Origin of the sequence: Dactylosporangium cerinum, from assembly GCF_042653625.1 — a bacterium.
Lineage (GTDB): Bacteria > Actinomycetota > Actinomycetes > Mycobacteriales > Micromonosporaceae > Dactylosporangium > Dactylosporangium cerinum.
Genome location: NZ_JBHSIU010000010.1, coordinates 79,536 through 135,018, shown reverse-complemented (window position 1 = coordinate 135,018; position 55,483 = coordinate 79,536). Strand labels below are relative to the sequence as shown.

Here is a 55,483-nt window from a genome sequence, read left to right as displayed (position 1 = left end):
GGGCGTCGTTCGATGGTTCCACACCCTTGCTGACTGCAAGAACCTAGAACAAATCACCCGAAACGGGCGTCGGCTCAGTCCGCACCGAGATCGAATGATCTTGGTCGCTTGATCGAAGGAGCCGGGTGGCCACATGGACGACTAGCCACATGGACAACCACAGCACTCCTTCGATCTGTGAGCGGAGGCAGGAGATCGCCGTCTGGGCGCCGGCAATTCCCAGTCCAGCAATCGATAAATTCACTTTTCGCCATGATCGGTGTGGACGTGACCCGGAGACCCGGAAGGGTGACCTGGCAGGAGCCGTCAGGCATGATCGTGGCAAGGTGGCAGGGGCCGCCCGTGCACAAAAGCCCGGGGTGGCGGATCAGACAGAGGGGGACGAACCGTGAACAGCTTCTTCGATCGGGTGAAGGATCTCGCGGACCAGCACGACGACAAGGTCGACGCGGCGCTGGAGAAGGTCGGCGACTTCGTCGACGACAAGACCGGCGGGAAGCACTCCGAGCACATCGACAAGGCCGTCGACGCCGCCCAGCAGCACACCGGCGAGGGCGACACCACCAAGAACTAGCGCAAGACCGGAGAGCCGGGAGCCGAGCTACCCCGCGGCCTTCTTCGCCGCCGAGTACGCCAGGTGCAGGAAATCGGCGCCGGCGATCGCGCTTGCCACGCCCATGCCGAAGCGGGTCAGGCGCGGGGCGAACACGAGGCCGGCGCCGAGGCCTGACGCGACCCACACCGCGGTGCAGAACGGGCAGGTCAGCAGCTCGCCGAGGGCGTGCTGGACGCCGTGGCCGCGGGGGCTCTCGTTGAGCTCCGCAGAGCCGGCCGCGCTCTCGAACTGGGTGACCGGCGCGCGCAGCGGGCTGGTGATCGTGTCCTTGGTGATCAGCCGGGACACCTTGTGCGTCGAGACCGCCAGTAACGCCAGGTCAAAGGCTGAGGGCCGCTCCGGGAGGTGCTTTCCGGTGAGTTTGGCAACACCTGCGACTGCGGCCGCGGCGGTGGAGAAGACGGCCATGACGGTGGCGTACCCGCGCAGCGGACGCTCATCGGGTGCCTTCCGCGCGTACTCCGAAGCCGGCCGGGCATCGATGTCTGCCATAGGGCCCGCCCTACCCGAACCGTCCGAGCGGCAAACCAGGTGATCGTCTCGGGTACGATGACTCTGCAACGTCGACCCCCGCGCCGCGACCACCACCGTCAGCGCCGGGCAGGACGACCCCTCAGACGTTCGGAGACTTCATGGCGGTCCGCCGCCTCATCCCTTCATCCTCCTCGGCGACCTTCGCCGATCTCGGCGTCCCCGCACCGCTCGTCGCGGTGCTCGCCGCCAACGGCGTGACCGAGCCGTTCCCGATCCAGACGGCCACGCTGCCCGATGCGATCGGCGGCCGGGACGTCCTCGGTCGGGGCCGGACCGGCTCCGGCAAGACGTATGCGTTCGTGCTGCCCGTGCTGATCCGGCTCGCCGCGAGCCGCGCCCGCAACCCGCGCCGTCCCGGCCGGCCGCGGGCACTGGTGCTGGTGCCGACCCGTGAGCTCGCGACGCAGGTCGAGGCCGCGATGGCGCCGCTCGCGCAGGCGCTGTCGCTGCGCACGCAGGTCGTGTTCGGTGGGGTCGGCGCCAACCCGCAGATCTCCGCGTTGCGCGCGGGCGTCGACGTGCTCGTCGCCTGCCCCGGCCGGCTCGACGACCACGTCCGGTCCGGTCACGCCCGCCTCGACGACATCGAGGTCACCGTCCTGGACGAGGCCGACCACATGGCCGACCTGGGCTTCCTCCCGGTGGTCCGCCGGCTGCTGGACGCGACGCCGTCCGACGCGCAGCGGCTGCTGTTCTCGGCGACCCTCGACGCCGGTGTGGACGTGCTCGTTCGCCGGTATCTGACCGACCCGGTGACGCACAGTGTCGACCCGGTGTCGGCGCCGCCGGTCGACATGACCCACCACGTGCTGCACCTGCGTGACGAGGACCGGTTCCCGGTGCTGGTCGAGCTGACCGCGGCGCCGGGTCGCACGGTCGTGTTCACCCGCACGAAGCGCGGCGCCAAGACCCTCGCCAAGAAGCTGGTCGCCGCCGGCGTGCCGGCCGTGGAGCTGCACGGCAACCTCGCGCAGAACGCGCGCGACCGCAACCTGACCGCGTTCTCCGACGGCAGCGCCCGCACGCTGGTCGCGACCGACATCGCCGCGCGTGGCATCCACGTCGACGACGTCGCGCTGGTCATCCACGCGGACCCGCCCGCGGAGCACAAGGCCTATCTGCACCGCTCGGGCCGCACGGCCAGGGCCGGCGCCAGCGGCACCGTGGTCACGCTGATGACCGACAAGCAGACCGGTGACGTGCGCCAGCTGGCCCGGGAGGCCGGCATCAAGCCGACGATCACCAAGCTGCGGCCCGGTGACTCGCTGCTGACCGAGCTCGCCCCGGGTGAGCGCACCTTCCACGAGCCGCCCGCCGAGCCGGTCGCAGTGCCCCGTCAGGGTCGCGGCCGGGCCCGGGACGCGATCGACGACGATGCCGCACCGCGCACCGCCGGCCGACGCTCCGGCCGCCGCAGAGGCACCGCGGCAAACGCTGAAAGTGCCACAAGCACAAGCAGCCGTGGTACGGCCAGCGCCTCCGACGCACGGGACACCACCCGACGGACCACGGCCTCGACCGTGACCGGTGAACGTACCGCTCGCAGCGGCCGGTCCGACAGCGGCGCCCGGCGCGGCCAGCCCGCTGAAAGCACCGGCGCGCGCGGCACGGCTGAAGGCACCACCCGGCGCGACGGCACCGGCCAGCGCGGCACGGCTGAAGGCACCACCCGGCGCGACGGCTCCGGCCATCGCGACGGCACCAGCCGGCGTGGCACGGCCGACGGCACCGGCCGGCGTGGCGCAGGTGACGCGGGTCGCTCCGGCGGCACCACCGCCCGCCGCACCGGAGACGACGCCGGGCAGCACACCGCCGAGGCCGGCGGTGGACGCCCACGCGGTCGCCGACCGTCCAACCAGCGGGAAGGTCAGCGCCAGCCGTCCACGGCCGCCGGTGCCGGGGCCACCGGCGGGGGTGCGGCGAAAGCCGCCGGCGCGGCAACGACGGGCCGACCGGCCGGTGCCGCGGCGTTCTCGTCGCAGACCAGGGTCGGCCGCCGCAGCGGACGGTGACAAGGTCCGCAGCGGACGGTGACGAAGTCCCGCAGCGGACGGTGCCAAGCCACCGCGGCAAACGGTGACGAAGCACCGCGGCGGTAGATGAACATCGCGAACGACCCGGCGGATCCGCCGGGTCGTTCGCGGTGTCCAGGGTCAGACGGGGTGTCCAGGGCCAGACCGCGGGTCCCGGGGTCAGACGGGCAGGCCCCAGCGGACCAGCACCCGCTCCGCGCGGTACGGATCCACCTTCACCGACACCCGCTGCCCGATCCCGGCCTGCGCCGAGGCGTGCAGCGGCAGCATCGTCTCGACCGTGACCGGGTACGGCGGCTTCCCGGCGTGCTCGACGAGCAGGTTCAGGCGCACCAGCGGCACCATGTTGATCCGCGTGCCGGTGTCGACCAGCCCGAGGATCGTCGCCGCGCCGGGGGTGCCGGTCTGCTCGAGCTCCAGGTCCGCGGTCTGCGCCTGCATGCTGAGCTGCGCCTGCTGCATCTGCGCCATACCGGCCCGCATCTGGGCGGCCGGGTCGTACGTGGCGTCGATCGCCCGCGCCTGCTGGTTCAGCTTGCGCAGGTCGCCGAAGAGGCCCATGGGTTCAGACCTGACCGAAGAGGTTGCCGTAGTGCACGGCGAGCTGGGTGTCGCCACGCATGCGGGCCGGCCAGCCGGTCGCGGCCTCGTTCCACGCGTCGGCGGGCACACCGAAGGACTGCGCCTTGAGGATCAGGCCGTCGACGTTGAGGCCCTCCTGGGACGCGGCCTTGGAGATGCGGGCGTACATGGCCAGGTCGACACCGGCGATCGGGGCGAGCCGCGGGTCGTCGGCGGCGATACCGGTCGCGACCGGGGCACCGTAGGCGTTGGCCGCGCCGTAGCCCTGCATGCCATACGCGGCCTGCTGCTGCGCGGCGTAGGCCTGCGCGGCGGCGCTGGTCTGCTGCGCCTGGGCGACCATGCCCGGGGCGGCGGCGACGACGTTCTTCATATCTTTGAACTGCTTGAAAAGTCCCATGTCTCCCTCACCTGTCGTGCTGTCCAGCAAGACGGTAGGGATCCGGTTCAGTGCGCAGCGTCAGGAAAGCGATCAATGCGCTGTCACCAACCCGCACCGTGCGCTGGACCACAAGCGACCAAGAAGGGACCACCAGAGGGACAACCGAGGCCGACTCGTTCGCACTCGCCGGCCTCGGCGTCCAACACGGCCAGTTACGCGCTCAGGCAGCCGATCCTGGACGCGCCGACGGCCACGTCGTCGAACCAGAGGGTGTCGTCACCGACGCCGTAGCTCTCCCAGCCCAGCCGGAGGTCGGCCACCCGCGGCTGCCACGCCCTCGCCGACCACTGCTGGTCGATGTCGGCGGTCGGCACCCCGTCGACCTGCAGGCCCGGCACGGCGGTGCCGTTCAGCCAGGTCGACAGCAGCCCGCGACCGTCCACCATGAACTCGACGCAGTTCCACTGCCCGGTCGGCAGCGGCCGGCTCTGCGCGACGCCGGCCGGGCTCTGGGCCGGCAGGGTCGCGTCGTCGGACTCGCGGTTCCACTGCAGGGCGCTGTTCTGCCCGCCGAGGCGCAGGTCCTTGCCGTCCACGGTGTCCTTCAGCGCGGCGAACGCCACGTGCGCCTCCGGCAGGGCCGTCGAGTGGCGTACGTACAGCCGGCCGTACCACACCGAACCCAGCCCACTGAGATCCTTCGTGGGCTTCACGTAGACGTGGTTGCAGTAGCCGGCCTTGCCGTCGATGCGGACCGACCTGGTGCCGCTGTGGACCACCGAACTGTCCACTGTGGCCGTCCCGGTGCCGGAGCAGTTGGCGTTGCTGACCGTCCATGCACCGGCGACCGGTCCGCTGGTCTGGCTCTCGAAGCCGTCACAGAACGCGGCGCCGGTGCAGCCGGCGGGCGGCGGGCCCGACGACGTGCTGGCGGACGCGGACGGCGACGTCGGCGGCGACGAGGTCGGCGGTGGCGCCTGCCCGTTGGCGGTGCAGGTGAGCTGCGGCGCCGGGCTGGGCACGGCCCCGTTGGCCAGGAAGCCCAACGTGGTGCTGCCACCGCCCGGGACGGTGCCGTTCCAGGCCGCGTTCACCGCCGTGACGGCGCTGCCCGACTGGGTCAGCACCGAGTTCCAGCCCTGGCTGACCTGCTGGCCGCCGGACCAGTTCCAGCCGACGCGCCAGCCGGTGACCGGTGTGGTGCCCGGGTTGGCGACCTTCACCTCGCCCTGGAAGCCCCCCTGCCAGTTGCCGGTCACCTGGAACGTGGCGGTGCAGCCCGCGTTGCCCGCCGGCGGCGGACCGCTGGGTGACGCGGACGCCGACGCCGACCTGGACGGGGACGCCGAGGTGGATGGGCCGGGATCGGTGGTGCCGACGCCGGTCACCTCGCCGTGGCCGCCGTCGAACACCACGTCGGAGCAGCCGTAGAACGTCTCGGTGCTGTCCGACCGGGACCACACGGAGTAGATGATGTGCCGGCCGGACTTGCCCGACGGGAGCGCGCCGGTCCAGTAGTAGTGCCCGTCGTTGGTGCCGGGCGAGCCGACCTGCGGCGGGTTGGTCTTCTGCAGGAACGGCGTGGACTCCAGGTCGGACCAGGCGAACGGGCGCGTCGGGTCGAACCCGTCCTTGGTCACGTACAGCGAGAACGTGCCCGGGTGCGCAGCCCAGTTACTGTAGTCGAACTCCATTGTGGAGCCTGACGTGAGGTGGGTTACCGGCCAGTCGGACCGGTTCAGGTCGAAGCCGGCGAAGTCGTAGACGGTCGCGCCGCCGCTGCACAGCTTGCCGTCGGGGATGAACCCGGCGGTGCGCCCGGCACCGTCGGAGCGCAGCACCGCGAACCAGTTGTACAACGAGTTCGGTCCGCTCTGCCCGACCGCCGCGGCGCATGCCGGGTTCTTCGGCTGGATCGCGCCGGTGGCGTTCAGGCCGTCCTTCCAGCACAGATAGGTCCGGCTGCCGGGCACCATCATCGCGCCGTGCGCGGCCGCCGGGTCCGCAGCGATGACCACCGTGCCCGCTCCGACGGTCGCCGCCGCGAGCCAGAGCGCGAGTCTTCGTCGTCGATTCAATGGAACCCCTCTCCCAAGACATGCAACTTCGTGGATTGCACGGGGTGTGACGGCCCGATGGCAACGAACCGGTGGGCAAAGGCCGCATCGACGCTGGAAGGCTGTGAAACATTCACCGAATGGTCGGATATTTCGATACTTCAGGTGAACCGCTCGCGCGAGACACGTGCGACCCTCGATGCTTACCGCCATGTCGAGCACTGGACCGGCAGCGGTCCTCGAAGCGGCGGAGCTCTGTCTTGCCGCAGGCGATCACGCCGAGGCCGCCCGCCTGCTGGCGGAGGCCCTGATCACGGGCCCCTCCGACCCGATCCTGCTGCGCGTGCTCGCCGACGCGCAGTTCGCGATCGGCTGGGATGGCTGCGCGCTCGCCCTGCTCGCCGAAGCTCAGCGCGTCGCCCCCGACGACGGCGTCGTGGCGATCGACCGCAACTACCGGCTCCGCGAGCACGGCCGGTTCGCCGAGGCCCTCGCCGCGCTCGACAACCTGCCCCCCGACGCGGCGACGACCCGGGCCCAGCGCGCGGTGACGTACGCCGAGATGAGCCTGCCGGTCCTGGCCCTGGAGACCTACCCGCCGGATCGGCGCGGGCTGTGGTGGCGCACCGGTGGCCCGGTCGCGGTGCTGCGCGGCGCCCGGCGGCGGGCGGAGCAGCGGGTGCTCGCCGAGCTCCTCGACGCGGCCGGCCACGCGCCGCCGGCGCCCGTGGACCTGCCCGCACTGCTCACCCGGATCGTCAACGGCACCGGCCAGGACCGGGACGCGCTCGCCGCCGTCCGCACCGCCGAGGACCACCTCGACGGTGACCGGCGGGCCCAGGCCGCGGCGGTCCTCGCCGACGCGTTGCGTCGCGACTCGACGCACCCGCTGCTGTTGCGGTTCGCGGCCGGCGTTGCCGTGTCGCTCGACCGCCTCGCGCCGGCGCTCGCGCTGTACCGCCGGCTCGCCGTGGACCCGAGCCCGGTCGGGCTGCTCATCGACCAGGGCAACCTGTTGATCCGGATGCACCGGCTGCCCGAGGCCGTGCGGTTCGTCGAGAGCCTGCCGGCCGGGACGGCCCGCGCCGACGGCCTGCGCCGGGTCGTGGCGAGCGCCTACCGCGAGGCCGGGCTGCCGACCGCGGTGGCCGGTGCCTACGACCGGCGCGGGATCGTGGCGGACTGGCACCGGGCGCTGTGGTGGCGCACCGGCGGCCCGCTGCCGTCGCTGCGCCGGCGGTTGCGCCGCCGCGACGCGGAGACCGTCGCGGCCTGGACGCCGTTGCCGGTCGAGGAGCTGCTCGGGCCCCTGCTCGCGGTCGACGCCGCGGACCTGATGGCCGCCGCCGCTCGCGCCGCGGCGGTCCTGGAGCAGGCCCGGCAGGCGGACGAGCGGCACGGCTCCGTGGCCGCGATCGACGTCCTCGCCGCCGCGGCCGCCACCGATCCGGACCAGCAGGTCGTCAAGGAACTGGCGAAGGAGCTGACCTACGACGACCGGGAGGAGGAGGCCCTCGCCTGGTTCGACCGGGCCGCGGCGGCAGACCCGGCCGACGTGGAGGTGGTCGAGGGACGGCTGCTGGCCCTGACCTGGCTGGACCGGACCAGGGACGCCCTGGACATGTTGGAGACGCTGCCGCCCGCCGTCCGGGCCGCCGAGGCGATCCGCAGCCGGGAGTCCTGGCTGTATGAACGGCTCCGGCTCTGGACCCCGGCCCTGGACGCGCTCCGCCCGGTCGCGACCGTCCCGTCGTGGCACCGCCCGACCCACCGGCACCTCTGGTGGCGCACGGGCGGTCCGCTCTGGATGATCCGGCGGCGGATGCGCGACTCCGACAGCCACGCCATCTGGTCGTGGCGGTACACGGCCCGGTCCCTGCTGTCCACATTGGACGGCGTGGTGCCCGCCGCCACCCCCGCCACGCGGGCCCTCGTGGACGGCAACCGGCTCAACCACGAGGTCCTCACGATGCTGTGGGAGCGGGCGAACGTCGTGGCCCGGATGACCGCCGGCTTCCTCGCGACGATCGCCGCGTGCGTCTTCCTCACCCGGACCGCCGCGACCACGGTCGACCTGCCCACCGGCTGGGCCGCCCTCGTCGGGGCCGTCACCACCGCCCTGGCCTACCTCGGCCTGCGGCGCTGGCTGTTCCAGCACACCACCGCCGACTCCGGCCGGCTGGTCGTCACCCGGGCGGCGCCGCGGATCGTCGGGCTGGCCCTCGCCGGGGCCGCGCTCTACCGGCTCCGCGACCACTACGGCGGCTGGCCGGCACTGGCCGGCGGCGCCCTCGTCGCGCTCGCCGTGATGGCGACGGCCCGGCTCGCCGCCGCGGCCGCGTGCCGGATGGTCGCCGCGCGGGTGATGGGCCGGTTCGTGCGCCGCGAACCGCGCGCCGCCGCGCTCACCGAGACGCTCACCCTGCTCAGCGAGCTGCGGCCGCGCGGGCGGCGCAACGACCTGTCGTGGCGGCGGGCCTGGCTGTGGCGGCTGGAGCGGATCGCCCAGGCCGTGGAGCACGACCTGCCGGCCACGTTCGGACTGGTCGACCCCGACACGCAACGGCAGCTCACCGACGGTGGCCGGGGCGCTGCCCGGGCCGTGCGGCAGCTGAAGTTCCTCGTCGCGGCGCCGTCCTCACCGGACGCGTGGCGGCGGGTCGAGGACGTGCTGCGGCACAACGTGGGCGCCCTCGCGACCGGTGAGCTGGGGCGGCTGCGCCGGGCCGACCCCGCCGCGGTCCCGGCACCGGTCCGGCGCGGCCGCCGCGCGGTCGCCGGCGAGGTGTTGCGCACCGTCGTGTTCGCCGGGCTGCCGCTCGCCGTGGTGTACCTGGCCCAGCCGTGGCTGTCGTTCTCCGAGACGGTGCACGACTGGGCGAAGGTGGTCGGCCTGGGCTGGGCGCTGCTCTACGTCCTCATGACCCTCGACCCCACGCTGCAGGAGAAGCTCAGGACCGCGCTGTCGATGATCACCCTCGGCCAGGCCGGCGACCCCGCAGCAGTGGCACGTTCCCGGGATTCGGGACCGCCCGCGCCTCCGTAGAGTTCTGGGTATCGCAGGCAACACCCCTCGAACCACACACATACAACCGCACAGCACCACCCCTGCAGCGGTGCCGGTCAGCCTGAAAAACGGCGGGCCGGCATTGTCTCGTCCCATGACGTCGAGGTCGGTAGCGATCGGCCTGGTGGCGTACCTGGCCGGGGTGGCGGGACGGCTGACGGCGGCCTGACACCATCACCGGCATGAATCGCAGCACATTGGACATGGTTCTGCCCTCGTTGTACGCCGCCGCGATCCTGGTGGCGGTGTTCTTCGGCTCCGGCACGTCCGTCGGCGCGGTCGCCGCGATCGGCGGGGTCCTGCTCGGCGCCTACTGGGCCGGCATCCGGCGCAACCTGTCCTGACGACAGCGGGCGGGCCTCCACGAGGAGACCCGCCCGTCGTGCCGGAACGGTCAGACGGTGTACGGGATCCGCAGCGTCGACTGGTTGCCGTTGGCGGCGGAGGCATCGATGCGCACCGTGGTGGCCGCGTTACCGATGGCGTTCCAGACCTCCAGGCGGACACAGCCGTTGCTCATTGCGCCGAGGCTGCCGGTCGAGGAGGACAGGCCGACCGCCTGGGTGTAGTTCTCCACCCCTGACACCGGGTCGGTGGCGAAGTACCGGTAGGTCTCCACCCGCTCGTAGCTGCCGTTGTTGGTGAGGTCGTAGGACACCCGGGCCTGGATGCCCTGCCCGACGGTGTTCGCGGCGTCGACGTACAGCGAGAACGCCGTGGCGCCGCCGTTCGTCGAGCCGGTGATGCCGCACCTGGTGTAGGTGACCGGGTTGTGCGGCGTGCCGTCGTAGTTGCCGTTGGCGGCGCTGACCGTCTGCGTGCCCGCGGCCGTCCCGGCGGTCGTGTTGAGCGCCGGCCCGCTGCGCAGGTAGAACAGGTTCGACCCGACCGGGGGCTGGGACGACGGCGGCTGCGAGGACGGCGGCTGGGACGAGGGCGGCTGCGAGGACGGCGGGTTCGACGTCGGCGGCTGCGACGTCGGCGGGTTGCTGGTCCCGCCGCCGCCGACCCACGTGTACGCCCCGGTCGTCGCGGTCTTGCCGGCGGGCACGGTCAGCGTCCGGCCGTCGGAGAACGTGACGTTGAGCGGCGAGCCGGTCAGGTTCGACGCCACGTAGGTCTTCGCGCCGTTCTTGGTGAACACCGCGTAGAGCGGGGTGTTCGCGGTGACCGACGTGTCGACCTGGCCGAGCGCGGCGAGGTTGCGCAGCCAGTGGAACGTGTGCGCCTTGCTCTCGCCCTCCTCCGGGGTGTAGCCGGTGTTGGCCCGGAAGTTCGCCAGGGCGGTGTCGCCGTTGCCGAGGGCCTGGAAGGACCACAGGACGTCCTGCCAGACGGTCGGCGGGCCGCCGTTGTTGGTGACCAGCTCGTTCCAGTTGACGCTGTTGTAGGCCGGCTTGTAGCCCATGTACAGCGAGCCGCCGGTGATCGGCAGCATGTTGATGCCCTGGATCATCTCCGGCTCGGCGGAGAACCAGGTGGCGTAGGCGCCGCCGTCGCCCCAGACCATGCCGACGGTGTTGTGCGCGAAGGTGCTCGGGAAGTTCTGGTTGGACGAGTCGAACCAGTACTCCTGGATCGCCTGCGCCTGCGTGGTGTAGATGAACAGGCCGGCGTCGCGCACCGCGGTGTTGCCGGTCGCCTGGCCCCACTGGATGAGGGCGTTGGCGAAGTTCATGCCCTCCGAGGAGGACTCCTGGTTGTTGCCGGCGCCGAACGCACCGTGCCCGGAGGCCCAGTCGTGGCCCGCGTAGATGTCGAAGTCCCGCAGGAACGGGAACATCGTGTCGTTGCGGTCGGGGTTGTTGGCGTCGCGGATGAGCAGGTTCACCATGCTGCCGTAGGCGTTGCTGGCGGCCCAGGCCGGGTCGAACTTCGCCAGGGTCGCGGCGGCGGCGATGTAGTAGCCGTAGTGGAAGTGGTGGTCGTTGAGCTCGCTGTCGGAGCCGTAGGAGGCGGGGTAGCCGATCAGGGTGCCCCAGTTGGCGTCGTACACGAACAGCCGGGTCGCCTCGCCGGGGCTGGCGGTGAGCCAGTTGGTGAGCCGGGTCCGGATCGCGTTGAGCAGCGAGTCGCGCTGGGCGGTGCGGCCGAGCTGGTCGGCGATCTCCGCGGCGCGGGCGGCGCGGCCGAGGCCCTTGCCCGTCCAGTATGTGTCGTCGCCGAAGCCCGCGAGGGGATCGCCGGACGCGACCTGGTCGAGGTAGCCGCCGAGGGTGGTGAGGTCGGCGCCGCTGCTGTCGGCGACCGCGGGGATCTCCGGCAGGACACCCTGGTACTTCGTGCCGGTGGTGAACGACGAGACGCCGGTGAGCGTCTTCATCGCCCCGCGGGCGGAGACGTAGGTCTGCGCGATCGGGGTGGCCCCGGTGAGCGCCTTCCACTGGTGCGGGTAGAGCGACACGACGGTCCCGGTGCCACTGCCTTCGCGGGCGGTGGTGGTGTACGTGTACGTCGCGTTGACCGTGCTCGTCGCGGCGCTGTACGCCCAGCTGACCCTGGTGTTCGTCACGTGGTTGTGCGCGTACGTGCCGTAGGTGTTGGCCAGGGCGGTCCGGTCGGCGGCCGGCGTCGACGGGGTCGTCGGCAGCACCGCCACCGAGTAGTAGTCCTTGCCGGCCAGGGTCGAGGTGATGGTGCTGCCGCTGACGGTCCAGGTGGCCCCGGTCGGCGCGTAGGCGACGTAGTCGTGGCCGCGGACGGTGAAGCCGATCCGGGCGCCGCTGTTGCTCCACACGGCCGGTGCGCCGCCGAACGTCAGCTGGGCGCTGCCGCCGCTGGTGCGGGCGTAGACGAACGGCAGGCCGTGGCCGATGGTGGCGCGCAGCGTGCGGGCGCCGTCAGACCAGTACGGGGTCACGGTCCAGTCGGTCCAGCCGTCGACCTTGGTGTCGGGGGAGTTGAGGCCGGCCACGCCGAGGGTGAACTCGGTCGTGTAGGGGAAGTGGTACTCCCCGACGCCGGTCGCGGTGCCGGAGATGGCGGCCTCGGTGGTGTAGCTGACGCCGAGCCCGTTGTTGGCCGGCTTGAACGCCAGCGGGTGGGCGTTGAGCGGCTCGGAGTAGGCGCAGTTGAACTTCTTGAACAGCAGCGACGACCACCAGTCGTTGGTGGGCACCGCGCCGGCGGGGGCGTTGGCGGTGACCCACTGGCGGGGGTTGGTGCCGATCGATCCGCAGCCGGCCGGCGGGGCCTGCCCTGCGGGTCGGGTCGTGGCATAGCTGCCGGAGCCGAGGGTGTCGGCGGCGGCACTCTGCAGGGCGACGAAGGTGACGGCGGTGGCGACGAGCGCGAGGGCGGCGGCGCCCGCGAACCATGGTCGGCCTCGGGTAAGGCGCATCGGGTGGGACTCCGATCAGAAGTTGGCGGCTTCTTGGGGTCCCTGGTGATTTTGGGCAACCGATCTGACCATTGTCAATGGTCAACTTCAGAGAGCGCTCTCAAACAGCGCTCTGAGCTGCTATTTTATGCTGAGAGCGCTTCCCGCCAGTGGACGAGCAGGACGTGCAGGGCGTCGAGGGCGCGGCGCCAGGAGGCCTCGACATCGCGCGGGTCGTTGAAGCCGCCGCGGCTCTCGAGGTCGACGAACCCGTGCAGCGTGCTGCGCAGCAGCCGCACCGCATCGGTGGCGTCGGGCTCCTCCAGGCCGTAGCCGCGCAGCATCCCGTAGGTCAGCTCGATCCCGCGCAGGGCGGCCGCCGGACCGGACAAGGCCGGGTCGACCGGCTGCTGCAGCGCCGCGTAGCGGCCTGGGTGTGCGCGGGCGTAGTCGCGGTACGTGTCCGCGAAGGCGACCAGGGCGTCCCGGCCGGACCGACCGGCGACGGCGGGGCCGAGCAGGTCGGCGAACTCCGCGGCGGCGAGGAGCGCGATCCGGGCCCGCAGGTCGCTCAGGCCGCGCACGTGCGAGTAGAGGCTGGCATCCTTGACCCCGAAGTGCCGCGCCACCGCCGACACGGTCACGCCGGCCAGGCCCACCTCGTCCGCGAGGTCCGCGGCGGCCCGCGTCACCAGGTCGGCGGTCAGTCCCGCACGTCTCATCCTAGGCACAATAGTCGTTTGCCTAGGGTCATTAGGCATCGGTACCGTCGGCGCTGTGAGACCACTGACCGAACCCGACATCCGCGCGTCCTTCGTCAACTGCTCCAAAGGCGAGGCGAAGCGGCTGACCCTCCCCCGCGACCTGGCCGAGCGGCCCTGGGACGACCTCGACTTCCTCGGCTGGCGGGACCCGGGCGCCCCGGACCGCGCCTACCTGATCGCGCAGCACGGCGACGACGACCAGATCGTCGGCGTCACGCTGCGCCTGGCGTCCCAGCAGCGTGGCTTCCTGCACCGCAACATGTGCTCGCTGTGCCTGACCACCCACCCCGGCAACGGCGTCTCCCTGATGACCGGGCGGCGGGCGGGCGAGGCCGGGCGGCGGGGCGATTCCGTCGGCTCCTACATCTGCACCGACCTGGCCTGCTCGCTCTACGTCCGCGGCCTGCGGTCCCCCGACGCCGGCGGCGGCCCGCGCGAGACGCTGTCGGTCGAGGAGAAGGTGGAGCGGACCCGCGGCAAGCTCACCGCGTTCCTCGACCGCCTGTTGTAACTCACCACCAGCCCTGCCGCTTGGCCCAGGTCAACAGGGTCCCGGACATGATGACCATGATGATCAGGGTGGCCGCGAGGTGCAGCCCACGGGTGTGGTCGTTGACGATGAGGTTCATGCCGAGCACCGACGACAGCGCGGTGATCGGCAGGGTGACCGCGGCGATCACCGCGAGCCGTTCCGCCGCGATGGTCATCTTCGTCTCGGTCCGCGCCTGGTAGAACTCGATCACGCCCTGCAGGTACTCCCGCTCGCCGTCGGCGACCGACCGGACCCGGCTGAACTGGTCGACGACGTCGGCGATGTGGTGCTCGTCGCGCGGCCGGCGGGACAGGGTGGCCATCCGCCCGTAGATCTCGGCGCTGAGCGCGGCCATCGTGCGCACCGCGAGCAGGCCGTGCCGGGCCTGGAACAGCTCCTCCAGGAACTGTTCCGGGTTGCCGAGATGCCCGGCGGTGACCCGCTGCTCAAGCCGCCACACGTCGGCGGTCATGTCCTCGACGAGCGTCTCCTGCAGCCGGCTGATGCCGGACACGATCGCGTAGGACAGCTCGAACGGCGTGGCCGGGGCGAGCTTGCCGGCCTCGATGCGGCGCAGCACGTCGCGGGTCTGCCGCAGCGGGATGTCCGGCGGGACGGCCGGGTTGGTCGGCCCGTGCACCGTCACCAGGAACCGCGGCCCGATGAACTGGTCCAGCTCGACGTAGTGGACGTGGCCGCGGGCGCCGAGGTGCGGCGCGTGCAGCACCACGAACACATGGTCCTGGTACGGGTGGATCTTCGGCACCCGGTTGCGCTGCGCGGCGTCGCGCAGGGCGAGCGGGTGGAAGCCGAACACCTCACCCAGCACCTTGACCGCTGCCGCGTCGCACACGGGCACGTCGACCCACAGCAGGCCGTCACCGTCGAGCAGCCCTCCCAGCAGCTCGGACAGCTCCTCGACGGTGTGCGTGCTCACCACGCCTGACCGGATGATCCGGACGTCCATGCGGCCACGATCGCACACCCGCGCGGCGGCGTCACCGGTCCTTCGTGTCGGCCACGACGGCACCGGCAGCGTCGGTGGCGACGCCGGTGACCTTCGAGGTTTCCTGCGCCGGTACCCCGCTGATCCAGGCGATCCGCAGCTCCGGGTGGGCGCTCCAGCGCAGCGTGCCGTGCCCGGTCGACACCGGGGCGGACAGGGCAACCCCGGAGGCGGGGCCGACGTAGACCCACAGCACGACGTGGGTGCCGCCGGGCTCGTCGAACTCGAAGCGGCCGTAGTAGAAGCCGATGTCGAACGGCGGGCGGTTGAACCGGCCGAGGCCGCGCAGCTCGACCGGCTCGCCGCCGCCGGTGTCCCGGCCGGCGAACAGCCCCGTGGAGCGGTCGTCGCCGGCGAACCACAGGACCAGCTTCCCGCCGTCGGCGAGGCTCACGCCGGTGGGCATGAGGTCGCCGATCCGGACGGCGGTGTCCTTGATCACGATCGAGCCGTCGCTGCGCTGGACGCCATCGCCGGTGGCGATCACGGCACCGTTGGCGTCGCGGGCGGTGAACACGAGGTCGGGGGTCGGACCGCCGGCCGGCGCGCCGGTCGGCTGGACCGCGGTCCCGGTGCGCCGGACCCAGAACAGCGTCGTGCCAGGCATGCCGGGGACCTCGGCGGTGCTCGCCGTGGCCTGCCGGCCGTCGGACGTGACCTCGACCCGGACGCCGGCGGCACCGACCACGCCGTAGTCGACGATGCCGCCGCGCCGGTCCTCGATCTCCAGGATCGTGGAGAACTGGCCGGGCGCCGGCGTCAGGCCGCCCTCGAACCGGCGGTACTGCGACGTCTTCGGGTTGTACAGGCCGGACCACACGCCGTTCATGCCGTCGCCGCTGTAGCGCAGGACGAACTCCTCGTCGGCGCCGTAGGCGATGCCGGTGCGCACGATCTCGCCGGCGCCCGGGAACTCGGTGCCGGTGGCGAAGTCCGAGGGCACCGGTGCCGCCCCGGACCGCGCCGGCGGGGGCAGCGGACCCGGCCCCGCCGGGCTGCCCGCCAGGGCCGTGACGGTCGCGCCGACGGGCACCAGTACCGCCGCCAAAAACGTCGCCAGAAGGGTGAAGCGACGGCGTCGGGCCCGCTGCCGGACCTGGGCGAACGTCACCCGGGGGGCGAGGTCGCGGGTCTCGTCCCGCATCGCCCGGCGGAGCTCCTCGATGCTGCGCATCACGACGCCCCCTTGGTGTCGGTGTCCACGGCGGTGACCGCGTGCAGCGCCGGGTCGATGCGCAGCTTGCGCAGGGCCCGCGCGGTGGTGCTCTTGACGGTGCCGATGGCGACGCCGAGCTCGTCGGCGGTCTGCTGCTCGGTGAGGTCCAGGTAGAACCGGCAGACGACGGCGGCCCGCTCCCGCCGGGTCAGCCCCTGCAGGGCCTGTGCGACGCTCTGCCGGGCCACGACGGCGTCGGCCGGGTCCCGCTCGGCGCGGCGCGGCTCCGGCACCGCCGCCACCGGCCGCTCCCGCAGGAACCGCCGCCGCCACCAGTCGTTGTGCAGATTCACCAGGATCCGCCGGGCGTAGCCGTAGGCGTCACCCGCGTCGATGCGGGCCCACGCCGTGTAGGTGCGCACCAGCGTCTGCTGGGTCAGCTCCTCGGCCTGCGCGGCGTCGCCGGCCAGCAGGTACGCCACCCGGTAGAGCCGGGGTGAGGCCGCGTACATGAAGCTCGCGAACGCGTCGTCGTCGGGCGGTTGCATGCACTCCATACTCCGCAGCGCCCGGAAAGGTTCTCACGCATCCGGAAGTGTGAAGGAGAACGTCGCGCCCTGGCCCGGCTCGCTCTGCGCCCAGACCCGGCCGCCGTGACGGTCCACGATGCGCTGCACGGTGGTCAGGCCGATGCCGGTGCCCGGGAAGTCACTGCTGTCGTGCAGCCGGCCGAAGGGCCGGAAGAGCTGGTCGGCGCGGTCGGCGGGAAACCCGGCGCCGTTGTCGCGGATGTAGAACGCCGTCGGGGAGCAGCCGATCTCGATCCTCGGCGACGGGGTGCGGCCGGTGAACTTCCACGCGTTGCCGACCAGGTTGATCAGGACCGCGCGGACCAGCTCCCCGTCGCACGAGGCCCGCATCCCCGCCTCGACGGTGATGTCGACGTGCCGGGCCGGGTCGCGCTGGCGCAGCTCCTCCACGACGTCCGCGGCGAGCGCCGACAGGTCCACCTCGGCGCGCTGGATCTGGCCCCGGTTGGCGCCGGCGAGCTGCAGCAGCGCGTCGATGAGCGCGTTCATCCGCACCGCGGCCTTGTGGATGCGCAGCACCAGGTCCGTGGGCTCCCCGCCGGTCTGCTCCTCCAGCAGCAGCTCGCTGAAGCTCAGGATGGTCTGCAACGGCGAGCGCAGGTCGTGCGAGACGGAGCCGCTGAACGCCTCCAGCTCCCGGTTGCGCCACTCGAGCTCCTCGACGAGCTCGGCCCGGGTCTCGGCGACCTGCCGGGCGGCCCGCTCCTCGGCCGCCTCGAGCTCCCGGCGGACCAGCTCGTCGCGGATCCGCCGGTTCTGCTCGTGCAGCTGCTGGCGGCGGATGTGGGCGCGGATGTGGGCCCGCAACGTGTTCGTGCCGTCGGTGCGGCGCACGTAGTCGTCGGCGCCGGCGGCCAGGCAGTCGAGCAGGGCGTCGCCGGCGCCGAGGCCGATGACCGGCATGTCGCGCAGCCCCGGCACCGACCGGATCCGCGAGCACAGCGCGAGGCCGTCCACGCCGGGCACGTCGACGGCGAGCACGACACAGCCGGCGGGCTGCACGGCGAGCATCGCGAGGGCGTCGTCGGCGTCGGGCGCGGCGACCGGCTCGTAGCCCTCCTCGCGCAGCAGCTCCGCGGCCTCGTCCAGAAACGCCCGGTCCGCGTCGACGAGGAGCACCTTGACCTGGCCGTGGAACGGGCCGGTGGCCGGCAGCGGCGCGTCGGTGCTCTTGCGCAGCACCGCGGCGAGCTTCGCCAGGACCACCGCCAGGTCCTCCTGCTTGCGCACGAAGGCGTCCGCGCCCGCGTCGAGGATCTGCAGCTCGGTCGCGTAGTCGTGTGCCTGTCCTGTTTTCAGGAACAGCAGCGGGCGGGAGTCCAGGACGCCCACCGCCACGACGAGGCGGTTCGCGGCGGCGGCGAGCGTCGGCGGGGGCGGGTGGGTCGGGTCGGGTTCGACCGGCAGGACGCCGATGACGGTGCCGGTGGCGTACGCCTCGGTCCGGGTCGTGACGAACCGGCAGGGGCGCTCCAGCCGGGCGCCGAGCAGTCTGGCCGTGTCGATGACCGGCACCGCGACGCCGCGGATCACGCTGACGCCGAGCAGGAACTCGGAGGTGCCGGCGAGCGGCTGCACCGGCAGCGGCCGGATGGTCTCCACCACGTCGCGCAGCGCGAGCGCGCACAACAGGTCGCCGACGCCGAAGACCAACGACAGTCCCGGCGGCGCCTCCGTGACAGCTGTGACCGCCACGTGATCATGATATGTGGCATACATCGGTTATTTGCCGCTTTGCTTTTTTGTCGTACCCCGGCGGTAGGTTCCGGGGCATGGACGTGACCGCACCTGTCTCCCGGCTCGCCGCCGCCGCCGCTCTCCTGCTCCGGCTGCTGACGGCGCGGTCCCTGCAGCCCTCGCATGCCGGCGCCCTGCTGCGCGCCGACGACGACGGCCTGCACCTCATCGCCACCGACGGCGAGGTCGTCGTGCACCTGCGCACCCCGGCGACGGTCCACACCCCGGGCGAGGTCGTCGTCCCCCGCCGCGCCGTCGCGGACACCCTGACCACCCTGGACGCGGCCGACGCCCGCCTCACCGTCCAGGGCGGCCGCCTGGCGATCCGGGTGCCCGGCGGCCGGTTCGCCCTGCCCAGCCTCCCGGACGCCGCACCGCCGCCCGTGCACCTGCCGCCGCCGCGCGGCACGGTCACCGGCGACGACCTGCGCACGGCGGCGGTCCCGGTCGCGGGCGCCGCCTCCCGCGAGCACGCCCTGCCGATGTTCACCGGGGTGCGCCTGCGCACCAACGACGCGGCGCTGACCCTGTTCGCCACGGACCGCTTCCGCCTGGCCGCCGCCTCGATCCCCTGGCACGGCGAGATCTCCGGCGACGGCCCGATCGAGGCCCTTGTCCCGGCCGCCGTCCTGGCCCGCGCCGCGCAGCAGCTGAGCCGCGTCCCGGCCGTGCACGTCCATGCCGGCGACGACGTGTTCGCCCTGTCCTGGGACGGCGGCAGCATCACGACCGCCACCATCGGCGGCGGCTACCCGGACGCGCAGCTGTCCCGCCTGCTCGACGTCGCCCCCGTGTGCACCGTGGAGGCCGACGCCGACGCCCTCGCCCACGCGGTCGACCGCGCCACGGCCTATGGCGGCCCGCACGGCCGCGTCACCCTCCAGGCGATCGACGGCGCCCTGCTCGTCCGCGCCGACGACCCGCTCACCGGCGAGTCCGAGCAGACCGTCAAGGCCACCGTCGACGGCGGCCACACGATCCGCTCGTTCCAGGGCCGCCTGCTCCTGGACGCGCTGCGCGCCTTCGCCCACCACACCGTGCGGCTGCGGTTCCAGGAGGGCATGCGGGCGACCGCCTGCACGGCCGACCTCCCCACCGCCACCCTGACCTACCTCGTCGTCCCCCTGCGCACCCCATCCCCGACCGACACCTGACCCTGCGGCTTCGCCGGTGACGCCGGATCGTGGGGTGTCCGTCGGGCGCGGGCCGCTGGCGTGGTGTTCGTGGTCCGGCCTCGCCGCTGCGCGGGTCGGGTGGGCCGCCGTGGTGGTGCGTTCTCCCCCAGGAATTCGTTGATAGCTGCCGGCTGAGGTTTCTGGTGAGGGTAATCCGCTTGGAGCCTCGCTGGTGTCGGTCCTCGGGGCTCGGTGGTTTCGCACGGCCCCTGGCGGGCCGCGCGGGATGGGTTGCTCTGGTCCCGGTCCGTGCCGTCGTGCGGTGATCCCAAACCAGGTCCGCACTCGCATGATCAGCCGCCGTCGAGGGCATCATTCGGTGGTGCCACACCGATCATGGAAAAGAACAAAACCCTCGATTGCTGGACCGAGCGGAACCAGTCACTCGCGTCTATGACTGGACCGGGTGGTGCCACGCGGTGAATCTCGGCGCGGCACGGGCTCGCGCCCGGATTTAGCGGATGTGTTCGGAGTTCTTGAAACCGGCGGCGGTGTGGAACCACCGAATGATGACCTCGACGTCGCTGGATCGTGTGAGTGCGGACCTGGCTTGGCATCACCGCAAGACGGCACGGACCGGGACCGAGCTACTCCCTGTCGCGCGGCCCGCCAGGGGCCGTGCGAAACCACCGAGCCCCGAGGACCGACACCAGAATCCACTCCAAGCGGATTACCCTCACCAGGACCTCAACCGGCAGCTATCAACAGGCTCTTGGGGGAGAACGCACTGGAATCTGCCACGCAGTGCACGGCCGCTATCAGAGAGCCGTTCCACCCTCTGTGCCGGATCTGCTCCAGCACCACCGCCGTCACATCGATGATCGAAGTCGCAGACCTGCCGCACAGGCAACTGTCAGTTCCGGGGACATTCCGAACTTCGATCACCAACAAGATCCAGTCCCGGCGCGGAACACGTGGGCGAAGAGGCCGATCCGGACCTCGGTGGTCATGGTGTTTCGACGGGAGGACGAGCAGGGTCGGCTCGGCGAGGGCGGTGCAGTGGTCGGCGACGGTGGCTGCGGGCAGGTCGCGGCCGGTGTGCAGGGTGTCGAACGTCTCGAACGCGGTGAGCAGCCAGAGGGTGTCCACGGCGGTGGCGTGCGGCACCCGGAGCAGGCCGGCGGCGTGGAGCCGGTCGGCGAGGTGTCGCAGGCCGCCGAGACGGGCCTCGCCGGCGCGTTGCATCGCGCCGTCGGGCTTCGCGGCGTGGGTCTGCAGGGCGGCGAGGGCGTCGTGTTGGGAGGCGTACATGCGGACCGTCGCGGTGATGTCGCCGCGCAGGTGCTCGCGGGGGTCGGTGGCGCGCACCGCGACGAGCAGGTCGGCGAAGCCGCCGCGGTCCAGGACATCCGGGGCGAGGGCGTCGAAGAGGCCGCCGCGCGAGCCGAACACCAGGCAGACCGTGGAGCGGGCGACGCCGGCCTGGCGGGCCACCGCTTCGACGCCGGGCAGGGCCGGCAGCTGGGCAGGGCCGGCAGCTGGGCGTTCATCGCGTCGAGGATCCGTCGGCGGGTCTCCTCGGCCGTGACCGCTCGCCGGCGTTGCTCGCACCGGCGAGTGGTCACACCGGAGAACTTTTAGTCGCCCAGTGGGTCGAGGCTGCCGGTGAGGCTGGCGACGCCGCAGTTGGGGGCGGACCAGAAGCGGCTGGGCCGGCCGTCGACGTGGGTGTGGTCGTTGTGGTCGGGGTAGCCGGGGCCGAGAATGCCGGCGAAGCCGTGGTTGCGGGCGGCCTGGGCGAGGGTGCACAGCGAGTGCGGGCCGGCGCCGAGGTCGGCGGCGTCGCCGTACAGGTGGCGGCTGGTCGAGGCGCCGCCGACGGCGTTGTTGCACGAGACGCTGCGGAAGCCGCTGGTGACGCGGATCTGCTGGTCGCCGAGGGCGTGCCGGAGGGCCTGCAGCTTCCACATCGTGACGAGGGCGTTGGCCTTGGCGGTCGCGGCGGAGACGTTGCCGCCGCTCCAGGTGGTGTTGCAGTCGTTGAGTTCGGCGTAGCTGAAGTTGACCGGGGTGCAGTCGTCGTCCTGCAGGGCGTAGAGCTTGGCGAACGTGGCCGGGCCGGCGACGCCGTCGGCGGTGAGGCCGTAGGCCGCCTGGAACCGGGCCACCGCGGACTTCGTCGCGGGCCCGTACTGGCCGTCGAGTCCGAGGACGCCGCCGGTGCCGGGGTAGCCGGAGACACGGATCTGCAACTGCCGGACCGCCTCCCCCGAGGATCCCTGGGCCAGGACGCCGCTCCAGGTGTAGCAGGCGTCGGCGTGGGCCGGTGCGGCGGTGGCGAGGACCGTGCCGGCCGAGGCTCCGATCGCGAGCAGCGCGGTGGCAAGCAGTCGAATCAGTTTTGGCATAGATGCATAGAAGTGTCTGGATGCTGTGAAGTCAATGGATCCGGCTGGGGGTGGATCAGCTTGTGGGCTACCGCGACGCCGGTGATCAGGGCCAGCACCACCGCGCCCGGGAGCAGGGACAGCCCGTCGGCCGCCCAGCTGCTGCCGGCCACGGCGAAGAGCAGGTTGGCCGCGAACATCGACAGCACCAGCGCCGCGGCGGCGACCAGCACGCTGAGCACCGGGCTGGCCAGCACCAGCGTGAGCCAGATCGCGGACCGGGCGCGCCGGCCCCGCAGGATCCCGGCCACCAGCACCATCATCGGCGCGGTGAGCAGCAGTCCCCCGCCGGTGACGTTGTTGGACACCCCGGCGCCCGTCAGGACACCGTCGGCGCCGAGCAACACCGCGGGCGCGGCGGTGAGCACGGCCAGCCGCACCGGCGTCAGCGCCACCGGACGGGCCGCGGCGGCGGCCTGCACCGCCACGACCGCGAGCATTGCCGCGAGGGTTGCCGTCGCACCGGCGAGGCCGATCGGCAGGAACGGATGGTTGACCGCCGGGGTGCCCTGAGCGAAGAGGATCGGCCCGCAGCAGGCGGCGGTGACCGCCGTCCAACCGAGGCGGCGCCGGGCGACCAGCGCGTCCGCGCCGCCGCGGCGACCGGCGATCCGCCAGGACAGCGCCGCCGCGGCCGCCGCCACGGCCAGGGCGATGCGCAGCCCGTCCGGGCCGGCAGCGTCCGCGCGGGCGAGGATCCCGTCGGCGACCAGCAGGACGACGGTCTGCGCGGCCGCGGCGAGCGGCGCGGCCCGCCGGTCGGCCGCGGCGAGCACCAGGCCGAGGGCCCCGAGCGTGATGCCCGCCCAGCGCAGTTCGGCGCCCCACATGTACAGCTCGCCGTCACCGCCGGGCATCGGGGCGCGCTGCCCGATCAACGGCAGCTCCGGGGTGAGGACGGCGAGGGTGTACGCCCACGTGAGCACTCCCGCCAGCTGCGCGACGACGCCGGCCACGGTCGCCGCCGGTGGCAGCCGCAGTGCCGTGCGGTCCGGGGCGGGCAGCGGCACCGGGCGGTGGCCCGGTCGCGCGGCGCCGAGTCCATAGCCCACCGCGATCCCGGTGAGCAGCAGGAGGTACGCCGGGAACATGCTGGTCGCGTTGAACAGCGCCAGGGCGTCCGGGGTCATCAGCCACGACCCGCTGTCGGCGGTGAAGGGCTGACCGGACACCAGCGACGGCGCCCAGCCCAGCGCCCGCGCCGGGCCCGCGCCGGAGGCAAGGATGCCGGGCAGCACGGCGGCGGCGATCGCGAACTCCACGACCAGGGGCGTGCCGATCAGCACCAGCGCCGCCGCGAGCCAGCGCCACCGCGCCAGACGCACGACGCCGACCGCGAGCGCCGCGGCGAGCAGGGTCCAGGCCGCCGCGCCGACGCAGAGGCTGACGGCGAGCGCGGTGCCGGGCGGCCCGAGGGCGCTCTGCACCCCGACCACCAGCACGGCGAACGCGACCGCCAGGGCGACGGGGGCGACGGCGGCCGGGCCCGCGGTGCCGAGCCGCCGGAGCCCGGCCCACCGCACGGGCCGGCGGCGGCCGAGCCACCAGGCGAGGAGCGTGCCGATCAGCAGCGGCGGCACTGACGTGGCCACGGTGACGGCGGTGCCGACCGGCCAGCGGACCTCCACGCCGCACAGGCCGAGGATCCATTCGCCGGCGGTGCGCAGGATGCTCCCGACGGGACCGGCCATCACGATCCCGAAGACCACCAGGACCGCCATCGGCTGCAGCGCGCGGCCCGTCCCGGGCAGGCCCTCCCGCCAGCCGCGCGGCACGCCGTCCTCGTCCTCGACCGGCGACGCGGCGGCGAGGCTGAACGCGAACCGCAGCTGGCCGAGCGCCCGCCGCCCGGCGCCGGGTCCCGGCTCGGTGCGCAGCTCGTGCAGCTCCGCGGCCCACTCCCGGGCCTGCTCGGCGCGCACGTCGGCGGGCCAGCGCCGCGCCGCCAGCCGCAGCAACCCCTCCGCGACCCGATCCACGGCGCTCACGCCACACTCCCCGACGTGACAGCCCGGTCCCAGGTGAAGTCCCGATCCCAGGTGAAGTCCCGGTCCCAGGTGAAGTCCCGACCCGACGTGAAGGCCGGATCGGAGCTGCGGGCCGGCCGCGCGGCGAGCTCGGCCACGGCCGTTCGCGCGACCACCACGCCGTCGGGCGTCAGCCGGTAGCACCGCCGGGCCGGCCGGCCGGCGGCCGCGGGGTCGACGTCCTCCCAGCGGGCGACGACCCAACCGGCCCGCCGCAGGCGCAGCAGGATCGGATAGAGGGTGCCGCTGGGGTGCCCGGTGACCCGCATGAGGTCCAGACCGTACCGGTCCGCGGCCGGGTCGGCGAGGAAGGCCGACACCACCTTCGCCACCGCCGCCGTCATCCGCAACGCTGCCACCACTCCCAGCACTCTACATAGCTCAGCCGGAAATCTACATAGCCATGCGAAACACACGCGCGGCGCAGCGGTGGCGGGGCTATCCTGACTGCGGCCGGTCGCGGGACTGTCCGTGCGACTTCCGGAACCCGCCTCTGAAGCGATGCTTCGCAGTTCGCGCGTCGAATTCCCCGACCGGCCCCAAGCGGGAGGTGGAAGGCCGTGGAATTGGCCGAGCGGGTCGCGTGCGAGGACGTCGTCATGTTCGTCAACGCCGCGGTCACGTCCACCGGGCAGCGGGAGTTCCACGCCGGCGCCGCCGAGCAGCGGCTGTCGCTGGCGTTCCTGCACGAATACGTGCTCGTCAACTACCGCGAGCTCTACGCCGCGACGCTCGCGCTGGACGTCAACGACTTCAACGCCGGGCTCGTCGTGCTGAACCTGTTGCGCACGGCGCAGGCCGTACCACTGCCGCGGCGGAAGCTGGAAGGCGCCCTGATCGCGGCGAAGCTGCGGGACCTGCCGCCGCAGCGCGTCTACCGCATCCTGCGCACCCTGCGGGCCGAGGGCATCAACAACCGGCGGACCCGTGCGATCGTGCGGGACTGGGTCGCGGGCCGGCCCGACATCGCCTTCGACGCCGTCAAGTATCGCCGCCACCTGGCCGGCGCCGCCCGCCACGCGCACGTGCGACTCCCCGACGAGGTCGGCACGATGCTGTTCGACTGGCGGCGGCCGAAGCGGTACTCCACACCGATCCTCGAGACGTGGCGCCGGGCGCACTACGACCAGCGCGCCGTGTTCGACCTGCCCTACACGGTCGCGGAGGGCTTCGCCGCCAAGCACCGCATCAACCGGGCCCGGCTGCTGACCCGGAACGGCGGCCCGCGGCTGACCGCCCTCGAACGGCTCCGGCTGGAGGGCGACCTGCACCGGATCCCGCTGACCCGCCTTGCCGTCTACGCGCTGTCACTGCCCCGGCCGGAGCGGGCCCGCCGCCGCGACGAGCTGACCGGGGCGCTGCGCGCGGCCGCCCGCCGCGCCGCCGGCCGCCGGGCGGGCACCTGGGGCACCGTCGTCGGTGTGCTCGACGACAGCTACTCCGCGTCCGGCTCCGGCGTGAAGCGGCGCCGGCCCCTCGCGGTCGCGCTCGCCATGCACTACCTGCTCGAGGCGCTCGCCGCGCGGCACCACACGGTCTGGCTCACGCACACCGGCGACCCGCTGCTGGTGCACCCGATCGGGGCGACGCCGCTGGGTCAGCGGCTCCTCGACGGGCTGCGGCTGCGCCCCGACCGGCTGGTCGTGGTCTCCGACGGCTGGGACAACGCGCCGCCCGGGCAGGCCGCGGAGGTGCTGCGGGTGTGGCACTCGAAGCTGGATCCCGAAGGGCACACGTCGATCGTGCACCTCAACCCGGTGTACGACAGCGACACCTTCGACGTGCGGCGCCTCGCGCCGTCGGTGGCGACGGTCGGGGTCCGTGACGCCGAGGACGCCACGACCCTCGTCGAGCTGGCCCGGTTCTCCACCGGCACGGCGACCTTCGCACAGCTGCGCGCGCACCTCGACGACCTGGTGGAAGGGTTCCTGCGATGATCACCGGCCTGCGTGCCGGCCCCGCACAGACGTGGGGCGCGGTGCGGCTCGTGCCGCTGCTGCGCGACGAGCCGATCACCGACCTGCGGCTGCACGCCCGGCTGCATGACGAGGACGAGCTGTCCATTGTGGAGCTGTCGGCGAAGGAGTCCTACATCGCCTACGTGCCGCACGCGTTCGTCGCGACCTGGACGCCGGACGGCTCGCCCGCGGCCGCGTACGGCACCCAGCTGATCGACCTGCGGGAGCCGGGGCTGCCGCGGGCGATCGGGCTGCGGTTCCGCCGCCGCCTGGCCCGCCGGGAGGACCGCCACCGCCTGCGGTTCCTGCCGCTGCACCTGGCCCTGGAGGGCTTCCTGGACCTGCAGTTCGGCGGGCCGCCGATCGCCTGGCAGGAGTGGACCCACCGGGCCGTCACCCAGGGCCTGTCGCCGCGCGTCGAGGAGGCCTATGCGGGCGCCTCGATCACCGGCCTCGACGACGCCCTGCGGGTCTTCGAGATCCACCCCACGCAGTGCGGCGTGGTGCTGTACCTCGCCGACGCGCTCGCCGCGGTGTTCGTCGTGCCGCACCCGGCCGACTACCGGGCCCTGCACCCGACGCTGCTGCGGGACTTCTACGGCGAGCTGCTGCACCAGTACACGTCGCTCTTCCCGGACGTGCCGGACTTCCACCAGCCGCTCGACGCGACCGCCGTGTCCACAGTGGATGACCTGCAGGCCGAGCTGCACCGGGTCGCGGCGCAGTGGACGGCGTTCCACGACGACACCATGTTCACGGTGGTGGCCGGGACGAGCCGGCCGGTGTACCGCCTGGGCCGCTTCACGCTGTCCCGGTTCCTGCCACCGTTCGACCCCGCGCTGGACAACCACATCGGCGAGGTCATCACCGACGAGCAGGGCACCGTCGCGTATCTCAAGACGTTCCGGCTGTCGGCGGCCCAGGCCCGCCGCGGGCACCTGCTGTCCCGGCTCGCCGCGACCGGCTGGGACCTGGACGCGACCGCCGCCGCGCTGGGCACCGACCGGCCGGGGCTGGTGCTGCGGCTGGACCGGGCCGGTTTCGGGCACCTGCTGCGCCCCGACATCCTCGACGCCTGCCGCGCCGCGGCCCGCCGCAAAGACTGAGCGGCCGCCGCCGCGACTACGGCTTGTCCAGGGCGTGGCGGATCACGGCCGCCGGGTCGCCGAGGTGGTAGATCTGCTCGCTGGGCTCGATGTTGTCGAGGAACTCCTGGTAGCGCACGGCGTACACGAGGTGCGCGAGCGGTGCGGCGACGCGCAGCGCCTCGGCCGGACGGGACCCGGGCGCCGCCGCGGTCCAGGCCGCGATCCAGGCGTCGGCCGCCGCGCGGCGCCGGTCCGCCGGCAGGAAGTCGATCGCGTGCAGCACATCGAGCACCGGGTTGCCGAAGTGCGCCTCGGCGAAGTCGAGCACAACCGGGCCGCCGGGGCCGCAGCGCCAGTTGCCGGGGTGGAAGTCGCCGTGCACCACCGTGTCGGGCAGGCCGCAGTCCGCCAGCATCTCCCACCGCGGCTGCAGGTCCCGCGCGGCGCGGAGCTCCTCGGGCCGCAGCTCGGCGCCGACCGGACCGGCCAGCAGGTCCCGGACGGCGGCCGCCAGGATCTCCGGGCGGCGGTCCGGGATGCCGGGTGGCGCCCGGTCGACGCGGGCCTGCGCGGCGGCCAGGCGATGCACCGCAGCCGTCACGATCTCGGGGGACGCGTCCCAGCCGTCCGTGCCGGGGACGTCGGCCAGGAGCAGCCGGCCCGGCGCGCTGGCCAGGACGGCCGGCACCAGGGCCGGATCGACCGCGGCGATCGCGGCGATCGCGAACGGCTCGGCAGCGGCGAAGGGCGGGGTGGCCTTGAGCCAGACCGTCCCGCCGGCGGTCGGCAGGCGGAACAGCCCGGCCAGGTTCCAGGTCTTGCGCTGCACGGGCCGGCCGGTGAGCTCGACGTGCCGGGACGCCCACCCGAGCAGCTCGCGGATGCCCGGCACCCGCGCCCACGGCAGCCGGAGTGGATGGTCGACGTCAACGAAGTCGCAGGCGGGCAGCGCCCCGGGTGGCCGGAGCGCTTCCACGTGGTAGGTAACCCGGCCGCCGCGCCCGCCGTCGGCACCGTCGACGGCCAGCAGCCGCAGGACGAGGACCGGCACACCCAGCGTCTCCTCCAGGTGCGCCACGACCGGCTCGACCTCGGCCCACCACGGGTCGTCGACCGGGAACGGCCCGACCGTCCCGGCGCACGCGCCGCCGTGCGTCACCACCGCGGTCACCGTTCGGCCCGGCGTCAACTCGACGGATCGGTGTCGAGGTCGAAGATGCGCACCTGCGACCACAGGGTGCTGCACCCGTCGCGGAACGCGTCGTGCACCGGATCGCTCTGGTAGGCGTCGTGGGCCGCCTGGTCCGGGAACCTGAGCACCAGGCCGTAGGAGTACGCGCGGTCGATGACCGGCCGGTCGGTGCCGGCGGGCCGGCCCAGGCTGCCGTCGGCGACGGACCGGATGGTCAGCAGCGAACGGGCGCCGGCGAGGAACTGGTCGTGCTCGGCCGGCGTGAGGTCGGGCCGCAGCGTGAAGTACACGGAGTGGATGAACACGTCGGCACGCTACACCGCCGGGCTCAGCTGGACAGGTCCGACGGGATCATGCTGTACATGACCAGGTCGTGGTGGCCGGACCGGGAGACCGCGACGTTGCGCAGCACCCCTTCGGCCCGGAAGCCGGCCCGGACCGCCACGTGCCGGGAGGCCGTGTTGGCCGGTGCCGCCTGCAGGGCGATGCGGGCGAAGCCCTGCGTCGTCAGCGCCCACCGGGCCACCGCCGCGGCCGCCTCCGCCGCGACGCCGCGGCCGCGCGCCCAGGGCGCGGTCCAGTAGTGCATCTCCGCCGACCTGGCGATCCAGTCGGCGCCGAACAGCGACACGTGCCCGACCAGGCGGCCGCCGTCGCGGGGCACCACCGCGAAGCCGATGCCCTTGCCGTTGCGTCGACGTTCCTCGATGCCGCTGGTACACCACGCGAGTGCTGTTTCGTAGTCGGCGCCGGCGTATGCGTACCCCAGCGGCGCCGAGTCGATGAACCGGCTGTCCTGCCAGACCGCGTGCACGTCCACCGCGTCACCGGGTCCGAACGGCCGCAGCAGGAGGCGGTCGGTGGTCAGTGTGACGGAGGGAAGCATCAGGGCAGCATCACGCCGTCGACGGGGTCCGCGGAGATCTCCCAGCGCTCCCACCACTCGGCGTCGGGCAGCTCCCCGGACGCCGCGACGATGCGGTCCAGCAGGTCGAGGCATTCCTGCGACACGTCCACCTTCGCCTCCTGCACGATCGCCGACAGCTCCCGCTCGCGTTCACGCATGACCACGCCGACCAGATCCCGGCCGGCCGGGGTCAGCGCCAGCCAGGTCGAGCGGCGGTCGTTGTCGCGGTGGAAGCGCCGCACCAGGTGCTTGCGCTCCAACCGGTCACACATGCGGGTCAGCGTGGACGGTGCCACGTCGAGCTCCTTGGCCAGTCCGGCGCTGCGTTGCGGGCCCGCCGTCGCCAGCAGCACCAGTGCCCGGTACTGCGGCAGCGTCACGTCGGCCTCCAGCGCCGCCAGGTTGCGCGCCGCGACCGCGACCATGCTCCGGCTGACCGCCAACAGCGCGCGCACGAGCGCCTCGTTCTCCCCTGGCGTGGTCATCCGGACATCGTTGCATGGTGGCTACCGTTCCCGGTGTGCACTATTCTGTACCAGGAAGATTGCAGTAATACAACTTTCTTGAAGGAGGCAAATGAACGAGGACGGACCGCTGGAGCTCGCCCGCATCCTCCTCATCGAGGACGACAGCGGGGACGTGGCGTTCACCCTCGACGAGTTCCGCGAGCACCGCCTCCGCAACGAGGTCACCGTGATCGGCAACGGCCTGGACGCGATCGACTTCCTCGAGCACCGTGGCGCACACGTCGACGCGCCGACGCCCGACATCGTCCTGCTCGACGTCAACCTCCCCGGCGTCGACGGCCGGGTCGTGCTCGACCGGATCCTCGGCAACCCCCGGCTCGCCGACCTCACCGTGGTCGTCCTCACCAGCTCGCCTCTCGAGGAGCAGATGCTGCGCGACTTCGGCGTCCCCTCCGAGCACTTCTTCCGCAAGCCGGTCGACTTCGCCCAGCTCGCGAAGCTCATCCACGGCATCGACCGCTACTACCTGGTGATCGACCGGCTCACCGGTCGGTGATCAGCGTCCGGTAGTCGGCGGTCGTCAGCGGCAGCTCCGTGAGCGAACCGTCCGCGCGGGGCACCTGGAGCAGCTGACCGTCCTGCAGGAACCGGACGGTGTCCACGTCGGTGAGCGCGTCCAGGGTGCAGACGATCTGCCCGATCGCCAGGATGTCGTCGGTGCGCCCACCTGCCTGCGGCCGGAACGACACCTCGGCGGTGCCGCTGATGAGCCGGACCCCGGCGATGAGATCCGTTCCCGTCAGCGCGCTGGACAGCCGGTCGTTGCGCTCCTGGTCCGTCGGGCCGATCACGAGCTCGTCGAGCAGCGCACCCACCTCGGTCGAGCCGACCCGCCGTTGCACCGCCACGAGCTGCTCGTCGCGCACCAGGTACAGCAGTTCGACCGCGGTGCCGGCGGTGTTCCCGGCGACCGGCGACGGGCTGCCGATCACCAGCGACGGCTCGAGCGGCCGCGGCGCGTCCTCGTCCGGCACCCCGCAGCCGGCCAGCGCCAGCAGTCCCGCGACCAGCAGGAGGACCGCGGCTCGCCTCACGGGACGACCCCGGGCAGCTCGACCCGGAAGCGGGCGCCGCCGCCGGGGCGGTCCAGGACCACGACCCGGCCCCCGTGCGCCTTGGCGTGCTGCGCCACCAGCGACAGGCCCAGCCCGGTGCCGTCGCCGCCGCCGCGGGCACCCGCCGACCGCCCCCGCACGAACCGGTCGAAGATCACGGCTCGATCGGCCGGCCGCACCCCCGGGCCCTCGTCGTCGACCTCGACCCGGCCGGTGCCGGCCACGCAGGTCAACCGGACCGCGACCGGTCCGCCGCCGTGCCGGACCGCGTTGTCGAGGAGGTTGGCCAGGATCTGCTCGAGCCGCCGCCGGTCGACCAGCCACCGCGACGCGTCGTCGCCGGCCGGCTCCACCAGGCCGGGGTCGAGGTTCTGGCCCTCCGTCACCCGGCGGGCCAGGTCGTGCGGGTCGACCGGGCCCCGGCGGGCCGGCTGGTCGCTGCGGGCCAGTTCGAGCAGGTCGTCGACGAGGGACTGGAACCGCTCGATCTCCTCCACCACGAGGCCGGCCGCGAGCGCGGTCCGCTCGTCGAGGTGCTCCCGCCGCCGGTGCAGGACGCTCGCCGACGCGGCCAGGGTCTGCAGCGGGGAACGCAGCTCGTGGCTCACGTCGGCGGCGAAGCGGCGGTCCCGCTCGTGCCGGCGCGCCAGCTGGTCGACCATCCCGTTGAACGACGCCGTCAGCCGGGCCAGGTCCGGCTCGGCCGCCGGGTCGAGGCGGGCGCTCAGGTCGCCGTCGGTGATGCCCTGCGCCGCGTCGGCGACCGAGCGCAGTGGCCGCAGCACGTATCGGGTCGCATACCAGCCGAGGCCCGCACCGGCCGCCGCCACCGCAGCCGCGACGAGCCCCAGCACCCACGCCAGGGTCCGCAGCGTCTGGTCGAGCTCGCGCAGGTAGTCGATCTCGTACAGCGCCGTCGTCGGCGACAGTGACACGCCGATGACCAGGGCCGGGACGCCGTCGACGCGGACCCATTGCGCGCCCTGGCCGCCCTGCTCGACGAGCCGCCGCAGCCCCGCCGGCACCGCGTCGGCGGCGCCGGGGTCGGTGTTGCGCGTGTACCACAGACCGTCGCGGCGCAGCAGCGTGCGCCGGTTGCCGCCGGTGTCCAGCGACTTGAGCACGGCCACGACGTCGGGCCGTTCACCGGCGAGGCTGGCGGTGATGATCCGCGCGTCATACGCGGTGGCCCGCATCGTGGCCCGCTCCCGGCCGGCGAGCAGCGAGCTGCGGGTCAGCTCGTAGGAGATGATCGCCATCGACGCCGACAGCGCCAGCGCACCGGCGGCGAATCCCGCGATGACCCGCGTGCGGAGCCCGGCCCGTCTCATCGGGCCAGCTTGTAGCCCATGCCGCGGACCGTCACCAGGCGCCGCGGCGCCCGGGAGTCGTCCTCGATCTTCTGCCGCAGCCGTCCGACGTGGACGTCGACGAGGCGCTCGTCGCCGACGTCGTATGCCCACACCCGCTGGAGCAGCTGCTGGCGGCTCAGCACGAGACCGGGGTGCTCGGCGAGCTCGCACAGCAGCCGGAACTCGGTGCGGGTCAACGCCACCGGCTCGCCCGCCACCCGCACCTCGCCGGCCTCGGGCAGGATCTCCAGGTCGCCGAAGACGAGCGTCGACACCGCCGACAGCACCGCGCGGCCCCGCCGGCGCAGCGCCCGCAGGCGCGCCGACAGTTCCTTCACCGCCACCGGCTTGACCAGGTAGTCGTCGGCGCCGGCCTCCAGCGCCGCGACGATGTCGTGGGTGTCGTCGCGGGCGCTGACGACCACGATCGGCACGTCGTCGTCGCGGCGCAACTGGCGGATGCATTCGAACCCGTCGACGCCGGGCAGCATCAGGTCGACCAGCACCGTGTCCGCGGGCTCCGCACGCTGCGCGAGCAGGCCGTCCTCGGCGCTGGACACGCCCCGCACCGAGTAGCCCTCGTCCTCCAGCGCGAGCATCAGCGACAGCCGGATCCGATCGTCGTCCTCGATGACCAGTACGCCCGCCATCCATGCATCATGCCAGGTCGGATCGGTTGTCATACAACTGTCACAGTTCCGCGGAACGGCCGCCACATGCGCGGCAGAGGCTTCGTCCATGCACACCGGCATCGACGCCCCTGGAACGCCGCTCGTCGAGATCATGGTCACCGAGGAGCTGGACGCAGGGTCGGAACCCCGGGTGCGGGCCCTGCTCGAGGACGCCCTGACGCTGCACCCCGAGCAGCTGATCGTCGACCTCGCCGGCTGCCCGTTCATCGACGCCACTGCGATCGGCATGCTGCTGGACATCCACCGGCAGGTCTGGACATCCGGAGGAAGACTCACGTTGCGCGCCCCCTCACCCCGGGTGAGACGAACATTGCAAATCGCGCATGTAAATCACGTGTTACGTATGGTCCCGGAGGACGACTGACACGACATGATGGCGAAGACCGAGTGAACAGTTCGGACTCAGCTCAGTGAGAGGAGCGGCGACCGTGACCGCGGCGACGACACCTGACGGCACCGACTTCACCTTGATCTGCGACGCCTGCGGCCAGAGCGTGACCGGGCTCGGCGCGACCATGCACAACTGGGACCTCGTCTGGAGCCTGTTCCGCCGACACGGCTGGACCGGCGCGCGCCTCGCCACCGGCCCGCACAGCTGCGGCCGCTGCTCGCGGGTGCCGCTCGCCTCCGCCGACGCCGACCCGGTCGGCTGGCTCGCCGGGGACGCCCCGGCGACCGCGGCCGACGTGCCCGAGACCGCCGACGATCCTGCCGCGGCGGTGCAGACCGACCCGCGGGTCAGCGGCGTCGTCGTCGACGAGGCCCTGGTGGTGACCCTCAGCGGCGACCTCGACATCGAGGTCGGTCCGGCACTGCGGGCCGCGCTGTCTCCTGTGGGATACCGACCCGGCCACCTGGTCCTGGACCTGAGCCAGGTCGGCACCCTCGACTCGTCGGTGCTCGGGCTGCTCGTCGCCGCCCGCCACCGCGCCGCGCAGGCCGGCGGCCACACCTGCCTGGTCGGGCTGGCCCCGTTCATCCGGCGGATGATGCACACCCTGTGCCTGCTGCACCTGTTCGTCGTCCTGCCGGACCGGGCCACCGCCGTCGGCTGGCTGCGCGGCGACGACGCGGACCTGCCCCGCCAGCGCGACCTGCGCGGCGAGACCACGCCCGCCTGAGCCACCTCGACGCGAAGGGCACCCCGCCGGGGTGCCCTTTTGTCGTGCCACGGCGTGACAAGCGCCGATTCCGAATATAGAAAGGTTCAGATGTACGAAAGTCATTGACGTACCGGAGGGAAGTGCACATGCCCAGCTCCCCCGTCAGCCGGCGCAACCTGCTCGGCGCCGCAGCGGCCGCCCCGCTGCTCGCCACCCCGCTCATCGGCGTCGAACCCGCGTCGGCCGCCCCCGCACACCGCCAGTCCCGGGTGCCGCTCGACCGGATCAGCGTCCAGCTCTACACGCTGCGCGACCAGCTCAGCGCCGACCTCGCCGCGAGCCTCGCCGAGCTGCGCGCCATCGGCTACACCAGGGTCGAGCACGCCGGGTTCGTCGGCCGGACCGCCGCCCAGTTCCGCGGCTTCCTCGACGCCGCCGGCCTGAAGGCCACCTCGGGCCACGTCGCGATCCCGCAGCCGTGGGACGCCAGCGCGTGGCAGCGGGCCCTCGACGACGCCAACATCGTCGGCAACCACTTCATCGTCCACCCGTTCTTCGGCATCGACGCCACCGGCCAGCCGATCCGCGACGGCGCCAGGTATCACGCCCTGGCCCGCGACCTCAACCGCGCCGGCGCCCTCGCCAAGCGGGCGGGCCTCGACTTCGGCTACCACAACCACCAGCTGGAGTTCGTCCGCCAGGACGGCGGCTCCCGCACCGGCTACGACATCCTCACCGCCGAGACCGACCCCGACCTCGTGCACCTGGAGGTCGACCTGTTCTGGGCCTGGCGGGGCACCGCCGACCCGGTCGACCTCATCCAGCGGCACCGCGGCCGCATCCGCCAGGTCCACGTGAAGGACATGGACACCGCGGCGGCGTTCACCGACCCCGGCGCCGGCCTCATCGACTTCGGCCGGATCTTCCAGCACGCCAGGGAGGCCGGCCTGGTCGAGTTCATCGTCGAACGCGACGACGCCGGCACCCCGCCACGCACCCCGGCCGACGCGCTGACCACGGCCCGCAACGGTTACCGGTACCTGGCGGACCTGCGGTACTGACTCACCACTCATGCGGCAGGCTGTAGCGCCAGTTCGCCGCGATGAACGCGCCCACCGGGGTCCGGTAGAACGGCCACACGTGCTCACCGGACCTCGGCAGGCCGCGACGCACCCTGCGGGCCTTCGCACCGGCGCACTTCGTCTCCAGGTAGCGCCGGTCCGCGCCGACCTTCGGCACCGGCACGCCACCCGGCCACGGCTCGTACCCGGCCGCTTCGAAGTCGAGGTGCACCGCGACCAGCAGCACCGCGTCCGGCCGCCACGGCTCCCCGTCGGCGCGCACCGCTCTGCGCAGGGTCTGGAGATGGTCGTACAACTCGTGCAGTGCCTTGGGGAAGTCGCCCCACTCGTCGCCGTCGCCCCAACCGTCCAGGTGCGCCGTGAGGTAGTGCCCGTCCACCGGGCCAGCCTAATTGGACATTTCGTCCATTGTTCGTGTTTCGCCTTTTGTCCGAGGTGTACGACCAGCGCCGGCGCTGCCCCGACTACGTTGCTCGGATGAGCCTTCTTGACGATGTGGCGGAGCGCGACGGCTGGCGATGCTGGGTGTGCGACGAGCCGGTCGACGCCGACATGTCCGTGAACGACCCGCGTGGTCCCAGCGTCGACAGCCGCACCGCCGACCGGAAGGCCAAGGTCACCGAGCGCCTCGCCCACCGCGCCTGCAACACCCGCAAGGGCGCGGTGAAGGTGGTCATCGCCTGGCCGGACCGCCTGCACGTGGTGGAGCCCGCGCCGCTGATCACCGTCGCCGAACGCCTGGAACGCAAGGGCGGCCGGGAGCTGGTCGCCCGCTGCCCGAGCCGGAAGGACGCCCAGGAGGCGGCGGACTGGCTGGTGGACCGGTTCTCCCGGCTGGTGCCCGGCCTGCCGGTGACCGCGAGCGTCGACCCGGGCGGCGGCCAGTTCCTCGTCGCCCTGGTCGCCGGTCGCCGCTGACCGGACCCGCACCCGTCAATCGAGCACCGTGCCACACTGGGATCGTGGCTGGTGAGCGGCGGTTCGTGGTGCAGCGGCACCGGGCGACCCGGCTGCACTACGACTTCCGGCTGGAGATCGACGGGGTCCTCGTGAGCTGGGCGGTGCCGAAGGGTCCGACCCTGGACCCCAAGGTGCGGCGGGCCGCGTTCCACGTCGAGGACCACCCGATGGACTACATCGACTTCGAGGGTGTCATTCCGGGCGGGTATGGCGGCGGCGACGTCATCGTGTGGGACGCCGGGACGTGGGAGCCGTACAAGGACCCGGACCCGGCCGCCGCGGTCGCCGCCGGGGAACTGCACGCCCGGCTGCACGGCGAGAAGCTGCGGGGCACGTTCGTGCTGATCCGGACCCGGCGGCAGGGGTCCGGCAAGGACGACTGGCTGATGCTGCACAAGCGGGACGAGCACGCCGTGGCCGGCTGGGATCCGGAGGAGCATCCCCGGTCCGTCCTCAGTGGACGGACGAGCGAGGAGGTGCTCGCCGACCCCGACCGGCTGTGGGACTCGCAGACGGGTGCCCGGCCGTTGAAGGCGAGCCGGGAGGAGCTGCGCGAGCTCGACCGGCTCCGGGACGGTGACACGTGGCACGTCTTCGGCCGGGACCTGCGGGTGAGCGATCCGGACAAGGTGCTGTTCCCGCCGCTGCCGGGGCAGCCGCCCGTCACGCGGCGGGAGCTGCTGCGGTACACCACCCGGATGGCGCCGATCGTCCTGCCGCACGTCGCCGGTCGGGCGCTCGCCCTGCGCCGGTTCCCGCGCGGCGCGGGCGGCACCGGGTCATGGCAGCGCCGGCCGCCGCGGACCGCGCCGCCCTGGCTCACCTCGCTGACCGTCACCGAGGCCGCCGCGCTGGTGTGGGCGGCCGGCGTCGACGCGCTGGAGTGGCACGTGCCGGCCACGAATGCCGCGGTGATCGAGCTGAGCGGCCTGCCATGGGCGGACCAGCTGACCCTCGCCCGGCTGTACCGGACCGCGTTCGAACACCTCGGCGTCACCGCCCGCGCGAAGGTGTCGCAGCACATCGAGATCTGGGTGCCGGCGACCGGCGACGCGACCGGCTGGACCGCCGCACTCGCGCGGTCGATCGCGGCGGTCGTGCCCGAGCTGGCCCACCACGGCACGCCGGGCGGGCCGGTCGTCCTCGCGCCCTACAGCCCGATCGCCGCTGCGGGCGCGCCGGTGTCCGCCCCGATCGGCTGGGACGAGCTGGACGACCCGGCGCTGACCCCGGACGCGTTCACGATCCGCACGGTCGCGGACCGCCGCGGCGACCTGTTCTCCGCCGTCCTCGATCCGCCCCGGGCCCTGCCCGCACTGGACGCACCCAATGGCTGACACCGTTATGGTCGGTGGCATGGCGGAGACCCAGCGGCGGCCGGTGCCGCGCAACGACGACGGCGAGCTGGACACGGCGCTCGCGTTTCTCACGTTCGCGCGGGAGTCGGTGCTCATCAAGACCGAGGGGCTGAGCGACGAGCAGCTGCGGCGGGTCCTCGTGGATACCGGCACCAACCTGCTGGGGCTCGTGCAGCACCTGACGGTGGCGGAGCGGTACTGGTTCGGGTATCACCTCGCCGGAGCGGAACCATCGCAGGACTGGGACTTCGGCATGGAGGTGCCGGCCGGTCGTGACACCGCGGAGGTGCTGGAGGGGTACCGCGCGGCGATCGGGCGCAGCGACGCGCTCATCCGTGACCTCGGCGACCCGGCCGCCCTCACGGTCCACCCGGTGCAGGACCGGCGGCTGACGCTGCGGTGGGTGCTGGCGCACATGACGAGCGAGACGGTCCGCCACGCCGGGCACGCCGACATCCTCCGCGAGCAGCTCGACGGCACGACGGGCCGCTGACCGTCACCCGGTGACGATCTCGCCCAGGATCCGCGCCGCGTCGGCCGGCTCATCGCTTGCCAGGGTGACCACGGTCTTCCACAGGGCCCAGCCGCGGCCCCGCGCCCAGGTCGCGTCGTCGACGGCCAGCCGCTCCCGGAATGCCTGCCGGGCGTCGCCGGTCAGCAGGGTCCACGCGACGGCCAGATCGCATGCCGGGTCGCCGACGCCGCAGGTGCCGAAGTCGATGACGGCGGCCAGGTGCCCACCGGCGAGCAGCAGGTTGCCCTGGGCCACGTCGCCGTGGAACCAGCGCGGCCGGCCGTCCCACCGGGCGTCGAGCGCCTGCCGCCAGATGTCGCGAACCGGGCCGGCGTCGAACGGACCGTCGAGCGCGCCTTCCAGCAGCCCTTCGAACCTGTGCAGCGGCCCGCCCCGGAACCAGTTGTGCGTCCCGGGGCCGGGGCCGTCGGCGGGGTCGACGCGCTGCAGGGCCGCCAGGAACCCGGCCAGGTCGAGCGCGAACCGGACGGGGTCGGCGATCCGGTCCACCCTGGCGGTCTCGCCGTCGAGCCACCGGTACACCGACCACGGGAACGGGTAGCCCGCACCCGGTTCGCCCTTCGCCAGCGGCACCGGAACCGGCAGCGGGAGCCGTGGTGCGAGCGCCGGCAGCCACCGGTGCTCCTTCTCGACCGCCAGGGCGTACTCGGCCGCGCTGGGCAACCGTGCCGTCATCTCGTCGCCGAGGTGGAACGTCCGGTTGTCCCAGCCACCGTTGGCCACGGGCCGGACCGGCAGGTCGGCCCACTGCGGGAACTGGCCGGCGACCAGCTCCCGCACCTGTCCCGCGTCGACGGCGACGCGCTGCGGCGCGGGTCCGAGCTGCGTTGACATTCCTGCGAGGTTAGGCGAAACGCCCGCTGGGGTCAGGCGACTTTCCGTGGCGGTCAGACGATGGCCGCCGCCGCGGCCCGCCCGGCGACCCGGCCGGAGAACAGGCAGCCGCCGAGGAACGTGCCCTCCAGGGAGTTGTACCCGTGCATCCCGCCGCCGCCGAAGCCGGCCGCCTCGCCGGCCGCGTACACGCCGGGCAGTGGGTTGCCGTCGGCCTGCAGCACCCGGGCGGACAGGTCGGTGTGCAGGCCGCCGAGCGTCTTGCGGGTCAGGATGTTGAGGCGCACGGCGATGAGCGGGCCGGCCTTCGGGTCGAGCAGCCGGTGCGGGGTGGCGACCCGGATGAGCTTGTCGCCGCGGTACGCGCGAGCCCCTCTGATCGCGGTGATCTGCGCGTCCTTGCCGAACGGGTTGGTCAGCTGCCGGTCGCGCGCCTCGATGACGGCCCGCACGTCCGGCGCGGCCAACAGCGAGGACCCGGCCAGCGTGTTCATCCCGGCGACGAGCTCCTCCACAGTGGACGCCACCACGAAATCGGCGCCCTTGCGTTTGAACGCCTCGACCGGGGCCGGCGCGCCCGGGCGGACCCGCTGCAGCACCTGCCGGACGCTGCGGTTCGTCAGGTCCGGGTTCTGCTCCGACCCCGACAGCGCGAATTCCTTCTCAATGATCTTCTGGGTGAGCACGAACCAGCTGTAGTCGTGCCCAGTCGACATCAGGTGCTTCAAGGTGCCGAGGGTGTCGAAGCCGGGGAAACAGGGTGCCGGGAGGCGCTTGCCGGTCGCGTCCAGCCACAGCGACGACGGGCCCGGCAGGATGCGGATGCCATGGTTGGGCCAGACCGGGTCCCAGTTCTGGAGGCCCTCGGTGTAGTGCCACATCCGGTCGGGATTGATGATCTGCCCGCCGGCGGCCTCGGTGATGCCGAGCATCCGGCCGTCGACGTGCGCCGGGACACCGGCGACCATCCGCTTCGGCGGGGTGCCGAGCCGGGCCGGCCACGCCTTGCGCACGAGGTCGTGGTCGCCGCCGATCCCGCCGGACGTGACGATGACGGCCTGCGCGGTCAGCTCGAACGTGCCGGTGACCTCGCGGGAGCTCGTCTGTCCACGTTGGACGTCGCTGGGCTCCAATGTGGACCCGCTGACGCCCGTGACGACACCGCCGGTCTTCACCAGGCCGTCGACGCGGTGCCGGAAGCGGATCTCGACGAGCGGGCTCGCCTCGACCCGGCGGGCGAACGGCTCGACGACGCCCGGCCCGGTGCCCCACGTGATGTGGAAGCGGGGCACCGAGTTGCCGTGCCCGTCGGCGGGGCCGCCGCCGCGCTCGGCCCAGCCGACGACGGGGAACAGCCGGTGCCCCATGGCGCGCAGCCACGCGCGCTTCTCGCCGGCGGCGAACTGCACGTAGGCCTCGGCCCAGCGGCGGGGCCACAGGTCCTCGTCCCGGTCGAACGCGGCGCTGCCGAGCCAGTCCTGCCAGGCCAGGTCGGCGGAGTCCTTGATGCCCATGCGGCGCTGCTCCGGCGAGTCGACCAGGAACAACCCGCCGAACGACCAGAACGCCTGCCCGCCGAGGCTCTGCGGCGGCTCCTGCTCCAGCAGGATCACCCGCTTGCCGGCGTCGGCGACCTCGGCCGCCGCAACCAGCCCGGCGAGTCCGGCACCGACCACGATCACATCTGCATCCACGCCATCAGACTAGGCACCGGCGTGCGAGAATCGTGGTGCCAGGAGCAGAAGTTCGGCATCATTTTGTCACCGCGATGACAATTCCCGGAGGTGCGCGGTCGATCTCAGCGTTGGCCTCCGCGACCGCCTGCGCGGGCTTCGCGGGCGGCTGCACGAGCAGACGCTGGCCACGGTCAGCGCGGCGATGCTCGCCCAGGGCCGCTCCCTGACCGGCGGGCAGGGGCGCGGCCTCACCGTCGGCGTGGAGACCGCCGTCGACGCGTTCGTCGACACGTTCGTCGCCGGCGGCGACCTGACCCGCACCCGGGCGGTGTTCCACGAGCTCGGCCGGACCGAATACCGCGAGGGCCACCGCATCGACGCGCTGCGCTCGGTGCTGACCGTCGGCGGCCGGGCGATCTGGTCCGCCGTCAGCGACCCGGACTCGACCCTCGACCGGGCCGACCTGTCCGCGGTGGCGCACGCCCTCTTCGGCTACGTCGACGTGCTCGCCGGCGCCGCCGCCGAGGGATACCTGGACGAGCAGCAGGAGGCCGCGCACGACTGGGCCCTGCTCCGGCGCCGCCTCATCACGCTGCTGGTGCAGCCGGATCCGCCGGCGGACGCGGCCCTGCACGCCGCGGCCGAGGCGGCCCGGTGGCCGCTGCCAGCATCGGTGACCGTCGTCAGCGTCGAGGGCACCGACGCCGAGCACCTGGCCCGGGCCGTCGGCGCCGGCGCCATCGCCACCGTCATCGACGGTGCGACCAGCATCGTCGTGCCGTCGACGGCGACCTCCGCAACGGGCGCGACCGGCCCCGGATCAGGTTCCGGGACGGGTCTGGCCGGCGCCGGCCCGAGCTCGGGCGCGACCAGCTCCGGACCGGGCACGGCCTTGACCGGCGCTCGACCGGGCTCCGGGACGGGTGCGACCGGCGCCAGGGCTGGCGGCACCACCAGCGCTGCGACGGGGGCGGGCACGGCCGGAGTCGTGGCGGGCACGACCGGGGCCGGGATCGGTGCCGGAGTGAGCCCGACCGGCGCCGAAGCCAGCGCGACCGGCGCCGAGGTCGGCACCACCCGCGCGATGGGGGCGGGCACGACCGGGGCCGGACTGGGCCCGGCCGGCGCCGGGACGGGTGCGCCTGGCGCACGGGGCCCGTCGGGTGCCCTGGTGCGTGGGCTCACCGGCCGGCGGGCGGCCGTGGGACCGGAGCTGGACCTGCGGCGGGCCCGCACGTCGCACCGGCTGTCGCGGCGCGCCCTGCAGCTCCAGCAGGCAGGCACCCTGCCCGACGGCGTGATCAGCTGCGACGATCACCTGGTCGCCCTGGTCACCGCCTGGGAGCCGGGCGTCGCCGACCGCCTCACCGCCCGCGCCCTCGCCCCGCTCGCCACGGCGACCCCGGCGTCCCGGGAGGTGCTCGCCGAGACGCTCCTCGCCTGGCTCCGCTGCCAGGGCCAGGTCATCGCGACCGCCGAGGCGCTGCACACCCACCCGCAGACCGTCCGGTATCGCCTCCGCAAACTCCGCGACGCCTACGGCGCCCGGCTCGACGACCCCGACGAACGCCTCGCGCTGCACCTCGGGCTGCTCTGAAAGCCACTCTGAAAGCCGCACGCAAAGGCCGCTCTGAAAGCCGCGCCTACCCGCTGCGCGCCCCGGCGAGGCGTTGCGGTGCGTTCGGCGAGGACGCCCAGAGGAAGGCGGCGCCCGCGGCGACGAGCAGCACCGACATCAGTGGGGTCACCGGCACGACGACGAGGGTGGCGGTGCGCCCGGCGAGCACGCCGCCGAACCCGACGGCCGAGACGCCGAGCACGCCCAGGGTGCACAGGAGCATGCCGGCCGCGGCGAGCGGGGTCCGGCGGCGGCGTGCCACGGTGCCGGCGGTGGGCACGTGGGCCGGCCGGGGACGGTCCGCGCGGCGGAACAGCACCACCAGCGCCGCGGTCGGGACCAGCAGCAGCGCGACCCACAGCGGCCGGGTCAGCCACCAGGCCGCCGAGCCGGCCGGGGGCTGGGCGACGCCGAGGGCCAGGGTGACCGCGCTGACCATGAACAGGCCGGTGAGGTGCCACAGAAACGTGGTCATCGACAGGCCGTTGGCGGTGATCACGCCGCGCCAGACGCCGGGACGGCGCAGCCAGCTGGTCACCGGGCCGCGGGCGAGGAGCACCAGGCCGATCTGCAGCAGCGCGCAGGAGAGGAGGGCGGCGGTGGGCGGCGACATGTTCGACACCCGTTCGCCGGGCACGCCGACCATCGAGGTCGGGTACCCGCCGAGCGTCGTCAACGCCACCGTGCCGGCCAGTCCCGCAAGGGTGAGACCGAGGCCGCCCCGGAGGCCGTCGGCGTAGAGGAAGCCGACCTGGTGCACGGCGAGCCAGACGAACGCGACGTTGGCGAACCCGACGAACGGCACGTCGTAGCCGAACCGGGCCACGTCGACGGCCACCGCGGCCGCGCCGAGCGCCACCGGCACCAGCGCCGCGCGGCGCCCCGCCCACCGGTGCAGCCGGAGCATCGCCGGGGCGAGGGCGACCACGCCGAGGTACACCCCGATGAACCACAGCGGCTGGGCGACCACCCGGGTGGCGAGGCGCAGCACCCCGCGGTCCGCGCCGGCGAGCTCGATGCCGACGGCCAGGAGCAGCCACACCGCCGCGAATGCCGCCGTCGGGCGCAGCAGCCGGCCGGTCCGGGAGCGGACGAAGTCCGCATAGGTGCCGTTGCGGCGGTGTACCGACGACCACGCCACCGCATGCGAGAACCCGCCGACGAGGAAGAACACCGGCATCACCTGCAGCAGCCAGGTCGCCGGTTGCAGGGCCGGGACGAGGGCCAGGACGTTGCCGACGCGGGCCACCCCGTCCTCGCCGACCGCGACGACCGCCATCAGCCAGTGGCCCAGGACGACGACGCCGAGGGAGCCGACCCGGAGCAGGTCGACGTAGCGGTCCCGGGTGCTCTGGTGCTCATGCATGCCGTCCAGCGTCGCGGCGGCGGCGACGGGACGGATCGGTGCTGCTGCTCAATCCGCCTAGGTAGCGGTACCCAGCCGCGGCCTGGTCAGGGCACGATGGCGAAGACGGCGAGGCCCTCCGGGGTCTCCTCGTGGACCTCGACGTTCGTGACGGAAGCCTCGGAGGGGCCGTCCCAGGTCCACGCGACGAGCCGCTCGACCGCCTCGGGTGGCCCCTCGAACACCGCCTCGACCCGGCCGTCGGCGAGGTTGCGCACCCAGCCGCCGACCCCCGCCCCGGCCGCGACCCGCCGGCACGTGTCGCGGTAGTACACGCCCTGGACCCGCCCCGACACCAGCACCCGCTTGCGCTCCATGCTGCGACGGTACCGCCGTGCTCAGGGCCGCCGGTCGGGCAGGAGCCGTTCCTCGTGATCCAGTTCCCGTTCCAGGACGCGCAGGCCCTCGTCGGGCAGGGTGCCGGCGTCCCGCCAGCGGAGCAGCTCCTCGCGCTGGGCGTCCATCGCGGCACGGCGGATCCGCAGCGCCGCCTCGTAGCGTGGCGACACCGGCATCTCCAGGGACTCGGCGTTCTGCAAGAGGTCGATGCGACCCTGGTAGCGGGCCATGCGCTGGCCGAGGAGGCCGCGCATGGTCTGGATCGCCTCGGCCTCGCTGGCGTCCTCCTCGAGGTCGCGGTCCGCGGGGTCCTCGCGCCGCTCCCGGTCGAGGTCGTCGAGGCGCTCGAGGGCGGCGCGGACCGACGCGGAGCGCGCCTCGTTGCGCAGGCGGGCCTCGTCGACCTCGTCGGCGCGCAGGCCGAGGCGGCGCACCAGCGGCGCGAACGTGAGCCCCTGCCCCACCAGGGTCATCAGCACCACGACGAGCGTGCAGAACAGCAGCAGGTCCCGGTCGGGGGTGACGCGGGGCAGCGTGAACACGGCGGCGAGGCTGATGACGCCACGGGTCCCGGCCCAGCTCAGCGCGGTCACCTCCCGGCCGGTGAGCTTGTCGGAGTGCTGCCCGGTGCCGAGGCGCGTGTGCAGCGAGCGGGGCAGCGACTGGGTCAGCAGCAGCCAGACGGGGCGGATCAGCAGCACCGCGCCGACCGACACGGCGACCGCGATGACGACGGTCGAGGTCTGGTACTGCCGCAGCCCCCGGATCACCTCCGGCAACTGCTGGCCGATGAGCAGGAACACGAAGCCCTCGAGCAGGAAGTCCACGAGGCGCCACACGGCGTTGGTCTGCAGCCGGCTGGCGCCGGACGCGGCGCGTGGCGCGTGGTGGCCGACGACGAGCCCGGCGACGACGACCGCAAGGACGCCGGAGACGTGCAGGTGCTCGCCGAGCAGGTACGCGGCGAACGGGGTGGCGAGCGAGACCGCGTTGGCGGACATGGGGTCGCGGTTGACCGGGCGCAGCAGGCGCACGACGTAGGCGACGGCGGCGCCGACCGCGGCACCGCCGACGGCCGCGACGACGAACCGGAAGGCCGCCGCGGTCGCGGAGAACTCGCCGCCGATGATCGCGGCGGAGGCGAAGCTCAGGATGGTCAGGGCGGTGGCGTCGTTGAGCAGGCCCTCGCCCTGGATGATGGTGACGAGCCGCGGCGGCAGGCCGACCTTGCGCCCGACCGCCAGGGCGGCGACCGGGTCCGGTGGGGCGACGGCCGCGCCGACCGCGATGCCGGCGGCGAGGGTCGCGCCCGCGACGAGGTAATGGAAGCCGAACCCGATCACCAGGGCGGTGATGAGCACCAGGATCACCGACAGGCTCACGACGATCCGGACGTTGCGCCGGATGGCCAGCAGCGAGGCGTCCAGGGCAGCGCTGTACAACAGCGGCGGCAGCACGAACGTGAGCACGATCTCCGGCTCGAGCACCACGTTGGGGCCGGGCAGCAGCGCGTAGGTGATGCCGATGACGGGCAGGATCGCCGCGGCCGGCAACCCGGTGCGCCCGGCGAACCAGCGCACCGCGACCACGACCGTCACTGCGGCGAGGACGAACAGCAGCAGCGTCTCGGCACTCACCTCACCATTGTCGGGTGTTTCCCGGGTTTCGGTGGTTTACCGGGTGGAGGCCTTCACAGACGGTGACTTCGTCGGCGTCGCGCCCGGGGCCGTGGCGGCCGTGGCGGCGTCGTTGTTCACCATCTCGGGGTGGGCCGCGACGAACGGCCCGACCTGGTCGCGGACGATCGCGGTCAGGAGTTCCTTGGCGGTGTCGTCGAGCGTCTCGTAGGACTTCCCGTTGATCGTCTCGGAGTGATAATCGCCGTTGTTGACCTTCAACGTGATCATCTGGTCCGGTTTGATGCCTTTGAGGGTGAAGATCCAGTCGGTGATCTTGATCTTGTTGTTATAGAAGGAGACCGCGTCGCCCAGCGCGTTGAGCATGTCGGCGATCTTGATCGGGTTGAGGATGACCCCCGCAGTGGTCGCCTTCTTCAGCATCGCCTTGATGAACTGCTGCTGGTGGCGCTGCCGGCCGTAGTCGCCGTCGTTGTTGGCGAGCTTGTCGCGCTGCCGCACGTAGTCCAGGGCCTCCCACGGCTCCATGTCGTAGCAGCCGACCTCGTAGATCTGGGGGCGCATGTTGGGCTTGAGGGTGGTGGGGAGATCGTTGACGAAGTTGAACGGCACACCCTCCTGGCCGGTCTTGGTGTTCCAGCCGGTGTGGATGGAGGTGACCCGCTCGTCGACGCACATGTGCACGCCACCCAGCGCGTCGACGAGACCCTTGAAGCCGTCGAAGTTGACGATCGCGGCGCCGTTGAACTTCAGGCCGCCGGCCAGGTTACCGACGGTCTCCGCGAGTAGCTCCAGCCCGCCTTCGCGACCGCCGCCGTTCTGGAATCCACCCTGGAACGCGGCGTTGATCTTGTCGGTGCCGCCGGGGAACTTGGTGGCCGGGTGCGGCGGGATCCTGACCTTGGTGTCCCGCGGGATCGACGTGAGATAGACGCCGTCGTGGCTGGCCGGCACGTGCGCGATGATGATCGAGTCGGCGCGGACGCCCATCTCGGTGTTGTTGACGCGCTCATCGACGCCGACCAGCAGCAGGTTGATCGGCCCATCGATGTTTTTGCCCTCGGCGGCGGCCTGCCCGAGGCCGCCGGAGTGGGTGATCTCGTCGCTGTAGTGGTCCAGCAGCATCTTGCCGCCGATGATCCCACCGCCGCTGGCGACGAGCAGCAGCGCGCCGAGCCAGAGCAGCAGCTTCGCCCACAGCGGGTCCTTGCGCTTCTTCTTCGCCACCACACGCCCTTCCGACCGTCGAACTCATGCTGAAGACGGAACCGGGGCGTGCAACGTTGCAGTCTCGCTTCTCGGGTCGGCCGCCTCCGACGATAGCGCCGCCGAGTTTCCACTGTTCGCCTCGCGTTCAGCTGCTGTGCTGGGCCGGAGTGTGGCGATGGTCACTTGGGCAGCTCTTCGCCTCCTTCTTCCATCGGCTCCGTCACCAGGTCGACGACGGACACTGACGGTCGCCGCGGCGTCACCGGCACCCCACCTGCCTCGGCAGCCGCTGTTGCACCGGCCTCTGTCGACCCGGCGGCCTCCGCCGATCCGGCGGCGCTTTGGCGGGTGGGCACGCCGATCCGCACGACCATGGCCGGGTGGCCGACCTCGCCGAGCATCCGGCGCAGCATCGCCCGGGCCGGCGCGACCTCGACCAGATCGCTCATCGGCGAGGCGCCGAGCCCGGCACCGACGGCGGCCAGCAGCACCGCGGACAGCGCCTCCCCCGCGGCGAGCCAGTCCCGTGCCAGGTCGCCTTCGGTGACCAGCACCGCGTAACGGGCGTGGCGGTCGGCGACGTCGCCACCCGCGTACACGCTGACCTGGCCGGCGGCGGTGCCGGTGAAGTCGCGGATCGGCACCGGGCGTGGCCCGCCCGCCGCGGCGGTCGCCGGCGGCACCCCGTCCTCCGCGCCGTCGCGAACCCAGGCCGCGAGCTCCGCCCGATACGCCGGGTCCTCCTGCTCGACGTCCGCCGCGTGACCGGCGGCCACGACGACGGCGACGCGGTCCTGCGGGCGCACCACGTGCAGGTCGGCGCCGGCGGCGGTGGCGGCGGCCCGCAGTTGGTCCAGCGCGGCCTCGGGCACGTCCTGGTCGGCGAACGGCCGCCGGTCGGTGCGCCGGATGCTCATCGCCCGGCGCAACCGCTGCGACTCGGCCGAGCGCTCCACGGTGCCGGCGTGCCGCACGGTCGCGAGCAGGTCGGGGTCGTCGCCGTCCGGCAGGTACGTCACCTCGGCCGCCACCCCGTCGGCGGCGAGCGCGACCCGGGCGTGGTGCAGGGCGGCGCCGCAGCTGACCGTCAGCAGCCGGCCGTCGGGGTCGATCGTGGCCAGCTGGCGGGTCCGGTCGGCGCGCAGCTGCGCGGTGTCACCGTCGATGCGCCAGTGCCACGGCTGGGTGTTGAGGATCGACGGCGCGCCTAGCGCGGCGAGGACGGCCTCGGTCAGCGCCCGGCCGGCCGGGCTGACCCGCACGGCGGTGCCGCGGTCGGTGTACTGGATGGCGGCCATGGCGGGCTCCTTCGACGATCGGACGGTGATCCCCCAACCCTGGCGCCGCGGCGCGGGTGGCGGGCAGAGCGGACCGGCCCGCTCCAGCGGGACCTTCGACCCCAACCGACCGGGACCCGCAACGACCGGGACCGTGGACGGCCGGGGTTCCGGCTGTCCACGGTCTGTCCGGGCCGACGAATTGGCGTGCGCCGGTCACCCGGTCACGCGGTCAGGCGGTGGCGGGGACCTGGGCGCGGGGGCGGCGCAGGCGTGGCAGCCAGCGGACGTCCTCGGCGGTGCGCGGATCGGAGCCGTACGCGAGCAGGGTGAGGAACACCCCGTACACGGGCAGGTGGCCGAGCAGCTCGGGGGCACCGAAGATCAAAAGGGTCGCGTTGAACGGGACCGCGGCGACCAGCATCGCCAGCTGCGGCATCGCGCCGGACAGCACCAGCAGGCCGAAGAGCAGTTCGGTGGCCCCGGCAATCAGGATGAAGGTGTCGGCGGGCAGGTGCAGACCCAGGTACGCGAAGACGTCCAGCTGCGGGTAGTGCTGCAGGGTGGCGCGGGCCATCGCCGGGTTGGCCAGCTTCTCGGAGAACGCGAGCGTGACCAGCGCCGTGGCGACACCGACCCGCAGCGCGAGCAGCGCCCGGCGCAGGACCCGCGGGTCGGCGGTGACCGCGCCGTGCCGGTCGCCGGACGGCGGCAGGAACGCGAGGAACCCGGCGATGCCGAGCAGGTCCGCGGCCTCCAGCAGGCTGACGGGTCCGGTGGCGGCGAGCGCGACCGGCCCGACGACGACGAGCAGCACGGCGGCCGCCCGCAGCCGGAAGCCGGTGATGAACCAGACGCCGAGCGCACCCTCGACGACGCCGAGCAGCGCGGACGCGGGCAGCTCCCGCAGCTCCAGGTCGGCGGCGAGGAAGTAGCCGCGGGCGGCCAGCGCGAGCAGGCTGACGCCGAGGTGGATCGCGAGCAGCCGCGGCAGGAACGGCGTGATCCGGCCGATCGGGCGCAGGATCGTGAGCTCCGGGGTGCCGACGCGCCGGGCGACGGCCCGCCACCCGACCGTCACCGCGACGACGAGCGCGAGCACGGCGAGGGTCACCGGGCGGGCCGCGAACGACCAGTCCGGCGGGTACGCCGAAGGGTCCTGCAGGAACCACTTCTCGTGTGCCAGCACGCTCTGCATCGGGTCGCCTCCACGTCCGCCGTTTCCTTGCCGCCATCAGGATCGGCAGGGTGGCGGTGCGGCCGCAGGGCCGAAGGTCCCGAACCGGCGGGACACCAGGCACCAGGTCGGGGTCCAGGGGTCAGGGCCCCGCCCCCGTCGAACGTCCCGCCCGCGCCGGGGTCAGTGGTCGACGGCGATCCAGGTAGCTCTGGCCAGGGCAAGGACGTCGCCGTCGGGCCCGTACAGCGTGGACAGCACCGTCGCCTTGCGCCCCTCCGAGGCGACGTGCCGGCCCGTGATCACACACTCCGTCCCCGCCGCGGGCACCGCGTCGATGTGCGTGGTCATGCGACCCAGCACGTACGGGCGACCCGCCGTCAGCACCGACCAGCCCCCTGGACAGTCCAGCGCCGCCCAGACCAGCACCGGCGACACGTCCCGCGGCACCCGCCACGGCGTGGCCGTCCGCCCGTCCGGCAGCGGCCCGGGAAACAGCGCCAGCCCGTCGGTCCGATCGGTGCCACACACGAAGCAGGTCGGGAACGGATGTGCGGTGAACCCCGGGTACCCCGCCGACGCCTCGACCGCGGTCGCGAACGGCACCGGCGGCACCGGGTCGGGCCGCTCCCCGGCGTCGACCCGGCCGGACGCGACCAACGCCTCACCGTCGTGCACCTGGACCGCACCCTCCGCGGCGGTGACGGTGAGCGGCGTGTCCAGCGGCGGCGGCCGGCGCAGCGTCACCTCGACCGCCTTCGCGAGCTGAGTTGCGGCGAGGTGGCCTGCGACGAGGCCGGCCGTGTACCCACCGTTGCCGGACCCGGGAGGCCCGTTGAACCGCACCGGAATGATCATCGTGACCGCCCGTTTCGCTCGCTGCCGCCTGCGGCCGGGAGCGCGGTGTGCTGTTCCCACGCCAACCGCGCGCCCGCTGCACCTCGGCACAAGGTTGCGGGTCTCACGACAGGTCTGACGTCATAGCCATGGGAAAGCCCCTTCGGCGCGGCGGTCTGAGTCGTGTCCACGGTAGCGGCTCGCCCGACCCGGCTCACGTCGCCCGCACGCCACCACCTGGTGATCGAAGTCGCGCACCGGCTGTGCGGACAGTCGTGGGGACGGCCGTTCGGTTCCTTGGATCACGGCGGTGGACGCCCAGCGCGGCGGGTCGGGCTGGGCTGCGTCGGCAACGCGTCCGTCGGCGCTCGTGCGGTGATTGGATTCGGGCGGCCAATCTGGACCTTTGATCACGGGAGGGTTGTCCACAGGAGGCGGTTCGGGGTTTCGATCCGCGCGGGGGTGCGGCAGCGTCGTCGTGGTGGGGGGATGGTGGGTTCGAACAGTTCGACAAGGCGCAGCAGGGGCTTGTCTCCCGGACGAAGCGGCCCGACCCGTTCGCCCGGCCTGTCGGCGCGGTGCTGCCGACGCCGGACGGGTGGGTCGCCGAGGCTGATCTGGCGGTGGAGGTCGACTCGCGGGATTATCACCTGTCGCCGGAGGACTGGGAACGCACCATGCGGCGGCACCGCCGGCTCGCCGAGGCCGGTGCGCTGGTGCTGCACTTCTCGCCACAGCAGATTCGCGAGGAACCGGCAGCCGGTCGAGCGCGCCTACCTGACCCGGCTCGCTGCCTGGCACCGCGGCCGCATCGACATCGTCCCAGCGCCGCACTCGTGAGAGAAGGACGGGGAGGGCCGTCTGGACGACTTGGAGAAGCATCCGGCGAGGAGGGAGCGGCCGGAGGAGCCTGATCGAGGGATCGGCAGTGACGGCTGGGGCAGCCGGTGATGGCGCGACGGAGTGGCGGGGCAGGCGACTTCGGTCACGGCGGTGGAATCAGAGCTGGCGTTGACATCACTGTCAAGGTTTACGTTGGTCATATGCGGATCGGGGAGCTGGCGGAGCAGGCCGGGACGAGTGCCCGTGCGCTGCGCTACTACGAGCAGCAGGGGCTGCTCAGTGCCCGGCGGAGCTCGAACGGATACCGGGACTACGACGAGGAGGATCTGCGGCTGGTGCGGGAGATCCGCGCGTTGCTGGAGATCGGGTTCAACCTCGAGGACACCCGGCCGTTCGTGGAGTGCATCCGCGAGGGGCACAGCTCCGGCGCCGAGTGTCCGGCGTCGGTCGAGGTGCTCACCCGCCGGCTCGCCGAGATCGACGACTACATCGTGCGGCTGCGGCGGATCCGGGCCACGATCGTGAAGGAGCTGGGCTGAGCATGCAGAACGTCACCGATGCCACGTTCGCCGACGAGGTGCTGGGCAGTGAGCTGCCGGTGCTGGTGGACTTCTGGGCCGAGTGGTGCCCGCCGTGCCATCGGCTGTCGCCGGTGCTGGAGGAACTCGCCGTGGAGTACGAGGGGCGGGCCAGGATTGTGAAGATCGATTCGGATGAGAACCCGGAGACGGTGCGGGCGTACGGGGTGATGTCGATGCCGACGCTCAGCCTGTTCCGCAACGGGGAGCTGGTGTCGCAGGTGGTCGGTGCGCGGCCGCGGGCGCAGCTGCGGGCACAGATCGACGGCGCCCTGACGGAAACCGCGCAGAACGTGAGCTGACCCACCCTCATACCCGCGCCGCGACCGCCGATGGTGCACAGGTGCGGGGAACAGAGCGGTTGTGGATGTGGTGGACGGTCGCCGGCCTGCTGGCGACCGTCGGCTACTTCACGCTGCCCGGCGGTTCCCTGGCCGCCAGCCTCGTCTACGACGGGCTCGGCGCCTCCGCCGCGCTGGTGATGCTCAGCGCGGCCCGGCGCAGGCTGACCTGGTGGCTGTTCGCGGCCGGTGTGCTGCTGTGGGTCGGCGGCGACGCCGTGTACAGCTACTACGTGCACGGCCTGCACGAGGACCCGTTCCCGTCGGTGGCCGACGCCATGTACCTCGGCGCATACCCGCTGCTCGCCGCGGGCGTCTTCGGGCTGGTGCGGCAGCGGGCCGGGCGCAGCCGCGCCGCGGTCCTGGACGCCTCGATCGTGGCGACCGGCGTCGGGCTGGTGCTGTGGACGTTCGTGATGCAGCCGATCGCGCACGACGGCAGCGTCGGGGTCGGTGCGCGGGTCGTCGCGCTCGCGTACCCGGCGTTCGACGTGCTGCTGCTGGCCATGCTCGCCCGGCTGTTCGTCTCGGGCGCCGTGCGCGACACCGGCATCCGGCTGCTTGCCGCCTCGTTCAGCCTGCTCACCTGTGCCGACGTCGCGTATTCGGTGCTCACGGCGTACACCTCCTATGACGGCGGACTGTTCGACGCCGGTTGGCTGCTGTCCTATGTGTTGTGGGCCGCCGCCGCGCTGCACCCCTCCTCGAAACACAAAGGGAAGAAAACCGACACCGGCGAGGACGGGCTGCGGTTCGGCTGGGTGCGGCTGCTGACGCTGGCGAGCTCGGCGCTGCTGGCGCCGGGGGTGCTGCTCGTGCAGGGCGTCACCCGGCCCCGCGACATCGACTGGCTGCCGGTCGGTGCCTGCGCCGTGGTGCTGTTCCTGCTCGTCGGGGTGCGTATGGCCGGTCTCGTGCGGCAGGTCCGGCAGCTCGCCGTGCGCGACGACCTGACCGGCCTGGCCAACCGGCGCGAGCTGGAGCTGCGCATCCGGGCGGCGCTGGGCTCGCCGGCCACGATGGCGCTGATCGACCTCGACGACTTCAAGGCCATCAACGACCGGCTCGGGCACGGCGTCGGCGACCGGCTGCTCATCGCCGTGGCCGAGCGGCTGCGATCGGTGGCCCGGCCCTGCGACACCGTGGCCCGGCTCGGCGGCGACGAGTTCGCCCTGCTGGTGCAGGACGGCGACGTGAGCGTGTTCGCGGCGGCGCTGGAGCAGCCCTTCAGCGCAGGGACGCACCGGCTGCTGGTGCGGGCCAGCATCGGCGTCGCGGACTGCCGGGACACCACCGACCCGTTCGAGCCGCTGCGGCGCGCCGACGTCGCGATGTACGCGGCGAAGGTCACCGGCGGCCGGCAGCTGCACTACGACGCCGGCCTCGACGCCCGGGCCACGGAGCACGCTGAGCTCGGCGCCGACCTGCGCACGGGACTGGACGAGTCGCAGTTCTTCATGGTGTACCAGCCGATCGTCGCCCTGCCCGACGGCGCGACGGTGGCCGTGGAGGCCCTGGTGCGCTGGCGGCATCCGCTGCGCGGGCTGGTCGGCCCCGCCGACTTCATCCCGGTCGCCGAGCACAACGGGCTGATCGTCGAGCTCGGCGCCTGGATCCTGCGCGAGTCGTGCACCCGGATGGCGTCGTGGCGGGCCACCCTGGGCGAGCGGGCGCCGCAGCGGGTCAGCGTCAACGCCTCGGCCCGGCAGCTGTCGGAGCCGGACTTCGCCGGCACCGTCGCCGCAGTCCTCGCCGACACGGGGCTCCCGCCGCAGTGCCTGGTCATCGAGGTCACCGAGACCGCGGTCTTCGACAGTGACACCGCGCTCGGCACGCTGCGCGCGATCAAGGCCCTCGGGGTGCGCATCGCGCTGGACGACTTCGGCACCGGGCACTCGTCGCTCGGCCTGCTGCAGACGGCGCCGGTGGACATCCTCAAGGTCGACAAGTCGTTCATCGATCACGTGGGTACCCCCAGCAGGCAGGCAGTGATCGCCCGGGCCCTGATCGACGTGAGCAACCACCTGGAGCTGACCGCGATCGCCGAAGGTGTGGAGACCGCGGCGCAGGCCGAGGAGTTGTACCGGCTGGGTTACCGCTTCGTCCAGGGGTACCACTTCGGCCGGCCCGCGCCGGATCTGGCGATCTCAGACAGTCAGCACCAGCTTGCCGCGTAGGCCGCCGGCCTCCAGCCGCCGGTGTGCCTCCGCGGCCTCCTCCAGCGGCAGGGTCCCCGCGACGCGGGTGATCAGGCCCGCGCCGAGCACCTCGGCGAGCTGCTGCCGGTCCGGTGTCACGTGGACGGTGTCGACCCGCACACCGCGCTCCGCCGCCGGAGCGGAGAAGTCCGTCACCGCCACGAACACGCCGCCGTCACGTACCGCGGCGATCGCCTCCGGCACGGACGCGGCGTTGAGCACCCCGTCGAACGCCCCGGCCGCCGGCGTGTCGGTGCGCGACAGCACCGTCTTCGCGCCGAGCCCGGCCACGTGCGCCTCGTCCCCGGTCGACGCGACCGCGGTCACCTCGAGCCCGGCCGCGACCGCCAGCTGCACCGCGAACCCGCCGACGCCGCCGCTCGCCCCCGTGACGAGCAGTGACTGACCGGCGGTGAGCCCGGCGAGCCGCAGCGCCTGCACCGCGGTGACCGCGTTCAACGGCAGCGTCGCCGCCGTGACTGGGTCCACGTGCTCAGGCAGCGGTGCGAACCAGGTCGGGTCGGCGAACAGCACCGACGTGTACGTGCCGACGCTGCCGCCCTGCTCGAACCACGGCACGAAACCGGCGACCGCCTGCCCGTCGTCGGTGACCCCGGCGAAGTCCCACCCGAGCACGAACTGGCCGGTGAGGCCCGGCGCCAGCGCCGCCGTCCAGCCGGCCCGGGTCGCCGTGTCGACCGGGTTGACCGCGGCGGCGGCGACCCGCACCCGCACCCTGCCGTGCTCCGGCGACGGCTCCGGCCGGTCCACGACCCGCAGCTGGTCGACCCCGCCGTACCCCTGCACCTCGACCACTCGCATGACATTCCCCCTTGCCGAACGTTCTCTGACGGGAAACAGCCTTACCGAGGCAGGTACTCTTCGAAACCAGGCACCTGAAAGTGCCCTAGGGAGCCGGGGGGAACATCATGCCGAAATCAGCCGAGCAGCAGCGCAACGAGGCGAAGGTTCTCTACGACGCCTACATGGCCGCCTGCCCGACCCGCGAGGTGTTCGAGACGATCGCCGACAAGTGGGCCGGCCTGCTGGTCAACGCCCTCGCCGACGGCCCGCGCCGGCACAGCGAGCTGCGGCGGCGCATCGCCGGCGCCAGCCAGAAGATGCTGACCCAGACCCTGCGGGCCCTGGAGCGCGACGGCCTCGTCAAGCGCACCGTCACCGCCGCCGTCCCGGTCCGCGTCGACTACGAGCTGACCCCGCTCGGCCTGTCCCTCGCCCCGGTCCTCGGCGCGCTGAAGGCTTGGGCGGAGACCAACATCGAGCACATCATGGCCGCCCGCGACGAGTACGAGCTGCAGTCGCAATAGCTGTCTCGTCACATCGGAAGGTCTTCAGCCCACCGGGGCCCGGCCGATGACGCTGGCATGGCCGGATCGACGATGGACCGCGACGCGCGGCTTGCCGCACTGCTGGCGGAGCACCCCGACGCGTTCGTCAGCGCGGTCACCGTCCAGGGCCTGTTCGCGCCCCTGCCGGAGGAGTTGCGGCGCAGCGGCCTGCGCCCCCTCGAAGGGCCGACGTCGGCGCTCGGGCTCGTCGTCGGCGACGACCAGCCCGCCGTCGTGGACGCCTGGCACCGGGCCCTCACCGACGGCGCCGGCAGCTGCCTGTTCCACCCGCGGGCCGCGCCGGGCGCGACCGCCCGGATGCATCTCATCGACACGACCCACCGCTTCGGCCTGTACACCTGCTGCATCACCGGACTTGAGGGCCAGCCCGA

51 protein-coding genes and 4 pseudogenes (1 of these 55 running past the window's edge) are annotated in these 55,483 nt (G+C 73.0%); 21 read left to right on the top strand and 34 right to left on the bottom strand.

Annotated elements, in window-relative coordinates; genetic code table 11:
- Positions 1-388: 388 nt before the first annotated feature.
- A complete protein-coding gene (locus tag ACFPIJ_RS06945) occupies positions 389-574 on the top strand; it encodes an antitoxin (RefSeq protein ID WP_203844031.1) in 186 nt (61 codons plus the stop codon).
- A gap of 27 nt (positions 575-601) precedes the next feature.
- On the opposite strand, the gene ACFPIJ_RS06940 is transcribed toward ACFPIJ_RS06945, so the two are convergent.
- On the bottom strand, positions 602-1,108 hold the full coding sequence (locus ACFPIJ_RS06940; protein ID WP_380113785.1) for a DUF1360 domain-containing protein: 507 nt from the start codon (positions 1,106-1,108) through the stop codon (positions 602-604).
- A 140-nt stretch (positions 1,109-1,248) separates the two neighbouring features.
- Between ACFPIJ_RS06940 and ACFPIJ_RS06935 the strand changes: the two are divergent.
- Positions 1,249-2,640, top strand: a pseudogene (locus ACFPIJ_RS06935) (DEAD/DEAH box helicase); the annotation flags it as partial.
- Between the two features lie 702 nt (positions 2,641-3,342).
- On the opposite strand, the gene ACFPIJ_RS06930 reads toward ACFPIJ_RS06935, so the two are convergent.
- From ACFPIJ_RS06930 to ACFPIJ_RS06915, 4 genes and pseudogenes are all read right to left on the bottom strand, one after another.
- On the bottom strand, positions 3,343-3,744 hold the full coding sequence (locus tag ACFPIJ_RS06930) for a hypothetical protein (protein ID WP_380113784.1): 402 nt from the start codon (positions 3,742-3,744) through the stop codon (positions 3,343-3,345).
- 4 nt (positions 3,745-3,748) lie between these two features.
- Positions 3,749-4,165: a hypothetical protein gene (locus tag ACFPIJ_RS06925; RefSeq protein ID WP_380113783.1), complete on the bottom strand. Its 417-nt coding sequence runs from the start codon at positions 4,163-4,165 to the stop codon at positions 3,749-3,751.
- 194 nt (positions 4,166-4,359) lie between these two features.
- A pseudogene (locus ACFPIJ_RS06920) lies at positions 4,360-5,007 on the bottom strand (cellulose-binding protein); the annotation flags it as partial.
- 123 nt (positions 5,008-5,130) lie between these two features.
- Positions 5,131-6,225: pseudogene (locus tag ACFPIJ_RS06915) on the bottom strand (lytic polysaccharide monooxygenase); the annotation flags it as partial.
- Positions 6,226-6,415: 190 nt separating this feature from the next.
- On the opposite strand from ACFPIJ_RS06915, the gene ACFPIJ_RS06910 reads away from it, so the two are divergent.
- Both ACFPIJ_RS06910 and ACFPIJ_RS06905 read left to right on the top strand, forming a co-directional pair.
- A complete protein-coding gene (locus ACFPIJ_RS06910; protein WP_380113782.1) occupies positions 6,416-9,250 on the top strand; it encodes a tetratricopeptide repeat protein in 2,835 nt (944 codons plus the stop codon).
- Positions 9,251-9,453: 203 nt separating this feature from the next.
- Positions 9,454-9,615, top strand: coding sequence for a hypothetical protein (locus ACFPIJ_RS06905; protein ID WP_380113780.1), 162 nt, complete (start codon positions 9,454-9,456; stop codon positions 9,613-9,615).
- Positions 9,616-9,665: 50 nt separating this feature from the next.
- Here ACFPIJ_RS06905 and ACFPIJ_RS06900 read toward each other — a convergent pair whose 3' ends face one another.
- Positions 9,666-12,611: a glycosyl hydrolase gene (locus tag ACFPIJ_RS06900; RefSeq protein ID WP_380113779.1), complete on the bottom strand. Its 2,946-nt coding sequence runs from the start codon at positions 12,609-12,611 to the stop codon at positions 9,666-9,668.
- Positions 12,612-12,736: 125 nt separating this feature from the next.
- On the bottom strand, positions 12,737-13,312 hold the full coding sequence (locus tag ACFPIJ_RS06895) for a TetR/AcrR family transcriptional regulator (RefSeq protein ID WP_380113777.1): 576 nt from the start codon (positions 13,310-13,312) through the stop codon (positions 12,737-12,739).
- Positions 13,313-13,367: 55 nt separating this feature from the next.
- Between ACFPIJ_RS06895 and ACFPIJ_RS06890 the strand changes: the two genes are divergently transcribed.
- Positions 13,368-13,865: an FBP domain-containing protein gene (locus ACFPIJ_RS06890; protein ID WP_380113775.1), complete on the top strand. Its 498-nt coding sequence runs from the start codon at positions 13,368-13,370 to the stop codon at positions 13,863-13,865.
- A 1-nt stretch (position 13,866) separates the two neighbouring features.
- On the opposite strand, the gene ACFPIJ_RS06885 is transcribed toward ACFPIJ_RS06890, so the two are convergent.
- The 4 genes from ACFPIJ_RS06885 to ACFPIJ_RS06870 are packed head-to-tail and all read right to left on the bottom strand — an operon-like array spanning position 13,867 to position 18,333.
- A complete protein-coding gene (locus ACFPIJ_RS06885; RefSeq protein WP_380113774.1) occupies positions 13,867-14,853 on the bottom strand; it encodes a magnesium transporter CorA family protein in 987 nt (328 codons plus the stop codon).
- Between the two features lie 31 nt (positions 14,854-14,884).
- Positions 14,885-16,069 (bottom strand): hypothetical protein, encoded by a 1,185-nt coding sequence (locus ACFPIJ_RS06880; RefSeq protein WP_380113773.1) that lies wholly within the window; start codon positions 16,067-16,069, stop codon positions 14,885-14,887.
- Positions 16,066-16,596 (bottom strand): SigE family RNA polymerase sigma factor, encoded by a 531-nt coding sequence (locus tag ACFPIJ_RS06875; protein ID WP_380113772.1) that lies wholly within the window; start codon positions 16,594-16,596, stop codon positions 16,066-16,068. Before ACFPIJ_RS06875 ends, ACFPIJ_RS06880 begins: the two co-directional genes overlap by 4 nt.
- 33 nt (positions 16,597-16,629) lie before the next feature.
- On the bottom strand, positions 16,630-18,333 hold the full coding sequence (locus tag ACFPIJ_RS06870) for an ATP-binding protein (protein WP_380113771.1): 1,704 nt from the start codon (positions 18,331-18,333) through the stop codon (positions 16,630-16,632).
- Between the two features lie 77 nt (positions 18,334-18,410).
- Here ACFPIJ_RS06870 and ACFPIJ_RS06865 point away from each other — a divergent pair, with 77 nt between their 5' ends.
- Positions 18,411-19,529 carry a DNA polymerase III subunit beta gene (locus ACFPIJ_RS06865; protein WP_380113770.1) on the top strand — a complete coding sequence of 373 codons (1,119 nt, stop codon included), beginning with the start codon at positions 18,411-18,413 and terminating at the stop codon, positions 19,527-19,529.
- 708 nt (positions 19,530-20,237) lie between these two features.
- On the opposite strand, the gene ACFPIJ_RS06860 is transcribed toward ACFPIJ_RS06865, so the two are convergent.
- The 4 genes from ACFPIJ_RS06860 to ACFPIJ_RS06845 all read right to left on the bottom strand — a co-directional run bounded on the left by ACFPIJ_RS06860 (position 20,238) and on the right by ACFPIJ_RS06845 (position 24,326).
- Positions 20,238-20,984 carry a TetR/AcrR family transcriptional regulator gene (locus tag ACFPIJ_RS06860; protein ID WP_380113769.1) on the bottom strand — a complete coding sequence of 249 codons (747 nt, stop codon included), beginning with the start codon at positions 20,982-20,984 and terminating at the stop codon, positions 20,238-20,240.
- Positions 20,985-21,127: 143 nt separating this feature from the next.
- Positions 21,128-21,898, bottom strand: a complete 771-nt coding sequence (locus ACFPIJ_RS06855; protein ID WP_380113768.1) for a D-Ala-D-Ala carboxypeptidase family metallohydrolase — start codon at positions 21,896-21,898, stop codon at positions 21,128-21,130.
- On the bottom strand, positions 21,886-23,925 hold the full coding sequence (locus ACFPIJ_RS06850) for a hypothetical protein (RefSeq protein WP_380113767.1): 2,040 nt from the start codon (positions 23,923-23,925) through the stop codon (positions 21,886-21,888). Before ACFPIJ_RS06850 ends, ACFPIJ_RS06855 begins: the two co-directional genes overlap by 13 nt.
- On the bottom strand, positions 23,922-24,326 hold the full coding sequence (locus ACFPIJ_RS06845; RefSeq protein WP_380113766.1) for a PadR family transcriptional regulator: 405 nt from the start codon (positions 24,324-24,326) through the stop codon (positions 23,922-23,924). The genes ACFPIJ_RS06850 and ACFPIJ_RS06845 overlap by 4 nt, the downstream gene beginning before the upstream one ends.
- 198 nt (positions 24,327-24,524) lie before the next feature.
- Here ACFPIJ_RS06845 and ACFPIJ_RS06840 point away from each other — a divergent pair, with 198 nt between their 5' ends.
- On the top strand, positions 24,525-25,901 hold the full coding sequence (locus tag ACFPIJ_RS06840) for a hypothetical protein (protein ID WP_380113765.1): 1,377 nt from the start codon (positions 24,525-24,527) through the stop codon (positions 25,899-25,901).
- On the top strand, positions 25,898-27,028 hold the full coding sequence (locus ACFPIJ_RS06835) for an ARPP-2 domain-containing protein (protein WP_380113764.1): 1,131 nt from the start codon (positions 25,898-25,900) through the stop codon (positions 27,026-27,028). Before ACFPIJ_RS06840 ends, ACFPIJ_RS06835 begins: the two co-directional genes overlap by 4 nt.
- A 16-nt stretch (positions 27,029-27,044) precedes the next feature.
- Here ACFPIJ_RS06835 and ACFPIJ_RS06830 read toward each other — a convergent pair whose 3' ends face one another.
- The 4 genes from ACFPIJ_RS06830 to ACFPIJ_RS06815 are packed head-to-tail and all read right to left on the bottom strand — an operon-like array spanning position 27,045 to position 29,594.
- Positions 27,045-28,172, bottom strand: coding sequence for an aminoglycoside phosphotransferase family protein (locus ACFPIJ_RS06830; protein ID WP_380113763.1), 1,128 nt, complete (start codon positions 28,170-28,172; stop codon positions 27,045-27,047).
- 23 nt (positions 28,173-28,195) lie between these two features.
- Positions 28,196-28,507, bottom strand: coding sequence for a Dabb family protein (locus ACFPIJ_RS06825; RefSeq protein ID WP_380113762.1), 312 nt, complete (start codon positions 28,505-28,507; stop codon positions 28,196-28,198).
- 23 nt (positions 28,508-28,530) lie between these two features.
- Positions 28,531-29,088, bottom strand: a complete 558-nt coding sequence (locus ACFPIJ_RS06820) for a GNAT family N-acetyltransferase (RefSeq protein ID WP_380113761.1) — start codon at positions 29,086-29,088, stop codon at positions 28,531-28,533.
- On the bottom strand, positions 29,088-29,594 hold the full coding sequence (locus ACFPIJ_RS06815; protein WP_380113760.1) for a MarR family winged helix-turn-helix transcriptional regulator: 507 nt from the start codon (positions 29,592-29,594) through the stop codon (positions 29,088-29,090). The genes ACFPIJ_RS06820 and ACFPIJ_RS06815 overlap by 1 nt, the downstream gene beginning before the upstream one ends.
- Before the next feature lie 91 nt (positions 29,595-29,685).
- Here ACFPIJ_RS06815 and ACFPIJ_RS06810 point away from each other — a divergent pair, with 91 nt between their 5' ends.
- Positions 29,686-30,132 (top strand): response regulator, encoded by a 447-nt coding sequence (locus tag ACFPIJ_RS06810; protein ID WP_380113759.1) that lies wholly within the window; start codon positions 29,686-29,688, stop codon positions 30,130-30,132.
- On the opposite strand, the gene ACFPIJ_RS06805 is transcribed toward ACFPIJ_RS06810, so the two are convergent.
- The 3 genes from ACFPIJ_RS06805 to ACFPIJ_RS06795 are packed head-to-tail and all read right to left on the bottom strand — an operon-like array spanning position 30,119 to position 32,693.
- A complete protein-coding gene (locus ACFPIJ_RS06805; RefSeq protein WP_380113758.1) occupies positions 30,119-30,670 on the bottom strand; it encodes a GerMN domain-containing protein in 552 nt (183 codons plus the stop codon). The genes ACFPIJ_RS06810 and ACFPIJ_RS06805 overlap by 14 nt on opposite strands.
- On the bottom strand, positions 30,667-32,022 hold the full coding sequence (locus tag ACFPIJ_RS06800) for a HAMP domain-containing sensor histidine kinase (protein ID WP_380113757.1): 1,356 nt from the start codon (positions 32,020-32,022) through the stop codon (positions 30,667-30,669). Before ACFPIJ_RS06800 ends, ACFPIJ_RS06805 begins: the two co-directional genes overlap by 4 nt.
- Complete coding sequence (locus ACFPIJ_RS06795; protein ID WP_380113756.1) at positions 32,019-32,693, bottom strand: response regulator transcription factor; 675 nt, start codon at positions 32,691-32,693, stop codon at positions 32,019-32,021. Before ACFPIJ_RS06795 ends, ACFPIJ_RS06800 begins: the two co-directional genes overlap by 4 nt.
- Positions 32,694-32,781: 88 nt before the next feature.
- Here ACFPIJ_RS06795 and ACFPIJ_RS06790 point away from each other — a divergent pair, with 88 nt between their 5' ends.
- The 3 genes from ACFPIJ_RS06790 (at position 32,782) to ACFPIJ_RS06780 (ending at position 34,899) form a co-directional block, all read left to right on the top strand.
- Positions 32,782-33,099: an STAS domain-containing protein gene (locus ACFPIJ_RS06790; RefSeq protein WP_380113755.1), complete on the top strand. Its 318-nt coding sequence runs from the start codon at positions 32,782-32,784 to the stop codon at positions 33,097-33,099.
- A gap of 64 nt (positions 33,100-33,163) precedes the next feature.
- Positions 33,164-33,856 (top strand): STAS domain-containing protein, encoded by a 693-nt coding sequence (locus tag ACFPIJ_RS06785; protein WP_380113754.1) that lies wholly within the window; start codon positions 33,164-33,166, stop codon positions 33,854-33,856.
- A gap of 128 nt (positions 33,857-33,984) precedes the next feature.
- Complete coding sequence (locus ACFPIJ_RS06780; protein ID WP_380113753.1) at positions 33,985-34,899, top strand: sugar phosphate isomerase/epimerase family protein; 915 nt, start codon at positions 33,985-33,987, stop codon at positions 34,897-34,899.
- Position 34,900: 1 nt separating this feature from the next.
- Here the strand turns inward: ACFPIJ_RS06780 and ACFPIJ_RS06775 are convergent, their stop codons facing one another.
- Positions 34,901-35,299 (bottom strand): hypothetical protein, encoded by a 399-nt coding sequence (locus tag ACFPIJ_RS06775; protein ID WP_380113752.1) that lies wholly within the window; start codon positions 35,297-35,299, stop codon positions 34,901-34,903.
- Between the two features lie 98 nt (positions 35,300-35,397).
- Between ACFPIJ_RS06775 and ACFPIJ_RS06770 the strand changes: the two genes are divergently transcribed.
- The 3 genes from ACFPIJ_RS06770 to ACFPIJ_RS06760 are packed head-to-tail and all read left to right on the top strand — an operon-like array spanning position 35,398 to position 37,731.
- Positions 35,398-35,838 carry a hypothetical protein gene (locus ACFPIJ_RS06770; RefSeq protein WP_380113751.1) on the top strand — a complete coding sequence of 147 codons (441 nt, stop codon included), beginning with the start codon at positions 35,398-35,400 and terminating at the stop codon, positions 35,836-35,838.
- Between the two features lie 44 nt (positions 35,839-35,882).
- Positions 35,883-37,217, top strand: a complete 1,335-nt coding sequence (ligD, locus tag ACFPIJ_RS06765; protein WP_380113750.1) for a non-homologous end-joining DNA ligase LigD — start codon at positions 35,883-35,885, stop codon at positions 37,215-37,217.
- Positions 37,218-37,236: 19 nt separating this feature from the next.
- Entirely contained in the window at positions 37,237-37,731 is a 495-nt protein-coding gene (locus ACFPIJ_RS06760; RefSeq protein WP_380113749.1) for a DinB family protein, read from the top strand.
- 3 nt (positions 37,732-37,734) lie between these two features.
- On the opposite strand, the gene ACFPIJ_RS06755 is transcribed toward ACFPIJ_RS06760, so the two are convergent.
- Together ACFPIJ_RS06755 and ACFPIJ_RS06750 are read right to left on the bottom strand one after the other, a co-directional pair.
- Complete coding sequence (locus ACFPIJ_RS06755; protein WP_380113748.1) at positions 37,735-38,607, bottom strand: aminoglycoside phosphotransferase family protein; 873 nt, start codon at positions 38,605-38,607, stop codon at positions 37,735-37,737.
- Between the two features lie 53 nt (positions 38,608-38,660).
- Positions 38,661-40,301 (bottom strand): FAD-binding dehydrogenase, encoded by a 1,641-nt coding sequence (locus ACFPIJ_RS06750; RefSeq protein WP_380113747.1) that lies wholly within the window; start codon positions 40,299-40,301, stop codon positions 38,661-38,663.
- A 118-nt stretch (positions 40,302-40,419) separates the two neighbouring features.
- On the opposite strand from ACFPIJ_RS06750, the pseudogene ACFPIJ_RS64560 reads away from it, so the two are divergent.
- Positions 40,420-40,872, top strand: a pseudogene (locus tag ACFPIJ_RS64560) (RsbRD N-terminal domain-containing protein); the annotation flags it as partial.
- Positions 40,873-41,367: 495 nt separating this feature from the next.
- On the top strand, positions 41,368-41,880 hold the full coding sequence (locus ACFPIJ_RS64555; protein ID WP_465252333.1) for a PucR family transcriptional regulator: 513 nt from the start codon (positions 41,368-41,370) through the stop codon (positions 41,878-41,880).
- 46 nt (positions 41,881-41,926) lie between these two features.
- Here ACFPIJ_RS64555 and ACFPIJ_RS06740 read toward each other — a convergent pair whose 3' ends face one another.
- The 7 genes from ACFPIJ_RS06740 to ACFPIJ_RS06710 form a co-directional block, all read right to left on the bottom strand.
- Positions 41,927-43,267, bottom strand: a complete 1,341-nt coding sequence (locus tag ACFPIJ_RS06740) for an acyltransferase family protein (protein ID WP_380113745.1) — start codon at positions 43,265-43,267, stop codon at positions 41,927-41,929.
- An 86-nt stretch (positions 43,268-43,353) separates the two neighbouring features.
- The gene (locus ACFPIJ_RS06735) at positions 43,354-43,623 is read right to left on the bottom strand and encodes an acylphosphatase (RefSeq protein ID WP_380113744.1); all 270 of its coding nucleotides are present in this window, start codon (positions 43,621-43,623) and stop codon (positions 43,354-43,356) included.
- A 21-nt stretch (positions 43,624-43,644) separates the two neighbouring features.
- Positions 43,645-45,282, bottom strand: a complete 1,638-nt coding sequence (locus tag ACFPIJ_RS06730) for a Na+/H+ antiporter (RefSeq protein ID WP_380113743.1) — start codon at positions 45,280-45,282, stop codon at positions 43,645-43,647.
- A 36-nt stretch (positions 45,283-45,318) separates the two neighbouring features.
- Positions 45,319-46,509, bottom strand: a complete 1,191-nt coding sequence (locus tag ACFPIJ_RS06725; RefSeq protein WP_380113742.1) for an LCP family protein — start codon at positions 46,507-46,509, stop codon at positions 45,319-45,321.
- A 161-nt stretch (positions 46,510-46,670) separates the two neighbouring features.
- A complete protein-coding gene (locus tag ACFPIJ_RS06720) occupies positions 46,671-47,789 on the bottom strand; it encodes an Acg family FMN-binding oxidoreductase (protein ID WP_380113740.1) in 1,119 nt (372 codons plus the stop codon).
- 211 nt (positions 47,790-48,000) lie between these two features.
- Entirely contained in the window at positions 48,001-48,966 is a 966-nt protein-coding gene (locus ACFPIJ_RS06715; protein ID WP_380113739.1) for a hypothetical protein, read from the bottom strand.
- A gap of 162 nt (positions 48,967-49,128) precedes the next feature.
- Positions 49,129-49,803 carry a hypothetical protein gene (locus ACFPIJ_RS06710; RefSeq protein ID WP_380113738.1) on the bottom strand — a complete coding sequence of 225 codons (675 nt, stop codon included), beginning with the start codon at positions 49,801-49,803 and terminating at the stop codon, positions 49,129-49,131.
- Between the two features lie 1,022 nt (positions 49,804-50,825).
- Between ACFPIJ_RS06710 and ACFPIJ_RS06705 the strand changes: the two genes are divergently transcribed.
- From ACFPIJ_RS06705 to ACFPIJ_RS06695, 3 genes are read left to right on the top strand one after another with little or no spacing between them, the layout of a single operon-like run.
- Positions 50,826-51,164: a MerR family transcriptional regulator gene (locus ACFPIJ_RS06705; RefSeq protein WP_203844090.1), complete on the top strand. Its 339-nt coding sequence runs from the start codon at positions 50,826-50,828 to the stop codon at positions 51,162-51,164.
- 2 nt (positions 51,165-51,166) lie between these two features.
- Positions 51,167-51,505, top strand: coding sequence for a thioredoxin (gene trxA, locus ACFPIJ_RS06700; protein ID WP_380113737.1), 339 nt, complete (start codon positions 51,167-51,169; stop codon positions 51,503-51,505).
- Positions 51,506-51,546: 41 nt separating this feature from the next.
- The gene (locus ACFPIJ_RS06695) at positions 51,547-53,721 is read left to right on the top strand and encodes a putative bifunctional diguanylate cyclase/phosphodiesterase (RefSeq protein ID WP_380113736.1); all 2,175 of its coding nucleotides are present in this window, start codon (positions 51,547-51,549) and stop codon (positions 53,719-53,721) included.
- Here ACFPIJ_RS06695 and ACFPIJ_RS06690 read toward each other — a convergent pair.
- Positions 53,692-54,564, bottom strand: a complete 873-nt coding sequence (locus ACFPIJ_RS06690; RefSeq protein WP_380113735.1) for an NADP-dependent oxidoreductase — start codon at positions 54,562-54,564, stop codon at positions 53,692-53,694. The genes ACFPIJ_RS06695 and ACFPIJ_RS06690 overlap by 30 nt on opposite strands.
- A 107-nt stretch (positions 54,565-54,671) precedes the next feature.
- On the opposite strand from ACFPIJ_RS06690, the gene ACFPIJ_RS06685 reads away from it, so the two are divergent.
- Positions 54,672-55,070 (top strand): winged helix-turn-helix transcriptional regulator, encoded by a 399-nt coding sequence (locus tag ACFPIJ_RS06685; protein ID WP_203844093.1) that lies wholly within the window; start codon positions 54,672-54,674, stop codon positions 55,068-55,070.
- Between the two features lie 24 nt (positions 55,071-55,094).
- Here ACFPIJ_RS06685 and ACFPIJ_RS06680 read toward each other — a convergent pair whose 3' ends face one another.
- Positions 55,095-55,483: the 3' portion of a hypothetical protein gene (locus tag ACFPIJ_RS06680; RefSeq protein WP_380113734.1), read on the bottom strand. Its footprint extends 139 nt past the window's final position; the window shows 389 of its 528 coding nt (coding positions 140-528); the start codon falls outside the window, past its right edge — the gene reads right to left on this strand; the stop codon is at positions 55,095-55,097.

Bases quoted from the DNA above. Each gene is read 5' to 3' on its own strand.
- ACFPIJ_RS06710 (WP_380113738.1), bottom strand. From the start codon at position 49,803: ATGATCATTCCGGTGCGGTTCAACGGGCCTCCCGGGTCCGGCAACGGT.
- ACFPIJ_RS06815 (WP_380113760.1), bottom strand. From the start codon at position 29,594: ATGACCACGCCAGGGGAGAACGAGGCGCTCGTGCGCGCGCTGTTGGCG.
- ACFPIJ_RS06755 (WP_380113748.1), bottom strand. From the start codon at position 38,607: ATGTCAACGCAGCTCGGACCCGCGCCGCAGCGCGTCGCCGTCGACGCG.
- ACFPIJ_RS06835 (WP_380113764.1), top strand. From the start codon at position 25,898: ATGATCACCGGCCTGCGTGCCGGCCCCGCACAGACGTGGGGCGCGGTG.
- ACFPIJ_RS06690 (WP_380113735.1), bottom strand. From the start codon at position 54,564: ATGCGAGTGGTCGAGGTGCAGGGGTACGGCGGGGTCGACCAGCTGCGG.
- ACFPIJ_RS06790 (WP_380113755.1), top strand. From the start codon at position 32,782: ATGCACACCGGCATCGACGCCCCTGGAACGCCGCTCGTCGAGATCATG.
- ACFPIJ_RS06925 (WP_380113783.1), bottom strand. From the start codon at position 4,165: ATGGGACTTTTCAAGCAGTTCAAAGATATGAAGAACGTCGTCGCCGCC.
- ACFPIJ_RS06800 (WP_380113757.1), bottom strand. From the start codon at position 32,022: ATGAGACGGGCCGGGCTCCGCACGCGGGTCATCGCGGGATTCGCCGCC.
- ACFPIJ_RS06930 (WP_380113784.1), bottom strand. From the start codon at position 3,744: ATGGGCCTCTTCGGCGACCTGCGCAAGCTGAACCAGCAGGCGCGGGCG.
- ACFPIJ_RS64555 (WP_465252333.1), top strand. From the start codon at position 41,368: ATGGGGGCGGGCACGACCGGGGCCGGACTGGGCCCGGCCGGCGCCGGG.
- ACFPIJ_RS06885 (WP_380113774.1), bottom strand. From the start codon at position 14,853: ATGGACGTCCGGATCATCCGGTCAGGCGTGGTGAGCACGCACACCGTC.
- ACFPIJ_RS06855 (WP_380113768.1), bottom strand. From the start codon at position 21,898: ATGCCAAAACTGATTCGACTGCTTGCCACCGCGCTGCTCGCGATCGGA.
- ACFPIJ_RS06760 (WP_380113749.1), top strand. From the start codon at position 37,237: ATGGCGGAGACCCAGCGGCGGCCGGTGCCGCGCAACGACGACGGCGAG.
- ACFPIJ_RS06735 (WP_380113744.1), bottom strand. From the start codon at position 43,623: ATGGAGCGCAAGCGGGTGCTGGTGTCGGGGCGGGTCCAGGGCGTGTAC.
- ACFPIJ_RS06715 (WP_380113739.1), bottom strand. From the start codon at position 48,966: ATGCAGAGCGTGCTGGCACACGAGAAGTGGTTCCTGCAGGACCCTTCG.
- ACFPIJ_RS06900 (WP_380113779.1), bottom strand. From the start codon at position 12,611: ATGCGCCTTACCCGAGGCCGACCATGGTTCGCGGGCGCCGCCGCCCTC.
- ACFPIJ_RS06685 (WP_203844093.1), top strand. From the start codon at position 54,672: ATGCCGAAATCAGCCGAGCAGCAGCGCAACGAGGCGAAGGTTCTCTAC.
- ACFPIJ_RS06740 (WP_380113745.1), bottom strand. From the start codon at position 43,267: ATGCATGAGCACCAGAGCACCCGGGACCGCTACGTCGACCTGCTCCGG.
- ACFPIJ_RS06905 (WP_380113780.1), top strand. From the start codon at position 9,454: ATGAATCGCAGCACATTGGACATGGTTCTGCCCTCGTTGTACGCCGCC.
- ACFPIJ_RS06820 (WP_380113761.1), bottom strand. From the start codon at position 29,088: ATGCTTCCCTCCGTCACACTGACCACCGACCGCCTCCTGCTGCGGCCG.
- ACFPIJ_RS06720 (WP_380113740.1), bottom strand. From the start codon at position 47,789: ATGGCCGCCATCCAGTACACCGACCGCGGCACCGCCGTGCGGGTCAGC.
- trxA (WP_380113737.1), top strand. From the start codon at position 51,167: ATGCAGAACGTCACCGATGCCACGTTCGCCGACGAGGTGCTGGGCAGT.
- ACFPIJ_RS06780 (WP_380113753.1), top strand. From the start codon at position 33,985: ATGCCCAGCTCCCCCGTCAGCCGGCGCAACCTGCTCGGCGCCGCAGCG.
- ACFPIJ_RS06795 (WP_380113756.1), bottom strand. From the start codon at position 32,693: ATGGCGGGCGTACTGGTCATCGAGGACGACGATCGGATCCGGCTGTCG.
- ACFPIJ_RS06940 (WP_380113785.1), bottom strand. From the start codon at position 1,108: ATGGCAGACATCGATGCCCGGCCGGCTTCGGAGTACGCGCGGAAGGCA.
- ACFPIJ_RS06810 (WP_380113759.1), top strand. From the start codon at position 29,686: ATGAACGAGGACGGACCGCTGGAGCTCGCCCGCATCCTCCTCATCGAG.
- ACFPIJ_RS06895 (WP_380113777.1), bottom strand. From the start codon at position 13,312: ATGAGACGTGCGGGACTGACCGCCGACCTGGTGACGCGGGCCGCCGCG.
- ACFPIJ_RS06865 (WP_380113770.1), top strand. From the start codon at position 18,411: ATGGACGTGACCGCACCTGTCTCCCGGCTCGCCGCCGCCGCCGCTCTC.
- ACFPIJ_RS06875 (WP_380113772.1), bottom strand. From the start codon at position 16,596: ATGCAACCGCCCGACGACGACGCGTTCGCGAGCTTCATGTACGCGGCC.
- ACFPIJ_RS06705 (WP_203844090.1), top strand. From the start codon at position 50,826: ATGCGGATCGGGGAGCTGGCGGAGCAGGCCGGGACGAGTGCCCGTGCG.
- ACFPIJ_RS06770 (WP_380113751.1), top strand. From the start codon at position 35,398: ATGAGCCTTCTTGACGATGTGGCGGAGCGCGACGGCTGGCGATGCTGG.
- ACFPIJ_RS06910 (WP_380113782.1), top strand. From the start codon at position 6,416: ATGTCGAGCACTGGACCGGCAGCGGTCCTCGAAGCGGCGGAGCTCTGT.